We start from the raw sequence: 57,671 nt of genomic DNA on the forward strand, positions 1-57,671 counted from the left end.
CTAATACTGATAGATTTACGACCAACGCTTGGGGTAGTGAGATAAATACCCGTCGTTTTGATACTTCTCTGAAATTAGGGTATGTTTTTCCGGAATTGCCCTTTCAAAGCTTTGGTTTTCAAACTGCGTATAGTCTACATAAGCAAGATTCCTATTTTGGGTTTAGAACATACAATATCAATCACGAAAGTATTTTTACGAGTTTACTTTTTAATTCTATAATCGGCGATACAAGAAACAAGTTTAAAACGGGAATTTCATTTGCATATGACGGGTATGATGAGGTAGTGACGACTACGGATTATTCTCGAGAAGATTCTTCGGTCGGTGCTTTTATAGAATATAGTTATGAAAATTTAGAGAAAGTTAGTTTAACTGCGGGTCTTCGTGTAGATAACCATAATCGATTGGGGACTTTTGTAACTCCACGTTTTCATATTCGCTATACACCATGGGAAAAAGGAAGTTTACGTGGTTCGTTTGGAAGAGGTAAAAGAGCAGCGAATATATTTGCTGAAAATCAGCAATTGTTTGCATCTGCAAGAGAAATTAAGATTTTGAATATAGGTGGTAGCGTGTATGGTTTAGAACCCGAGGATGCTTGGAACTATGGAGTAAGTTTTTTACAGGGATTTAATTTCCTTAACAAAAAAGGAGATGTATCGATTGATTATTATGTCACTGATTTTAAAAATCAAATAGTAGTCGATTGGGAAAATCCGCAGGAAGTTTCATTTTATAATTTAGAAGGAAAAAGCAATGCACATAGTTTTCAAATTGAGATGAATTATGAATTATTAACTCGGTTAAATTTTAGAACAGCGTATAAATTCTATGATGTTTCGACCGATTATAAAAGTGGAAACCTGCAAAAGCCATTACAAGCGCAACATCGTTTTTTCATTAATTTAGGCTATGAAACAGAAGCTAAGGAAAATGGTTCTCAATGGAAAGTCGATTATACACTGCATAGTTTAGGAAAAATGAGATTACCTGACACTAGCTCTAATTCAGCACAATATCAATTAGGTGCATATTCATCGCCATATAATCTCATGAATGCTCAAATAACAAAAGTGTTTTCTAATACGTTTGAAATGTATGTAGGAGGGGAGAACCTAACCGGAGAACAACAAAGAAATCCAGTATTGGGTGCAGATAGTCCTTTTGGTCCTAATTTTGATACAACCATTGTGTATGCGCCAATAATGGGAAGAATGTTTTATGGTGGCTTTAGATTTAAAATTTTATAACACATTAATTTATAATTATGAAAACAACTATTTTGTCAATAGCGATGATGTTGATTGCTGTGGTAACCTATGCGCAGGATAAAAACAAAAAAATGACTTTTGATGTAAACGGTAAATGCGCAATGTGTAAAGAGCGTATTGAAGAGGCTGCATTAAATGTGAAGGGAGTAAAATATGCAAATTGGGATATTCCTACTCATCAATTAGCTGTTATTATGGATGAACGTAAAACTAATGCCATGAAAATTAAAACCGCTATTGTTGCCGTTGGTCATGACACCAAAGAATTGAAGGCGACAGATGAAGCTTATAATAGTGTACACCCTTGTTGTCTGTACAGAGAAGATAATTCAGATGATGGAGTACACCATAAAAATTAGTCAGAATAACTACTTTTATTTGGGTTCTTTTTGCTGTTGAAAAATACATAGAAAGTTTTAGTTAATTTTTTGCCAACGTGATTATCACGAATCAAAATCTGAAATACATTAGTATAGATTTATTTTAAATTCGATACTCATGGCACAAGCAAAATCAGCAGGGAAACCAGCTGCCAAGCCTTCTCCAGCAAAAGCTGGTAAAAAGGCTGCTCCAAAAGCTGCTCCTAAGAAGAAGTAGTTAAGTTATTGCCTTTAGAAGGCAATACCGTTTGGACGATAAAACCACCTTCTGTAAATAAAGAAGGTGGTTTTTTTGTTTCCGGTATTCAAGCATAAAAAAACCGCTCTTGATATTTCAAGAGCGGTTTAAAGTTATATTGACTGCGCAAACCAATTAATTATTGGCTGTGGCGCCTCGTCACTACATCATTCCTGGCATCCCGCCACCCATTGGTGGGCCAGCAGGCGTATCTTCTTTAATGTCGGTCAAAGCACATTCGGTAGTCAAGATCATACCAGCAACAGAAGCTGCATTTTCCAATGCTACTCTAGTTACTTTCTTAGGATCGATAATACCAGCTTTCATCATCTCAACATATTTCTCAGACTTAGCATCGTAACCATAATCTCCTTTACCTTCAAGAATTTTAGCGATTACTACAGAACCTTCACCACCAGCGTTAGAAACGATAGTTCTTAAAGGAGCTTCGATTGCACGGGCTACAATTTGTAAACCTGTTGCTTCATCTTCGTTTTCGGTAGCTACTTTAGAAAGAACAGATTTTGCTCTAACCAATGCAACACCACCACCAGCAACAATACCTTCTTCAACTGCAGCTCTCGTTGCATGTAAAGCATCATCAACACGGTCTTTTTTCTCTTTCATTTCAACTTCAGAAGCTGCACCTACATAAAGTACGGCAACACCACCAGCTAACTTCGCTAAACGCTCTTGAAGTTTTTCTTTATCATAATCAGAAGTAGTGGTCTCAATTTGAGATTTAATCTGATTTACCCTTGTTTTGATATCTTTTGCAACACCGCCACCGTTTACGATTGTAGTATTGTCTTTATCGATTTGTACTTTTTCACAAGTACCTAACATGTCAAGAGTAGTATTATCTAATGAGAATCCTCTTTCTTCAGAAATAACGGTACCACCGGTTAAGATTGCGATATCTTCTAACATTGCTTTTCTTCGGTCACCAAATCCTGGTGCCTTAACGGCAGCAATTTTTAAAGAACCTCTTAATTTGTTTACTACCAAAGTAGCTAATGCTTCACCATCAACATCTTCAGCAATAATTAAAAGTGGTTTTCCTGATTGAGCAACTGGCTCCAATACAGGTAACAAATCCTTCATTGAAGAAATTTTCTTGTCGAACAACAAGATGTAAGGGTTTTCTAATTGAGCTACCATCTTTTCTGAATCGGTAACAAAATATGGTGAAAGGTAGCCTCTATCGAATTGCATGCCTTCTACAACATCAACGTAAGTATCAGTTCCTTTAGCTTCTTCTACAGTAATAACACCTTCTTTACCAACTTTACCGAAAGCTTGAGCGATTAATTCACCAATTGTTTCGTCGTTGTTGGCTGAAATAGAAGCAACTTGCTTAATTTTTTCAGAAGAATCGCCAACTTTTTTAGCTTGCTTAGCCAAATCTGCAACGATAGCTTCAACTGCTTTATCGATACCTCTTTTTAGGTCCATTGGGTTTGCACCTGCAGCAACGTTTTTCAAACCTTCTTTAACGATAGCTTGAGCTAAAACAGTTGCGGTAGTTGTACCGTCACCGGCCAAATCGTTGGTTTTAGAAGCAACTTCTTTAACCATTTGCGCACCCATGTTTTCTAATGGATCAGCTAATTCTATTTCTTTTGCAACGGTAACACCATCTTTAGTTACCTGCGGAGCACCAAATGATTTGCTGATGATTACATTTCTACCCTTTGGGCCTAATGTAACCTTTACCGCATTTGCCAATGCATCAACACCTCTTTTAAGACCGTCTCTTGCATCTATGTCAAACTTAATATCTTTTGCCATTTTTAATTTAGTTTTGATTTTTGACCTTGAGCTATTCGTCTTGGTCAAGAAAATTATTAATTATTTTTTCAGAGATTGTGAACTTCGCAAATGGCTAAATGCCATAAGCTAAAGGCTATTTAGATGATAGCAAGAATATCACTTTCTCTCATCATTAAGTAATCTGAACCTTCTAATTTTAATTCAGTTCCAGCATATTTGCCATAAAGAACAGTATCACCAACCTTAACGGTAACTTTGTCATCTTTTGTACCAGGACCTACCGCTACAACTTTACCTTTCTGTGGTTTTTCTTTTGCAGTATCAGGAATGTAAAGTCCAGACGCAGTTTTAGTTTCAGCTGCCATTGGCTCTATAAGAACTCGGTCTGCCAATGGTTTGATATTAACTTTAGCCATAATTATTAATTTTTAAATTGATTTTTAGTTTCGTGGGTATACAAAGGCAGAAATTATGCCATTGCCTATTTCATGACAGATTGGAAGCAAAAAATGCCAGCTTGTCATAAGCTGGCATTTGTGTAAATTATGTTGAAATGTTTTATAAACTATCTGAAGGAGTTGCTTCGTTAGTTACAGGAGGTGTAACTTCTTCTGGTAAGGTCTCTGGAACCGTAGTTTCAATGTCATCACCTTGTAATAATTTAGAATCTGCATCACCAAAATTACCTTTAAGGGCAATGTTAGAAGCTAAGATCAAAACTATTAATAATCCAGCTAAGGTCCATGTGCTTTTGTCTAAAAAGTCACCTGTTTTTTTAACTCCGCCAGCAACTTGGGTTCCTCCACCACCAAAAGAAGAAGAAAGTCCGCCACCTTTTGGATTTTGTACCATAATCACCAATACTAATAATAAGCATACGACGATGATAAGTATCAAGAATATTGAAAATGTACTCATTCTATATTATTTATTATCTTTTTGAATTTTTTCTACTGCCCTAATTCGGTCTGCAAAGAAACCACTTTTTTCCGGATATTTCAAACTTAAAATTTTGAATGCTTGAATCGCCTTTTTATACTGTTTTTGCTCTAAATAAACTCTAGCCAAAGTTTCGGTCATCAACTCGTTTTTGTCAATTTTCGAGGAGCTTGAAATATCGATGGTTTTACTCTTTTCTTCAATAGGTACTATTTTAGGATTGTTAGCTATAAACCTATCGATACGATCAAATTTCTTCTTTTTAATTGCCTCATCCTTTGGTGAGATAGTTCTTTTTATTTTTTCAACTACTTTCTTTTCTTCAGTTTTTTCAATTATTTTTATTATTGGTTTGCTAGAAGCTAAATTCAACCACTCTGAAAAAGAATATTTTTCTTTGGCATCAAAAGTCAAAGGCTTTCCAATATCTAAGGTTTCTTCCTCTTTAGAAATTTCTGGTTTTTTAGATTGAAAAAGTTCGGGATCTAAAATATGCTCAGCGTCATTCTCATCTTGAGGTAGGGGCTTATCTTCAGATGCTATTATTAAAAGGGCAGGTTCCTCCTTTTTATTTTTGGGTAGAGTTTCGTTTTCTAACTCTTCAATTACTGAAACAGATTCAATTTCTAAAATGTTCCCTTCAACTAAAATCTGTGGATCAGTTGTTTCATTTGAAGAATTATACTGTAAAAAATCTTTTGAGGTGATGAAATCAAAAAGTACATCTCGATCTGTGGTAAAGGCTGCTGTGGTTTTTAGCGCCTTATTGTATTTGTAGCTATTTAGGTTTTTAAGACCTTTAAGGTGTAACGCTCTAGCTGCCTGAAAATAGGGATATTCAGCGATAATATCTTCTAGATGTTTGGTGTGTATAGGTTCTACCACTTTGGTAGGGTGTTCTATAAAGTATGTAAACTCCTTAACGTTCATTTAATTACCAATCTGCCAATGAGGCGTTGAAAATATCTTGCGTAAGTCTTTCGAAAATTATTTCATGTGCTTCACTTTTTATGGCTGATAACTGAGTATCTGCAGGATAATCATAAAAGAATGAAAAACTCTGGTCAAATGCGGCATCTTCCTTCAATCGATTGTAAAATCGAACTTTAACACGCATAGATAATCTGTTTTGCGCAGCAGTTTGATTTGCCGTTGCAGACATTGGTGAAATTTTATATTCCGTTATCTCGCCTTCATATAATAAATCTGGATTACCAGAGGTTACGAGATCTAAGCTTGTTTGATTCAAAATTCTATCTTGCAATGCCAATGAAAAATCTCTATCAACACCAGGTTCGAATGTTGAGCCCGGGCTTTGGGTAGCATAATTCTGAAAATAATTCACCTGAAAAGTTTTGGCATCGCCAACATTACCACCTGTAAAATTATAAATACCGCAACCCATAAGCAATATTGCAGGTAGTATAAAAAGTAATATTTTTTTAACGTATCTCATTGAAATGGAGTTCATTTTTGTTAAAGATCGTATTGTTTTATTTTACGGTAAAGTGTTCTTTCAGAAATTCCTAATTCTGAAGCGGCCGCTTTTCTTTTACCACGATTGCGCTCAAGTGATTTTTTTATCAGTTCCACTTCTTTCTCCTGTAAAGATAGGGTTTCTTCTTCTTGAATTTCTTCGGCAAAATGGTATTTATCCTCGTAAGAATCTTGAATGTATGATGCTTCTTCCTTTTTAGGTTCAGGTAAATGCAATAGGTGCATGTTAGATTCTTCTTGGGTCTCTTGCTCCATGTCAATGTCTTCCTCATCTTCGTTTCCGTAGATTTTACGAATCAGATTTTCATTGTCTTTTTGAACTTTTTGGGAGTCATTATTTTTCAAGAGCTCCATTGTTAATTTTTTGAGATCGTTGAGGTCGCCTTTCATATCGAATAGTACCTTGTAAAGAATCTCTCTCTCATTACTGAAATCACTTTCGGATTTAGTATTCGATACTACCGCAGGCAAATTACTTGTGGTGTTATTTGGTAAGTATCCATTAAGCGTTGCTGCTGTTATTGCTCTATTTTCCTCAAGCACAGAAATTTGCTCTGCTATATTTCGTAGCTGACGGATGTTACCTGGCCATCTGTATTTTTTTAAAAGTGAGACAGCTTGATCATCTAATCGAATAGTCGGCATTTTATATTTCTGACTAAAATCGGAAGCAAATTTTCTAAAGAGTAAATGAATATCATCTGAACGTTCCCTCAATGGTGGAATATTAATCTCTACCGTACTTAAACGATAATATAGGTCTTCGCGAAAACGTTCTTTTTTAATCGCCTCGAACATATTTACATTGGTAGCGGCAACGATACGTACATCTGTTTTTTGAACTTGTGAAGAACCAACTTTTAAAAATTCACCATTTTCTAAAACCCTCAATAGTCGAACTTGTGTGGTTAAGGGTAATTCTCCTACTTCATCTAAAAATATAGTACCGCCATCAGCAACTTCAAAATAACCGCTTCTGGTTTGGGTAGCTCCAGTAAATGCTCCTTTTTCATGACCAAAAAGCTCGCTGTCTATTGTGCCTTCTGGTATAGCGCCACAGTTTACGGCAATATATTTAGCATGCTTTCTATGAGATAAAGAATGAATAATTTTTGGTATGGCTTCTTTACCGACTCCACTTTCACCAGTTACCAAAACCGAAATATCGGTAGGAGCGACCTGCATAGCTTTTTCCAAAGCTCGATTAAGTTTTGGATCTTGTCCTATAATTTCAAAACGTTGTTTTATGCTTTGTATGCTTTCCATATTAAATGGTGCTATAAATTAATTATTGTCTGAATATCCTTGGGCAATACCTTTTAAGGTAGCCGAAGTACAATCGTTTATTTGAACATTTACAAAGTCACCAACTTTATAATTTTCTTTTGGAAATACTACAACCGTGCTTTGAGAGTTTCTTCCCATCCATTCATCTTCAGATTTTTTTGATGTTCCTTCAATTAAAACCTCTTGAACTTTTCCAACATGCTTTTCTGTTCTAAACTGGCAGTGTTGGCGTTGTAAAGCTATGATTTCTGATAAACGTCTCTTCTTAGTTTTTTCAGGAATATCGTCAACCATCTTTCTTCCGGCCAAGGTGCCTGGTCTTTCAGAATAGGCATACATATAACCAAAATCATACTTCACATATTCCAAAGCTTTTAATGTAGCAGCATGGTCTTCTTCGGTCTCTGTTGGAAAACCACTAATAATATCTTGTGATATTGAACAATCAGGAAGAATCTGTCTAATATTGTCAATCAGTTCAAAATATTCTTCAATGGTGTGCAATCTGTTCATTTCCTTCAAGATTCGATTACTGCCACTTTGAACGGGTAAATGAATATGATCGCAAATATTCTTATGTTTTGCCATGGTCTCGATAACATCTAAGGTCATGTCTTGAGGATTGGATGTTGAGAACCTGATTCGCATTTTTGGATGCGCCAGTGCAACCGTCTCTAAAAGTTTTGAAAAACTGGTAGCTGTGGCTTTCTGCATTTCAGATGCATTCTCAAAATTTTTCTTGAGTCCGCCGCCATACCATAAATAGCTATCTACATTTTGTCCTAGAAGTGTAATTTCTTTAAATCCATTTCTTTCAAGTTCATTTACTTCTTCTAAAATTGACTGTGGATCCCTACTTCGTTCACGACCTCTAGTAAACGGCACTACACAAAAGGTACACATGTTATCGCAACCTCTAGTAATTGAAACAAAGGCGGTAACACCATTAGTGTTTAGCCTTACAGGAGCGATATCTCCATAAGTTTCATCTTTCGATAAAATAACATTAACGGCATCTCGACCAGAATCGACTTCTTTAATTAGGTTGGGCAAATCTTTATAGGCATCTGGCCCAACGACCATATCTACAATTTTTTCCTCGTCCAAAAGTTTGTCCTTCAGGCGTTCTGCCATACAGCCCAAAACTCCTACTTTTAAATTTGGTCTAGATTTCTTTACCTTGTTATATTCCGTTAATCGTTTTCGTATCGTCTGTTCTGCTTTATCTCTAATAGAACATGTGTTTACAAGAATTAAATCGGCATCCTCTAAAGTTTGGGTTGTGTTAAAACCTTCGGTTGCTAATATAGAAGCAACAATTTCACTATCTGCGAAATTCATTGCGCATCCATAACTCTCTATATATAAGTTACGTTTGTTAGTTTCTTTTCCTTCAACAGCCAAAGTGGTGCCCTGCACATTTTCGTCTATGGTTTTCTCCATTTTGTGTAATACGTTGCAATAAAATATTTGGTTGGCAAAGATACTACTATAATCAAAAATATGACAATTTGACATGATTTTTTAGGTAATGTTTAGGCTTTGCCCGTAAATATTATTTAGTTTTATCTTAAAATATAGTAACCCTTAATTATGAATTTAGAAATCATTACAGAGCGTATTAAAACGAATTCGCATTTATCTTTTGGAGACATCTTTAGTAAGTCTTTTGATTTGTTTAAAAAAGTATGGCTGCAAGGCTTTATAGTGTTGTTGCTGACGTTCGTTATTATTTTGCCATTTTATATGATTCTTTATATACCAATGATAGGTACTGGTATTACAGACCCAGAGGCTATTCGAAATAATGAATTGCCGCCTATGGTCGCCATTGCAATGGGTATTCTTGCGCCAGTAATCGCAGTAGGTGTCTCAACTTTTGCTTTGGCCTTAAATGCGGCATTCTTAAAGATTTGTAGACAAAATGATATTGGAGAAGAATCGAGTGGCGATTATTTCTATTTTTTTAAAGAAGGGCGTTTAGGTAAGGTTTTTATATTAGCACTGTATACGTTAGGGTTGGCCATATTAGGGCTACTTGCTTGTGGTGTTGGTCTTATTTATATTATTGTTCCTCTTTCATTAATACCGGCTTTCTTAGCTTTTTCAGAAGAACTTTCGCCATTAGAAATGGTTAAGGCAAGTTTTGCGCTAGGAAATAAAAATTGGCTTGTTATTTTCGGATTAGTCTTGGTTACAGGAATCGTTGCTGAATTAGGCTTTCTTTTATGCTGTGTAGGTATACTTTTTACAGCTATGCTAAGTAAAGTGCCAACCTATTATATGTATAAAGATGGCGTGGGTTTCAATGAGATAGGTTAAGTTTTATTAACTAGGGTACGCAACTAAAAGTTGTATTTCTCATCTATTGATCACAACCGGTAAATTGCAAACTATGAGAAATAATGTTTTTTTGTTGTTAATTGTATTAGTATCAACCTTTATTTCCTGCGATGATGATGGGCCGTATGAAGACTATCTGGTGGCGCGACCTATTTTGCAAGATGCCATTTCCTTTAAGGCTGAAGCAATTGATATTGTTGATCCTACACCAATTGTTTCATCTGGTAAAATTTACACTTATCAGGATTATATTTTTATAAATGATGTAAATCTAGGTTTTCACGTAATTAACAATCAAAATCCATTATCGCCCGAAAGTATTGCATTTATTAAGCTTGAAGGTAATTATGATATTTCCATAAAAGACGATAAGTTATATGCTGATAGTTATGGTGACTTGGTCATTTTTGATATTTCCGATATTAATAATATTACACTATCGAATCGAATAGTCAATGCTATATATAACAATGATGTTTGGCTTTCAACTATCGAGTATCCGCAAGCTGATTTTTACGAATATGGTGATATTGATTATGATACCGATATTGTTGTTGGATGGGAAGTAACAACAGAAAGAAGGTCGGTCGAAGAATATGAGGCACGGTTTAATTGCGACATTTGTAGCTTTGACAATGCATTAGAGAATTTTGCAGGATCGCCTCAACCTTCTATAGGGCAGGGTGGTTCTTTGGCTCGTTTTAAAATAATCGGTAATTATTTATATGTAGTTGATTATAGCGACATCAACATTTTTGATATTACTAATGTAGAGGAGCCCATAGTATTAGAAGATGTGCAAGTAGCTTGGGATATTGAAACCATTTATAGTCAAGGTGATATTCTATTTATAGGAGGTACACAAGGTATGTATATATATGATATTAAGAATCCTGAAAAACCTGAATTCATTTCAGAATTTAGACATGGTACAGCTTGTGATCCTGTTGTAGTTGATGGTAGCTATGCTTATGTTACTCTAAAAGGAGGCGGATTTTGTGGAAATACTGAAAGTGGATTATATGTGATAGATATTTCTAATTTGAAAAATCCGGAGTTAAAAGTTATTTACCCGATGGATGGTCCTAATGGTTTAGGAATTAAATACGATACACTTTTTATTTGCGACGGTGAGGCTGGTTTAAAAGTATATGATAAGAGCGATGCCCCTAATATTACTCTAATTAATACTTTCGAAAATATTATTGCGTATGATGTAATACCATTGGCATCATCACTTTTAATGATCGGAGACAGAGTTTTGTATCAATACGAGTATGTAGATAATGATATTCGACTCTTAAGTACTTATGAATTGTAAAGCTATAGGTTTATTTAATACATAATAGGGAAGCTAATTTTAGCTTCCCTGTTTTATTGGTTATTGTTCAGATGAAATCATTTTTATATCCTCTTGCTCTACTTTTGAATTTATAATTTCTGTTTGTTCGTTAACAAGACCATTTAGGTTTTTAATTTCTATATCAAGTTCATTTGTAATTTCTTTAAAGAACTGTTTTGCTTGTTGAGTAGGGGCATAATCTCCTCTTTGCGAATCTGCTAAAAGAAAAGCAAGCCTATTATTTATTCGAATACCATAATTAAGTGGATCTTGACTACTTTGATTTTTAGTCATATGAATATTATTTTCAATCACCGAAAGTTCAGCTTCATAATCAGATATTAGCTGCTGTAAAGCACTATTATCTTTAGTTTTATCTTTAAGATACGTTAAGTCTTTTTGAACACTCCTTATTTTAATAATAGCTTCATTTGCTTTGCTTACTTCGTCACGTACGGCAATTAAAAAATCGAATTGTTCTTGATATTCATTCTGAGTATTGGGCAATCTTGGGTCTTTTACAATGCTAAATTCCTGTTCTTGAAATTCCCCATTAACAGTGAGCTTTAATTTATAGGTGCCTGGCGTTACTTTTGGACCTTTATTTGGTGAGGAATAAAAAATCATACCTTCAAATGTCTTAAACCCTGGATAACGCATATTCCAAACCAATTTGTTTCCACCAGCTTTTACTTTTAAAGCTTTTACCGCTGAGGGGTTCAGTTTGTTCAGTTTGGCACTATTTGAAAAGCTCTGTATTAATGAACCGTCTTTTTGCAAAATATCTAGTTGAACAGAATCGCTTTCTTGATACTTATTTAAAACATAGTTGATGATAACACCGTCAGGATGGTTCTTGCCTACCAATTTTGGGTCTGGTTCAGACCATCCGCCAGATTGGTGCATTCTATAAGAAATATCTGGTTTATAAAGATGAAAATCACTGTTTGCTACTTCGGGCGACAGTTGATGAAGCGGTGTTAGATCATCAATAATCCAAAAACTTCTTCCATGGGTGGCAACAATTAAATCGTTGTCCCTAACCTGTAAATCTCGTATGGCCGTAATTGGAAGATTTAATTGGAAAGGTTTCCATGATTTACCGTCATCAAATGATATATACATACCCCATTCGGTGCCGGCGTATAATAGTCCTTCACGTACAAGATCAGTTCTGATTACTCTTGTGTAATAATTATCTTTAATGCCATTTGTGATTAGAGTCCAGTTTTTTCCGTAGTCGTCCGTTTTATAAAGATAAGGAGTGTAATCACCAAATTTATATGATGTTGCGGCTACATATACCGTGCCTTTGTGAAAAGGGCTGGGATCAAGGGAATTAATCATATTCAATTTTGGAGACATTGAAGCTGGTGGTGTTACATTCGTCCAAGTAGAACCATTGTCTCTTGTTACATGAATTAAGCCATCATCACTACCTGTCCAGATTACACTTTTCTCAAGAATAGATTCAGAAATAACAAAAATATTTGAATAAAATTCAGCTCCTGTATTGTCTTGGGTTATTGGTCCGCCAGAAGATTCTATTGTTTCAGGAAGACTTCTAGTTAAATCTGGCGAAATGGTTTTCCAAGATTGACCTTCGTCGGTCGTAACATGAAGAAAATTAGACCCTGCATACAATTTATTGGAATCATGTCTACTGAATGATACAGGATAGTTCCAATTAAAACGGTATTTCATAATCTCAGCTCCTGAACCTGCCGGATTATCTGGCCAAACATTAGTTGATCTTGCTTGACCGGTCGTGTGGTCTAATCGGTTCATGTACCCTTTATAGGTTCCGCCATAGACAATTTGGTTGTTTTTTGGATCTGGAGCTAAATGTGCACTTTCACCACCAGCTGTAGGTTCCCAATCTCTTTCAGTAATTGATTCGCTAGATGTTCTGTGAGAAATGCGTATTGCTGTGTTGTCTTGTTGTGCACCATAAATACGATATGGAAAAATACTATCCGTTGCTATTCGATAAAATTGTGCTGTAGGTTGGTTGTGATAAGTTGTCCAATTATTGCCGCCATCATTTGAAATTTGAGCACCACCGTCATCTGCAATAATCATTCGATTATTGTTATTAGGGTCGATCCACAAATCATGATGGTCGCCATGCGGTGCGTTTTTAAGAGTAAAGGTTTTTCCGCCATCTGTAGAGACGCCATAACTGACGTTCATGATATAGAGCTTATCTATATTCTCTGTGTCTGCATAGATACGAGTGTAATACCAAGCTCGCTGGCGTAGTGCTCTATTCTCATTTATCTTTTCCCAAGTAGCCCCTGCATCATCAGATTTGAAAAGGCCACCATTTTCAGCTTCAATAAGAGCCCATATACGATTCGAGTCTACCGGTGAAACCGTGATACCGACTATTCCCCAAGGAAAACCCGGTAATCCAGATTTTGTTGAAATATCGTTCCATGTATCTCCACCATCAGTACTTTTAAAGAGTTTACTATCGGATCCCCCACTATCCATTCGGTATCCGTTTCTTTTCATTTCCCATGTAGAAGCGTAAATTATTCTACTATTGTTCGGGTCTAAGATTAAATCGCCCGCACCGGCTTTATTGCTGACATATAGTACTTTTTCCCAATTATCACCACCATCCTTAGAGCGAAAAACACCTCTTGTTTCATTTGGTTTCCATAGATTTCCAATAGCGGCTACGTAAACCAAATCAGGATTTTTAGGGTGAATTCTTATTCTAGAAATGTGTTCTGAATCTTTGAGCCCAATAAATTCCCAAGTTTCTCCTGCATCCATACTTTTCCATAATCCTTTCCCAGAAGAAACATTTCCACGTAATGTTTGTTCACCTTCTCCAACATAAATAATATTTGGGTCAGATTCAGATACGGCAATGGCACCAATGGAACCTCCAAAATATCCATCAGAGATACATTGCCAACTATTGCCTGCATCTGTGGTTTTCCAAACACCGCCGCCTGCGGTTCCCATATAATAAAGATTATTATTGTTGGCGACACCGGTAACCGTACCGGCACGACCACCTCTAAATGGTCCGATAGGTCGATATGCCATACCGTTATATAAGGTTTCGGTATAGCTAACAGTGTTTTTTTTATGTTGAGCGTTTAAATTTTGAAATGGTGGTAAACAGAATATTGCAATTAGAATGGTTAAGTGTAACTTTTTCATTTTAAAGTGAGTTGTAGTTAGATTCATTAAAAATAGAATTATTTAATCTTCATTGATAATCGACATGGCCAAACTTTTTTATTTCTATGAAATTCATGATTTTATAAAGATACTTAGGCCTATTTACAGGAAAAAATGAATACCTGAAATTTTAAAGTTTAATTTTTAGTATACATTTGTAAGCATAAACAAGGTTGATGGCGAAAAATTTAGTAATTGTTGAGTCCCCTGCAAAGGCCAAAACTATAGAGAAGTTTTTGGGAAAAGATTTTAAGGTTGAATCGAGCTTTGGTCACATTGCGGATCTGCCTTCAAATGAGTTGGGAGTAGATGTCGAGAACGATTTCACTCCAAAATATATAGTTGACAAGGATAAGCAGGCTCTGGTCAAAAAACTAAAGACGCTAGCCGATAAAGCTGAAACTATCTGGCTCGCGAGTGATGAAGATCGCGAGGGAGAAGCTATTTCTTGGCATTTAGCAGAAGAACTAGGTTTAGATAAGAAAAAGACCAAGCGTATTGTATTTAACTCCGTTACAAAATCCGCCATACAAAAGGCAATTGAGAACCCTAGGGAAATCAATTACAATTTGGTGAATGCCCAACAAGCAAGACGTGTTCTTGACCGTTTAGTTGGGTATCAACTATCGCCTGTTTTATGGAAAAAAATTAAGCCAGGTCTTTCTGCTGGTCGTGTTCAATCTGTAGCGGTTCGTCTTATAGTAGAGCGAGAACGAGATATTGAAAATTTTGAGCCACAAGCAACTTTTAAGATTGCGGCAGAATTTCAAACAGAAGAGGGAAGTGTTTTTTCGGCCAAGTTGAACAAAACTTTCGATACGGAAAAAGAAGCTAAGGCCTTTTTAGAGAAAAATATATCTGCTGACTTTTCAGTTAGTAAATTAGATAAAAAACCAGCTAAAAAGTCACCATCTGCACCATTTACAACCTCTACACTTCAACAAGAAGCTTCAAGAAAATTATATTTTTCTGTAGGTAGAACCATGCAAGTGGCACAACGATTATATGAAGCAGGATTAATTACCTACATGAGAACGGATAGTGTAAACTTGTCCAATGAAGCATTGACAGCCGCTAAAGAGGCTATCGTTAAAAATTATGGTGAGAAATATAGTCATACTAGAAATTTCACAGGTAAATCTAAAGGAGCTCAAGAGGCGCACGAAGCTATTAGGCCTACCGAGATTACCAATCAATCTCCATCATTGGAGCGAGATCAGTCTAAATTGTACGATTTAATTTGGAAACGTACTATTGCATCTCAAATGAGTGATGCTCAACTAGAGCGTACCAATGTTAAAATTAAAGCGAATAAGCATAAAGAAGAATTTACTGCAAACGGTGAGGTAATAAAATTTGATGGGTTCTTAAAAGTTTACATGGAAGGTGTAGATGATGAAGATGTAGCAGAAGAGCAAGAAGGAATGTTGCCTGCAATGAAAGAAGGAGAGTCTTTACTGAATAACTACATTTCAGCTACCGAGCGTTTTACCAGGCCTCCTTACCGATTTACAGAAGCATCTTTGGTTAAAAAACTAGAAGAGTTAGGTATTGGTAGACCATCTACATATGCGCCAACTATATCTACTATTCTTAATAGAGGATATGTTGAAAAAGGTACTATTGAAGGTACTGAACGTAAGTATCAACAATTAATCTTGGAATCAAATAAAATTCAGGAAAAGAACCTTACAGAAAATGTTGGCTCAGACAAAGGCAAAATGGTTCCAACTGATATTGGTATGATTGTTACCGATTTCTTGGTTGCCAATTTTGCTAATATTTTAGACTATAACTTTACTGCTCAGGTTGAAGAAGATTTTGATGAAATAGCTTCCGGTGATGAAGATTGGAAGAAAATGATGAAAAACTTTTATAAAGATTTTCATCCAAATGTAGTAGATGTAGAAGAAAATGCGGATCGCGCAAGTGGAGAAAGAATTTTAGGCATAGACCCTAAAAGTGGAAAGCAGGTTTCGGTTCGTTTGGGAAGATTCGGTCCAATGGTACAAGTCGGTACTGTTGATGATGAAGAGAAACCAACTTTTGCTAGTTTGTTGCCAGAGCAGTCATTGAATACTATTACCTATGAAGAGGCAATGGATCTATTTAAGCTTCCAAGAAAACTTGGTGTTTATGAAGGGGAAGAAGTATTGGCGAATGTCGGTAGATTTGGACCTTATGTGAAATTTGGAGAAAAATTTATTTCTATGGATAAAGGTGAAAGTGCCTTTGAAATTGAAATGGATAGGGCAATTGAGTTAATTGTTGCAAAGCAGAAAGCCGATGCACCAGTTGCAATGTATGAAGAAAAAGAAGTTACCAAGGGAGTCGGTAGATTTGGGCCTTTCATTAAATGGAACGGAATGTTCATTAATGTCAATAAAAAATATGACTATGATAATCTATCAAATGATGATATCATTGAACTTATCGAAACTAAGAAACAAAAGGAAATAGATAAAGTCGTACAAAACTGGGAAGAAGAAGGTATACGTATCGAAAAAGCTCGATGGGGTCGCCATAATGTTCTAAAAGGCAAGATTAAGGTAGAATTGGCAAAGACTGTAGATGTAACTAAAATGTCTTTAGAAGAAGCTCAGAAGTTGATAGATAAAAAAACACCAAAGAAAAAGGCAAAAGCTAAACCTAAGTCAAAAAAGTAATATATTTTTAGATCGTAAGATCAGTGTAATATGTTCATGATTCCTAAACTACTTGTAAATGGCCTTTGATTTTTTAGTTCCGGTACCGGACAAAGTTTTGGCCCATAATGAGTTACTGCCTAGTCAGTCAATTGGTAAAAATACCTATATACATACTGAAAAGGACGGGTTGCCTGTTCTGGCCAATGCTACTGTGGCCCTTTTAGGGGTTAGGGAGTCTAGAAATGCCTATGAAAAAAAGCACGAGAAATTAGATGTCTCTGGTATTCGATTGCAATTTTACAAGCTATTAATCGGTAATTGGAACGGTACCATAGTAGATTTAGGTGATATAGAAGAAGGTGCAACAGTAGATGACACCTATTTTGTTGTAAAAGAAATAGTGGCAGGTTTATTAGAGGAAAATATTATCCCGATAATACTTGGTGCTACCCAGGATCTTACATACCCTGCCTATAGAGCTTTTGATGGCATTAGAGATATGATCAATCTCGTGGCTGTCGATAGTAGGTTCGATTTTGGTATCGAAGATGAAATTATATCTTCTCATTCTTATATGAGTAAGATCATTACTGATAAGCCCAATAATCTTTTTAATTTTTCTAATATTGGTTATCAAAGCTATTTCAACGCTCAAGAAGAAATAGATTTAATGGAACGTTTATTTTTTGATGCTTATCGACTTGGCGAAGTTGCCAATGATATTTCTTTGGCAGAACCGGTACTTAGAAATGCGCATATGGTAAGTTTAGATTTACGATCTGTTAAGGCAAGTGAAATGTCATTTTCAGGTAATTTTTCGCCCAATGGTTTTGACGGTCGCGAAATATGTGCCATTGCGCGATATGCCGGTATAAGCGATAGAGTCTCTGTTTTTGGCTTGTACGAGATGGAAAACACCGTGCAGTCCCAGCAATTAATAGCTCAAATTATTTGGTATTTTATAGAAGGTATCAATTACAGAATTCAAGAAACTCCATACTCTAAAACTGAAGACTTTGTGAAGTACAATGTGCCCAGCGAAGATGAAGAATTAGTGTTCTACAAAAGTTTATTAACAGAAAGATGGTGGGTAGAAGTCCCATCAATTTTCACTTCACATACTAAAGGCCATACACCTGCGTTATTACCTTGCACCGAGAAGGATTATTTAGATGCATGTAATCAACGTATTCCTGAAAGGTGGTTTAAAGCTTATAAAAAAGGCTTTAATTAACAAGAATAATTTTTAAGCATTAAAGGCTTTAATACAATATTTTATATAAAACATAGTTTTAGATGTTAGAATAAATCATTGTATTCTGAGTTTAACCATAATCGAAATTTAACCTAAAGTATGAAGAAGCTATTGTTATCCTCTATAGCGTTTGTTTTTTTACTCACCAGTTGTGGGTCTAAGACTAAAGGAGAGCTAACCGGTGTCCAGGGAAAAAAGTGGTACCCGGAAAAACCATATGGAATGGAACTTATCCCAAGAGGTTCTTTCATTATGGGTAAGAGTGAAGAAGACCAAGCAAAATTATTGAACGCACCGACCAAAACGGTTACCGTACGTTCTTTTTACATGGACGACACAGAAATCACAAATAGTGAGTATCGTCAATTTGTAGAATGGGTAAAGGATTCTATAGTAAGAACCAAATTGGCAATATTAGCAGATGAGTTGGGTATCGGCCCTGAAGAAGGCGGTATCGGTGATTACGCATTTAAAGATGCAGATACTACGAGAGCATCTGTTTATGATAAGTATATGCTAGATAATTATTCTGGAATGGGCGAAACCGGTTACGAAGGTAGAGCTTTGAGTAAGGATGAAGATTTGGTCTGGAATACATCAGACTATCCAGATGAGTACTATACTGAAATAATGGACTCTATGTATTTGTCTGAAGAAGAATCTTATAATGGTCAACGTACTATAGATGTTAAGAAACTAAAATTCAAATACAATTGGATGGATATCGAAGCAGCGGCACGTTCTTCTTTAAAAGGGAATAATAGTAGAAAAGACTTTATTCGTACAGAAGAAGTAGAAATTTATCCAGATACAACCGTATGGATCAGAGATTTCTCTTATTCGTATAATGAACCAATGCACAACGACTATTTCTGGCACGATGCCTATAGTGAATATCCAGTAGTAGGTATTACCTGGCAACAAGCAAAAGCTTTTTGTAATTGGAGAACGAAATACAAGAACGACGATAACAAAAGTAGAGGTAAGCAGTTCGTTAATCAATTTAGACTTCCTACCGAAGCAGAATGGGAGTATGCCGCTAGAGGTGGTATTGAAGGTGGAACATACCCTTGGGGAGGACCTTACGTAATAAGTGATACAGGATGTTTTATGGCTAATTTTAAACCACAACGTGGTGATTATGCCGCAGATGCCGCACTGTATACAGTAGAAGCGAAATCTTATGAGCCAAACGACTTTAATATGTACAATATGGCCGGTAACGTTTCTGAATGGACAAATTCAAGTTATGACCCTAGCGCATATGATTACGTATCAACGATGAACCCTAACGGCGGTGATCAATCGAATACTAGAAAAGTTATTCGAGGTGGTTCTTGGAAAGATGTAGCTTACTTCTTGCAGGTAAGTACAAGAGATTACGAATATGCAGATTCTGCTCGTAGTTACATAGGATTCAGAACCGTTCAAGATTATATGGGCGAAGAGGATTCAACACAATAAATAATAGTATAAACAGTTTTATTATAAGTTCAAATTAAATTTTAACCAAATCTTTTTTATTAAACCTTAAATTCAATTAAAATCATGGCACAGTCAAAATCCACAAAAAAATTATTTAACATGGCCTACGGCCTAGGAGCATCAGTTGTAATTATTGGTGCATTATTCAAAATTCTTCACTGGGAGTTAGGTCCTTTAAACGGAGGTATTCTTCTAGCGATAGGTCTTATTACAGAGGCACTTATATTTGCGATCAGTGCATTCGAACCAGTAGATGAAGAGTTAGATTGGGCATTAGTTTATCCAGAATTAGCTGGTGCTGAAGGTAAAGCTCCTAAGAAAGGACAAGCTGCTGAAATAAAAGAAGCAGAAGCATCTTTATCTAAAAAATTAGACGATTTGTTAAAAGAAGCAGGTGTAGACGCAAGTCTTATGGAGAGCTTAGGTTCTAGCATAAAAAACTTTGAAGGTGCCGCTAAAGGTATCGCTCCTACGGTAGATGCAATGGAATCTACTAAGAAGTATTCAAATGAAATGGTTCAAGCTGCATCTCAAATGGAGTCTTTAAACAGTCTTTATAAAGTACAATTGGAAAGCGCTAGCAGACAAGCTTCTGTAAATGAAGAAGTAGTACAAAATGCAAGTGCTCTTAAAGATCAAATGGCATCATTGTCTACAAACCTTTCTTCATTGAATGGTGTTTATGGTGGTATGTTATCCGCAATGAGTAAAAACTAAATTGGATTTTAATAAAACCCAAGTCAATTATTAATTAAAATCTAAAAAAATAAATCCATGGCAGGAGGAAAAAATTCACCAAGGCAGAAGATGGTCAACTTAATGTATTTGATCTTCATCGCAATGCTGGCATTAAACATGAGTAAAGAAGTATTAGCTGCATTCGGTATAATGAATGAAAAGCTAGAGACTTCAAACGCAATGACAACCGCAAGTAACGAAGCGTTCTTAGGTAGTCTGGAAACTAAAGCATCTGAAGATGCAGCTAAATATGAAAAGCTGTACAAGAATGCTCAACAGATTAAAGCAATGTCTCAAGAATATTATGATTATTTAGAGTCGCTTAAAACTGGAATGACTGAAGGTCTTGAAAATCCTAAGGATTATGCAAGAATGGATATGTCAGATTTCTTAGATCAAAAGTTCTTTCAAGGCGATAATCTTTCTGAAGGTGGAAAGGAATTCATGAAAAGAATTACGGATTATAGAGATAATGTAGCAGCTATCGTACCAGCTTCTCTGAAAGCATCGGTTATAGATCGTTTTCAAACAGGAAACGAAGAAGGTAAGGTTCAAGCTAAAGATGGAATGCAAGATTGGATCAACTATCATTATGAAGGGTATCCTTTAGTAGCATCATTGGCAAAGTTAACTGCACTTCAAGCAGATGTAAAAGTTACTGAAGAGGCAGCTTTGAAATCTATGTTAGAAGGTGAGTTAACAAGTCAAGTTTCTTTAAAGAATTTTGCAACATCTCTTACAGCATCTAAATCTGCATATTATACAGGTGAGAAGTACGATGGTAAGATTATCATTAGTAAAACTGATAATTCTTCTACTCCAGTTAGAGCTGAACTAACGTTAGATGGTAGAAAACTTTCAGAAGGTTCTGATTATAAATTAGAAGCAGGTGGAGTTAAGATGCTAATAGGTTCTGGTTCTGCCGGTGATCATGAAGTAAAAGGTATGATCTACTTTAAGCAAGATGGTGAAGAAATTCCTGTAGAGGTTAATAATTCATTCGCAACAATATCTAAGCCAGGTGGCGCTTTAATCGCAGCTGATAAAATGAATGTTGTTTACCGTGGTGTAGCGAATCCAATGTCGATTTCTATACCAGGTATTGCAAATAACAAAGTAAATGCTTCTGCACCAGGTTTAAAGTCAATAGGCGGTAGCAAGTATGTTATGAACCCAGGTACTGGTAGAACAGTTACTATTAAGGCTTCAGGTACATTGCCTGATGGTGAGCCAGTTGGATCATCATTAGAATTCAGAATTAAAGATATTCCAAGACCAGAAGGTAGTGTAAGTAAGCAAACAGGTAGTATTAAACTTCCAAAAAGAAATGTTGAAATAGCTACTATTGGTGCTGGTTTAGAAGATTTCGATTTTGATTTGAATCTTGCAGTAAGCGGATTTAAATTCAAAGTACCAGGTCAACCTACTGTTTCTGTAAGAGGAAATAAGATGGATGGTAAAGCTAAAGCTGCTTTACAACGTGCTAAAAGGGGAGATATCGTTCAAATATTTGATATCGAAGCTTATATTACGAATAATAAAAGCTACAAGTTGAAAAAAGTATCTCCTGTAGTTGTGGAGATTACAAACTAAAATAAATGGAATTCTACCGGGTAAGCCATTTGGTATTGCCCGGTTAATTTTAAAGTGAAACAAACATGAATTGGAAAAATGTTTTAGTAATGGGAGCGGTAACTATGTTACCAATATCGATGATGGCCCAAGCAAATGTATTGAATGCCAAAAAACCCGATGAGGTTGGTGTGCGTACAGAAGCTCAGAAAGCTGTCGATAACGATGCTCCGTTAGAATACGGTTATGTAGATGATAGAGATATACTTTGGTCTAAAACTTTATGGGAGGCCATCGATTTAGATGAGAGAGTTAATTTCCCATTATATTATCCAACAGATACTATGGATATTGGACCAGATAGAAGGTCTTTATATAATGTTCTAATTAAAAACTTAAAGAGTGGAAAATTAGAAACGTATACAGATTCTTATTTCACTAAAAAAAGGTCTTTTGGCGATTTAAAAGATGCCTTGCAGATGGTTGATACTCTTGATTATGGGTATGAGCAAATGAATGCAGGTGAAACTGTTTCAGAAGAATATATTACTCGTAGAAATATATCTTCAGCCGATATAGAAGAATATCATATTAAAGGAATATGGTATTTTGATAAAAGACAAGGTGAGTTGAAATACCGTCTTTTAGGTATAGCACCAGTTGCGCCAGATGTAAACTTTATGGATGATGATAACCCTGATATGGTTGAACTTTTCTGGGTTTGGTATCCGGATGCACGTGAAATACTTCATGAATCAAAAGTTTTTAACCAACAGAATTCAGCTCAGCCTATCTCTTTTGATATGTTGTTGAACGCAAGAAGGTTTGATGCAGTTATCTATAAAGAGGATAATGTTCAAGGCGATAGGAATATTGATGATTATATTTCAGATAATGCCTTGTTCCAGTTATTAGAAGCTAAACGTATCAAAGAAACTATTCGAGATAAAGAACAGGATATGTGGGCTTATTAAGCAAAATAAAACATCCAATTCATAAAATAAAAACCCAATCGAAAGATTGGGTTTTTTGTTTTTACAAATAAATGTATTCATTTGTCATTACATTTGCGGCATGGTAGATTACATGGTAGTAGGATTAGGATTGGCAGGCACTGCTTTTTGCGAAACACTGCGTAGAAATAACAAAACTTTTGTTGTTTATAATAATCAGTCGCAAACATCTTCAAGAGTTGCAGGTGGACTCTATAATCCTATTATTTTAAAACGTTTTACATTGTCGTGGAGAGCAGATGAACAATTAGCTGTATCTGCTGATTTTTATAAGCAACTTGAGCAATTTTTGAATATTCAATTTGATGAAAAGTTGAATGTATTACGAAAATTCGCCTCTATTGAAGAACAGAATTTATGGTTTGAAGCTGCGGATAAAAATAGCTTGAAACCTTATTTAGATACGCAATTAGTTTCAAATAAGAATTCAGGGCTTAAGGTTCCTTTCGCATTCGGGATGGTTTTGGAAACCGGTAAACTAGACACCCAGATTCTCTTAGATGGGTATATGAAATGGTTGCAACAAGAAAAACGAATATTCGTAGAGACTTTTGATTATAACGAGTTGAAAATTCTACAAAATTCTGTTAGCTATAAAGGTGTAAAAGCTAAAAATGTAGTTTTTGCTGAAGGTTTCGGAATGATGCAGAATCCGTATTTTAAGTATTTGCCCATGCAAGGCTCAAAAGGAGAGTACTTGGTAATTGAAGCAAAAGGGCTTCTAGAACGTAACATTATAAAATCGTCAATTTTTTTAATTCCTTTAGGTGATGATCTATATAAGGTAGGGGCAACTTATAATAGGGACCAAAAAGATAACAGCATTACTGAAGCTTCTAAGGAAGAATTACAAAGAAAATTAGATAGCCTTTTAAATTGTAGTTATAAGGTAATCGGTCAAGAGGCTGGCGTTAGACCAACGGTAAAAGACAGAAGGCCTTTAGTAGGTAAACATCCAAAGTATAATAATCTATGGGTTTTAAATGGTTTTGGTTCACATGGTATTATGATTGCTCCTTGGGCATCAAAAGCATTATATGAACAAATAGAAATGGAAGCACCAATACTAGCTGAAATGGATATTGCAAGGTTTAATAAAAATTAGGAGCTCTTAAGCTTAACTTTCGAATCATATTTTACAAAAATGTTGATCCAAATGTTTCTAGACAATCTCATAATTACCGGCATAAAGACAATCATGGTAATTACAATGGCAATAAATGTTTGAATGAGGTTGGCTCCGATGATTAATTTTGCGATAACAAAAGCGGCTACAGCAAAGGCAATTCCTACTCCATAACTCACATACATTGCCCCATAAAAAAAAGAAGGCTCTATTTTATATTTAAGGTCGCAATGACCACATCTTTCATGCATTTTAAAGATTTTGCCCAAATGATATGGGTTTTTGTCCAAATACATACTTTCTTGGTGACATCTTGGACAACTTCCTGTTAAAATGCTGTAGAGTTTGTTTCCTTTTTTTAACATTTGCAAAACTTTATACAAAGGTACGATTTTAAGGCTCTTTTCAAATTTTTGAGAAGCCATTAAACACAAATTTTGCTTAAGAATAATCATGATTAAAAAGTGATGTTTTTAAGAATAAACTAGAAGAATTATTTATGTTAAACGTTCACAACCTATCAGTATCCTTCGGCGGAGAATATCTTTTTGAAGAAATCTCTTTTCGATTAAATGGAGGAAATAGAGTAGGTCTTGTAGGGAAGAATGGTGCAGGTAAATCAACCTTATTAAAAATGCTTAATAAGGATATGCCTTTAGATACCGGCGTTATTGCAGTTGAGAAGGATATTAAAATAGGTTTTCTTAGACAAGATATTGATTTCGTACAGGGTAGATCGGTATTGGATGAAGCGTACCAAGCTTTTGAGGAAATTAAGGCCTTAGAGCTAAAGTTAGATGAAATTAATCATCAACTGGCAGAACGCACCGATTACGAAACCGATTCGTATAGTCAGCTTATTGTAGATTTAAATGATGTTTCTCATCATTATGAAATTTTAGGAGGGTACAATTATCAAGGTGAAACCGAAAAAATTCTTCAGGGTCTAGGTTTTAGACGCGAAGATTTTGAAAAAAAGACCGAAACTTTCTCCGGTGGTTGGCGAATGCGTATTGAGTTAGCAAAGTTATTATTGCAAAGTAACGATGTACTGCTGCTCGATGAGCCGACAAACCACTTGGATATTGAATCTATTATTTGGTTCGAACAATTCTTGAATAATTACACAGGAGCCGTTGTTATTGTTTCGCACGATAAAATGTTCTTGGATAATGTTACTAACAGGACTATCGAAATATCATTGGGTCGTATCTATGATTACAATAAGCCATATACACAATACCTTGTTTTAAGAAACGAAATCAAGCAACAACAGGTAAACGCCCAAAAGAACCAAGAAAAAGAAATTCAACAAGCAGAACGGCTTATTGAAAAGTTTAGGGCAAAATCTACCAAAGCATCTATGGCGCAATCCTTAATTAAAAAACTGGATAAAATTGAGCGTATAGAGGTTGATGAAGATGATAATAGTGTAATGAGTCTGCGTTTTCCAATATCCGTTATTCCTGGTAGGGTAGTAGTTGAAATCGAAGGGCTTTCAAAGGCCTACGGTAGCAATCATGTGCTTGATGATATTAACCTTTTAATAGAACGTGATAGCAAAACTGCGTTTGTAGGTCAGAATGGTCAAGGTAAATCAACTTTAGCCAAAATTATTGTAGGCGATTTAGAGCATAAAGGACATTTGAAATTAGGTCATAATGTTCAGATAGGATATTTTGCTCAGAACCAAGCGGAGTATTTAGATGGTAATAAAACCATTTTAGATACGATGATAGATGCTGCCAATGAAAAGAATAGAAGTAAGGTTCGAGATATCTTGGGCTCTTTTCTATTTAGGGGAGATGAAGTTGAAAAATATGTAAAAGTTTTATCGGGTGGTGAAAGAAACCGACTTGCCTTGGCGAAAATGTTATTGCAGCCATTTAATGTATTGGTAATGGATGAACCTACCAACCACCTCGATATTAAATCGAAAAATGTATTAAAACAAGCATGTTTAAATTTTGAGGGTACATTGATTCTGGTTTCTCACGATAGAGATTTTCTACAAGGCTTAACAAATAAGGTCTATGAATTTAAGGACCAAAAAATTAAGGAATATCTTGGTGATGTAGAGTATTATTTAGAACAACGTAAAGTCGAAAACTTTAGAGCTATTGAAAAAAAGCAGGTAGTTGCCGTTGAAAAGGAGAAGCCAAAAGAATCGAACTCTTTTCAAGACCAGAAAAAAATAAAGAGTTTAAAAAACCAATTAAGCTCAATAGAAAGTAAGATTGGTAGTCTTGAAAAAGAAATTAAAGAAATTGACCATAACCTCTTGGTGGACTATGATAAAACAATTGCGAAAACTAACTTCTTTGATACTTACCAGGCAAAGAAGGATAAATTAGAGAAGCTAATGCAAGATTGGGAAGTTCTTACAATAAATATAGAATCCATAGCGTAGTCAAATTTCATAGACCATGCTTTTAGTGAGTTTCACAACATAAATGGGCGCTTTCACAACAAATGCGGGTTGGTCAACGATAAAATTTTAGTTTTTACCGTTATTAGTTGAAATTTGTAGGATAATTCTTAACTAAAGGAATTTCCTTAACCGCCGACATATGAAAAAACTATACTATTTAAGTTTTAGCTTATTTTTTATCACAACAGTATGTGTTGCAGAAATATCGAAAAAGGAGAAGAAAGCCTTGGTTGATCTGTACACTTCTACTAATGGTAAACACTGGGTCAAAAAATGGGATTTAAATACTCCGGTTGCTCAATGGCACGGTGTAACAATCGAAGATAATAAAGTAGTTGAAATTAATTTGTTCCATAATAATCTTATGGGACCTATATCTTCTGAGATTGGAAAATTAGAACATCTTAAAGTATTGAATCTTGCTTTTAATTCTTTAACTGGTGCACTTCCTGCAGAAATAGTTAATCTGTCCAATTTAAAAGTATTGAAATTAGAGATGAACAGGCTCAATGGTGAGATTCCTAATGAAATTGGAAATTTAAACCAGTTAGTAGAGCTTTCAGCTTTTAATAATTTTCTAACCGGTGAGATTCCTAATGAAATTGGAAATTTAAAAGGGTTAAAAATCTTAAATCTTTCAAGTAATGATTTTTATGGGGATATACCTGCATCTTTAGGGCAGTTGTCACAATTGGAAACATTAGGCTTATTTGAAAACAAATTAGAAGGTGCTATTCCAAAAGATATGGGTATGCTAAGCAATTTGAAAGAATTGGTTTTAGCGAATAATAGGCTTAATGGTGAAATTCCTAATGAATTTGCTCAATTGGTAAGTTTAGAGGTTTTTCAAATTCAAAATAATAATTTCAGTTCTTTTAAAGCTTTAGAGTTTTTAGAAACCAAAGAATACTTAGTTTTTGATTATGATAAAGATGATAGAAAACTTGATTTTAAAGATATCAACTTTAGTAAGACTAGAATGGCCGATACAAAGTTTGAAGATATAGAAGAATAAGAGTAGTTTACACTTTTAGTTAGTTTGGTGATAGAAAGAGATGTTGTTCAACATCTCTTTCTTGGTTTAGTACTTTAACATTTTAAGAGTATCATAAATTTATTTTTTGAACGTTATATAGTAGGTGCTTTTTAGTCTGCCCTTTATTTCAAAAGGGCCAACAGGTATTGCGAGTTGAAAAATACACCTATGATCAAATAATTTTCTCATTATGAAAAACATTCTAAAATATAGCTTCATATTTCTTTTTATGACGAGTGGTTACATGGTTAATGCACAGATTCCTATAAGTGAAAAACAATATTTAATAGAATTCCATAAAACCACAGTTGGTGAGCAATGGCAAAAAACTTGGAATTTAAATGAGGATCCTTCTTCGTGGTACGGCGTTGAAATTAATGATGGTCATGTTGTTGGTTTAAAGCTATACCGTAATAATCTTAGTGGAAAAATTCCAAATGGTATCGCCGCTCTTACCAATTTAAAGACTTTGAATCTTTCATTCAATACCTTATCGGGCAAACTGCCTAAAGATTTATTTGAATTAGGAGCGTTAAAGTCACTTAGACTTGAAATGAATAAGTTAAGCGGTGCATTGCCTCAAGACTACTCTAAAATGAAAAGCCTTGAAGAACTATCTATGTTTAATAATTTATTTCAGGGCGCTATACCAAGCGGAATTGGAGAATTAGAAAATTTAAAAGCTTTGAACCTTTCAAGTAATTATTTAGAAGGTAGTTTGCCAAAGTCAATAGAAAAACTAGCGAATTTAGAAAGGCTAGAACTTTTTGGTAATAAGTTGGCTGGTTCAATAGAGGTAGATTTAGGTAAGTTGGTAAATTTAAAAGAGCTTATACTTTCCTATAATCAATTCGAAGGTGACTTGCCAAGTAGCATGGCTACGTTAAGTAATCTTGAATTTGTTCAATTACAGGGCAATGACTTCAGGTCTTTGAATTCATTATTAAGAATGCAAAGTCGAAATTTAGCTGTTTTTGATAGTGACGACGAATTTTTAAATATGAAATTCGGTAATAATGAAGCGGGCAAGAGTCGTTTGGTAGATAATAAGTACGAGGATGTAAAGAGAAATTAAAAACTCTTCAATTATATAAAAGGGATGCATTGGCATCCCTTTTTTTATGTTCATCACTAAGAAAATATCGAATACTTTATGATTACTTTAACCATATAAATGTTAAAAGCCATATACGTTTTTTTGTAGTTTCGCTTTTTGTTTACTGATTTTCAAAAGTTTCTAAGATTTGCCAATTTAACATTCACAATTCTATTTAATCATCCATTTGGATGTAACTATATTAAACAGAAGATAGGTATGTCTTAGTGGTAATTTGAAATAGATTTTAGAAACTGTAGCGCTTAATTAGGTGGTGTGTAGATATGCTTTAAATGTATGGCAGTCGTTTCACATTTGAATTTGGCCGCTTCATTTAATTAAATAGAGTCTTTAGGACCTTAAAAAAGTATATTTGATCTTGTGTTTTTTGAAATACGCTTATAAATTATAATAAAATGCGAAAAATTATTTTCACCGTACTGGGTATTTTACTTATTGTAGTATCCTTCTTTTTATCTAAGGTTATTATCGATAGTAAAAAAACGTTCAAACCAAAATCTGAAAAAGTGGTTAAAACAGTTTTTACAGAGGTAGTTGAAAATGGTACAGTGCCTATTGTTGTATCTGCAAACGGTAATTTAACTGCGAAGCAACGAGTAGAATTATATGCTGAAGTTCAAGGTGTTTTTAAGAGAGGAAGTAAGCTTTTTAAAGAAGGGCAAGCTTTTCGGCAAGGCGAAACAGTTATAAGTATAGATGCTAATGAATATGCGGCAAGTGTACAATCTGCGAAAAGCAATCTGTTCAATCAACTTACGGCGGTTATGCCAGATTTACGTTTAGATTATCCAGAGATCTATTCGAAATGGCAAGATTACTTGACCAACTTTGATATGTCTAAAAGTACGCCTGCGCTTCCAGAATTGAATACTGAGAAAGAGAAATTCTTTATTTCGGGTAGAGGTATTTTAACCAGTTATTATAATGTAAAGAATTTAGAACAACGACTTTCTAAATACCGTATTGCCGCTCCTTTTTCTGGGATACTTACCGAAGCCTTGGTTACAGAAGGTACGTTAGTGCGGTCAGGTCAAAAATTAGGAGAATTTATTAATCCAGAGATATACGAGCTTGAAGTTTCAATTAGCAAGCGCTACACGGACCTTTTAAAGTTAGGTGAATCGGTAGAGCTTACCAATTTAGATGACAATACCAAGTATAAGGGTAAAGTTACTAGAATCAACGGTAATATTGATCAAGCAACACAAACCGTTAAGGCATATATAGAAGTAGATAATAAGAACTTACGTGAAGGCATGTACTTAGAGGCCAATTTAGATGCCAGAAAAGAGGAGAATGCTATTGAGGTCGATCGAAGTTTGCTTTTAGAAGGGAACAGAATATTTGTAGTACGTGATTCTGTTTTGGATATCATCGATGTGAACCCTGTTTATTTTTCAGATAAACGTGTAGTGCTAAAAGATGTGCCTAATGGCGTTACCATAATGTCTAAGCCGCTAAGTGGTGCTTATACAGGTATGGCAGTTAAAATTTACTCTGAACAACCAGAAAATACAAAAGAATAATGCGTAAACTGATAGAATACTTTATTCGGTATCATGTTGCCGTTAATGTAGTAGTAATTTCTTTTGCCCTATTTGGTATAGTAGGCGCAAAGGCTTTAAAATCATCTTTTTTTCCTTTAACGGATTCTAAGAATATTGCAATCACTATTACTTACCCAGGTGCTTCACCACAAGAGGTTGAAGAAGGCATTGTATTAAAGATAGAGGACAACCTTAAAGGCCTGCAAGGTGTTGATCGTGTTACTTCTACTTCTAGGGAGAATAGCGGTACCATTAATGTCGAAATAGAAAAGGGAGAGAATATCGACTTTATGCTATTAGAAGTTAAGAATGCGGTAGATAGGGTGCCAACTTTCCCTACCGGCATGGAACCTTTAATTGTGTCGAAACTAGAGGCCGTTCGTCAAACTATTGCTTTTGCTATAAGTGGTGAAAATATTCCTTTAGCCACCTTAAAGAGTGTAGGTCGACAAATTGAGAATGACCTTAGAGCAATGCAGGGTATTTCTCAAATAGAAATTTCAGGTTTTCCAGCAGAGGAAATTGAAATTGCCGTTAATGAAAATAACCTTTTGGCTTATGGTATTTCATTTACTGAGGTTGCAAATGCGGTAAGCAATGCCAATATTCTTGTGACCGGTGGTAATATAAAGACCGATGCGGAAGAATATTTGATACGAGCTAATAATCGTGCGTATTATGGTGATGAGCTAAACAATTTAGTTGTTAAGGCAGACCCTTCAGGTACGGTTATTCGTTTAAAAGATGTGGCTATCGTTAAAGACCGTTTTGCTGAATCGCCTAATGCAACCTATTTTGACGGTAATTTATCGGTAAGCACCACGATTACAAGTACCAATAACGAAGATTTAATATCCTCTGCAGAACAAGTAAAAGAATATATAGAAGATTTCAATGAAAAATACAACAATGTCAAGTTAGACATTGTGTCCGATCAGTCGACAACCCTTATTCAACGTACCCAATTATTGACGGAGAACGCTATCATGGGTATGTTATTGGTGCTGATTTTCTTGTCCTTGTTCTTAAACACAAGATTGGCATTTTGGGTAGCCTTCGGTTTACCGGTGGCATTCTTAGGCATGTTTGTTTTTGCTGGTTTCTTTGATGTAACCATCAATGTTTTATCTTTATTCGGTATGATAATCGTTATCGGTATTTTAGTAGATGATGGTATTGTGATCGCCGAGAATATTTATCAGCATTACGAGAAAGGCAAGTCGCCTGTACAGGCTGCTGTAGATGGCACTATGGAGGTATTGCCTCCGATTATTTCTGCGATTATTACTACAATATTAGCCTTTTCTATATTCCTGTTTTTAGATAGTAGGATAGGGGAGTTTTTTGGTGAGGTTTCTGTAATCGTTATTCTAACATTAGTAGTTTCATTGGTAGAAGCATTAATTATTCTACCTGCTCACTTGGCACACTCCAAAGCATTACAACCTTTAGATGATAAGCCAAAAAGCGGATTTGCTAAGGCATTTGCCAAACTACGTGTAATTAATGAGTTTGGTGATAAAATGATGGCGTGGATGCGCGATAAATTGTACTCGCCCGCATTACATTTTGCAATGAACTATAAAATTTTCGTCTTTAGTCTTTTCTTAGGGGCACTCATATTAACACTAGGTTCTGTAGGTGGTGGTGTTATTAGAACTGCATTTTTTCCAAGGATAGCGAGTGACAGGGTAGGTATAGAATTAGAAATGCCGAATGGTACTAATGAGAAAATTACAGACTCTATTATTTCCATGATTGAGGAAAAAGCAGAGATTGTAAATCAAGAATTGACAGAAAAATACTTAAAGGGCACCAATAAAATGCTTTTTGAGAATGTTATTAGACGTTTGGGTCCAGGTTCATCTACCGCCCAATTGAATATTAACCTTTTACCTGGTGAGGAAAGACCCGATGAGATTTCTTCAGATATGGTGACCAGAAGACTAGAAGAGCTCGTTGGGCCGGTTATTGGGGTTGAAAGTTTAATATATGGTTCAGGTGGAAACTTTGGTGGTTCTCCTGTATCAGTTTCACTGTTAGGTAATAATATTGAGGAGCTTAAAGCGGCAAAGGTTGAATTAAAGAACATTTTGTTGAATAACTCCAGATTAAAGGATATTTCTGACAATGACCCAGCTGGTATTAAAGAAATTCGATTGACCTTAAAAGAGAATGCGTATTTGCTAGGTCTAGACCTTCGTGCGGTAATGGCACAGGTACGATCAGGATTTTTCGGTGTACAGGCACAGCGTTTTCAACGATCGCAAGATGAAATTAGGGTGTGGGTAAGATATGAAAAAGATGAGCGTTCTTCGATTACCAATTTAGATGATATGCGAATTGTTACTCCTACAGGTGAACGTGTCCCGTTGAGTGAAATAGCGGACTATATTATTGAGCGCGGCGATGTTGCAATTAATAGATTAGAAGGCAGGCGTGAAATTCAAGTATCTGCAGACATGAAAGATGTAAAAGATAGTCCTACGGATATCATGACAGAAATTCAGAATGTCATCATGCCCGAAATAAACTCCAAGTACCCAACGGTTAATGCTTCCTATGAAGGACAGAATAGAGAGTTGGGTAAATTAACAGGGTCTTTGAAATTGGTTGGATTCACAGTTTTACTTTTAATATATATCACTATCGCTTTTACGTTTAGAAGCTTTAGTCAACCTTTAATGTTATTGCTTTTAGTGCCATTCAGTTTTACAGCTGTAGCATGGGGACACTGGATTCACGATTTTCCTATTAACGTACTATCGATTTTAGGTATCATTGCCTTAATTGGCATTATGGTGAATGACGGCTTGGTGCTAATTGGTAAGTTCAATTCTAACTTACGGGAAGGTATGACCTTTGACAATGCTATTTTCGAAGCGGGTAAATCTAGGTTCAGGGCAATTTTCCTCACCTCGATTACAACAATTGCAGGTTTGGCACCACTAATGTTAGAAACTAGCAGACAAGCACAATTCTTAAAACCAATGGCGATTTCTATTGCCTATGGTATTGGTATTGCCACCATACTAACGTTGTTAATGTTGCCACTATTCCTATCGTTTAGTAATAATCTGAAGGCTGGTAATAAAATGTTGGCTTCGGGTCATAAGATTACAAAAGAAGAAGTAGAAAGAGCCATTACCGAGCGTAAAGAAGCTGCACATCTAGAAGGTCAAAAGAATCATTCAATCGAAGATGAAAGTCATCACGATCATCTAGAAGTTGGTTCAAATATTCATTAGAAATTAGAAGTATAGTGTAATGATTAGATTACGATTCATCCATTTATTGTTGTTGTTATTCCCAGTTTGTACAGTATTCGCGCAAGAGAATACGCTCTCTAAAGAAGATGCGATAGCACTTGCCTTAAAAAATAATTTTGGGGTAGTAATTGCCAATAACAATTTAAAAATAGCCGATAATAACAAGAATATTTTAAATTCTGGCTATTTACCAAGTTTAACAGGTAATGCTGGTGGGTCATTTGATCAAAGCAATCAAGAAGCTACTTTTCAAGATGGTAGCGTCAGGGCTATTGATGGTGCCGAAACTACACGTTATAATGCTTCTTTGAATTTAAATTATACATTATTTGATGGTCTAGGTCGTTGGTATGATTATAAAAGGCTTAAGGAAGAATATGGTTTAAGCGAACTTGAAACAAGAGAAACCATAGAAACCACAATGATACAGCTATATACGGTATATTTTGAAGTGGCAAGACTTACTGAGAATATTAAGGTTTTAGAAGACACATTTTCAAATACCCAAAAGCGCTTACAACGTTCTGAATATAGTTTTGAATATGGGCAGGCAAATAAGTTAGATGTCTTGAATGCACAGGTAGATTTGGTCAACGATAGTATCAATCTAATGAATACAAGACAAACGTTTAGGAATACAAAACGAGATTTAAATCTATTGTTGAATCGAAATCTTGCAACCTCTTTTGAGGTCGATACTGTTATCGCTTTTGTAGATCCTATAAGTTTAGAAGAATTTTTAGATAAAGGTATTGCGAATAATGTAAGCGTATTACAGACCGAAAAAAATATCAGAATAAACGATTATGCTTATAAATCTAGTAAGTCTGTTTTTTTGCCGACGGTTGGCCTTACTGGCTCATATGGTTGGAACGAAGGAAATTTTCCTGCAACAAACTTTTTAGCTTCAAGTGTTTCAACAGGATTATCTGCCGGTTTGAATCTTACTTGGAACCTCTTTGATGGTGGTAGTAGTATTACACAGATAAAGAATGCAAAAATAGTTCTGGATAATCAAGAAACCATTAAAGAACAAATAGAGCAGGAGGTTTTAAGAGATGTGCAAAACGCCAAGGAAAATTACTTAAATAGATTACAGGTTTTTAGCTTGCAAGAACAAAATGTTGTAACGAACCAGAATAACTTTGAACGTTCTCGTGAACAATTTCAATTGGGAAGTATTACATCTATTGAGTTTAGACAGGCTCAAATTAATTTATTGAATGCGCAGACCAACAAGAATCTAGCAAAGTACGATGCTAAGTTGGCAGAGCTTCAGTTACTACAACTTGCGGGGCAATTATTAAATATTGAACTGTAACGGTTACTTAATACGGTAAGGTATGAACATGTATAACAAAAGAACAAATAGCGAGTTAATAGAGATTCTCTATCAACAGTCACTTCTTACGTTTGAATCTCAGTTAAGTTTAAGGGAGGAAATACAGAAACGTGATATTCAGGTAGATCTTAGTCCGTTAGAAACTTCCATTTCAAATAAACTGACTCAAATAAAGAATCTAGAATATTTGAAGGATTTCGGTTTTATAGCAGAAAAAAGCGCTGATGGCATTACCGTGACCAGAACGAAAAAGGCTATTTTTAACGATATCACTGCCATTATGTTAGGAGTGGTCGTTTTCTTGATCGGGGTGTACGGTTGTATAAACCTAGTGTTCACATTTATTAATGGCGACGAGTTAGATGTGTTTACATTGGCCTATAAGTTTGCCATTGCTGGCTGCATTTTTATTGGGATTGGATTTTTTAGCGGATTAAAACGGGTATTTGATTATACTGGTTTTGAGATTACAAATTTTAATGGCTTAATTACCTTAAAGAAACGTTTCGATGTTAAGTTAGAAGAGATTAAGGCAAATGCATCTGAAATATTTGTAGAGACCGATGAAGACACGTTATTTTTAAAGTTAGGTGACCAGACCATTTTAACTTCAAATGCCGAGAACTTGGTACAGACCCTTACACTAAAAGAATTGGCGAAATATTTGAAGGGGGCATAAATACGATGTACGAGCATTTTTTTCAATGTCCATATTGTTGGGAAGAAGTTTCTATGCTTCTCGACCCATCTATAACCCAACAGACCTATGTAGAAGATTGCGAAGTGTGTTGTAACCCAATAGAGTTAACGCCGCGTTTTGAGGATAATGAACTAATAGCGTTCGATGCTCAAAGTATAGAGCAGTAGTTAGTTGTTGAATTCTATTTTACCACCAAAAGTATCATCCTTATCAATAGTTTTCGGATTTCCGTATACGTGTATAGATCCACCGGCTTTTACTTTTGCAATAACTTTTTCACTTGCGTATACCTCGGCAATACCACCGCCTAAAACGATAACTGAAGTAGTTTTCGACTGTAAACCTTTATTGTACAGTTTGCCGCCGGTATTTATATTGGCATCTTGGTAATCAGTAGTACCAGAAAGCTTTAATTCACTTCCACTAGTACTTTTCGCATTAACCGTATTTACATCAAGATTTAAAGTAATCGTGGCAGCTTCTTGCGACCTAATTTCTATTGTCGAACTCTTTATCATTCCGCTAGAAACGATTCTTGCATTTTCGTTGGCATCGATCAAGGTTAATTCTTCAGTATAGTATAGTTTAGCATTAACGGTATTACCAGATAAAAACTCATTGATACCCATTTTAATTTTCAAGAGTCCGTTATTTTCGGAAATGCTCACATCCTCTTTATCTTCACCGCTCAGCACAAGTTTGTTTTCTTGACTTTTAATAAGGTTTACGGTAATTCGGTCATAAACCTTGAGCTCGCTAAATTTCTGTAAGGGAATAGTTACAGTGCTTTGTGCAAAACAAGAAAGCGTTGAACAGACAAAAAGAGTGAATAGTACAATTGGTTTCATGTGGCATTGGGTAATTGGTGCTTCAAAGTTACGCTACATTTCTGATTAATTTACAAAACTTGGTTTTCCATATTTTTTAAGAGGATTATAGGTAAAAGTTAAATAATGATAAGGTTTTCGCTCACGTTTTGCAGTTTCACTATCTTAAACAAGTAATTGTCCTTATTGCAGCGTATGAAAAAGAAATATGTATTACTGGCCCTGGTTGTAGCGTTAGGTATCGTTGGCTATGCTGGTGTTGAATATTTCCCAAAAACTGAAATTGAAGTGGTTTCTGAAACTTTGGATTCCATACCTACAAGGCGAGAACTACGAGGTAGCTTTTTTGAAAAACGAGAAATACTGGTAGTTTATGCCGCTAAGGATAGTCTGCTAAGTAACAAATATGAACAGATACTCAACGAGCTTTCGTTGCTAGAACCTACGAAGTCGTGGCGCAGTGCCAAAATTCTGTATAAGCGAGCTGATGAGGTTACTGAAGAAAACCTTAGGGAGAATGTTGTTTTTCTATTGGGTGCCCTTCAAGAGAATGAGGTACTGAGAAGATTTATAGACGAAACTCCCTTTAAGTTGAATACGAAGGAGTTGGAGATAGGCTCCAATAAGATTACAAATAAGAATTCTGTTTTATCGGTGAGTTTTTACCCTAATCCTCTAAGTCCCAAAATGCCATTTAGTTTTATGACAGGAACAGATGCGCAACAGGTATTTGATTTTTTTGCCGAAAAGGTTAAAGAAAACGGACAATCTTTTTACCGACAGAATCTTAACTATGAACTCTACAATGATAACGAACGTGTGGTCATGGGAGATTTTAATCAGGAATGGAAAACCGATGACAGTACGTTTTTTGATTTTTCTAAGGGAAACAAGGTGCTTCTCAATGCAGAAAAATATCAGTTCGTAAATCATAAAAATGCATTAAAACCAAAGGAAGTAAGAATTCTTGAGGAGCAAATAAAACGAAACACCTCAAAAGTATTTGCTTTTCTAAACAATGATGATTTTCCGAAAATCACCTATAATTTTTATAGTAACACAGAAGAAAAGGGCCTGATGACCGGTAATACGAGCCAAGCGCATTACGATACCTTGAATAATTCTGTTCACATTATTGCCAATAAAATATATAAGAACAATAACATTGGCAAGGATAATGAATTGCTGTTACGCCATCTATTAGGGGTTTCCGATAAAGATATTCTTACCTATGGCCTACCTATTTATTTTACCGATAAATGGCAAATGAAAGGTTACAAGTACTGGTCTGCACGATTGGCCGAATCGGATAATACCTTATCCGTAGCTGAACTGCTCGATAATTCATTTCTAGAAATGGAATCGTCTCTAATACGAGATTGCTTGGCAGGCTCTTTTGTAGATTTTTTAATGAAAACATGGGGTAAAGAATCCTTTTTGTCCCACTATAAAAATGTAGCACTATCTACCCAAGAAATAAAAGACTTAGAAGCAAAGTGGCAATTATATTTAAAAAACCTGTCAGATACCTATGTAAAAGAAAGTGTAGCTAAGAAAGGGATACCCTATTTAAAAGGATTCAATTTTGCTCATGAAGGTTACAGTATTTATAATGGCTATGGTTCTAAAAAGGCCACGGAATCGTTGTTGAAGCAAAAGTCTATGGGCAGTAATGCTATGGCCATTGTTCCCTATACCGGCATTAACAATATAAATGAAGCTACACCACTTCATTTTAGTAATAGTGCAGGCAGTGAAAATGATGAGGCCGTTGTTCATGCGCTATCAACTGCACATGATATGGGTATGTATACCATGTTAAAACCTCAAATTTATGTGGGTGGTAGTTGGCCTGGCGGCATTGAAATGCCTAGTGATGAAGAATGGGCTTTGTTTCATGATCATTATTATCGCTGGATTCGCCATTATGCTTTTTTAGCTGAAATACATGGTATGGATGCGCTTTGTATAGGCGTCGAATTTACAAAGGCAACATTGTCAAAACCTGAAACTTGGCGAAGTATGATCAAGAAAACAAGAGGCTTATTTTCAGGTCATCTTACCTATGCTGCCAATTGGGGAGAAGAATTTGAAAACATAGAGTTTTGGGATGATTTGGATTATATCGGCCTCAATTGCTATTACCCGTTGAGTAAGAACGATACTCCTACCGATAAGGAGATGAGCGAAAGTTTCGATTTGGTGAAAAAGAAGATTGAAAAGGTGTACGACCGTTTCGAAAAGCCCATCGTTTTTACCGAAATCGGATTCAGAAGTGTAGATGCCCCATGGAAGAATCCGCATGCAGAGGCCGATGAAAGTATTAATGAAGAAATGCAGGCACGTTGCTACGAAATCATCTTCAAGGGTATAGAGAACGAACCATGGTGCAAAGGTATACTATGGTGGAAGTTTCCAAGCTTTTTAGAGTACCGTGGTGAAGATAACAATGCTTTTACACCCAATAACAAATTGGCAGAGGAAACCGTGCGCAAATGGTTCACTAAATAGTTGATCCACTACCTATCTATTTAATCACTAATTCCTTTTCGGGAACGCCAAACTATCTGCTGGGTAAGTTTGTTTTAGATAATTCATCTGCGAATCTGCCCAATCAATAATCTTTTGCCGTTGTGCATCGGTCAAGTTAGCTTCTGGGTGAAGTCCAAAATAAGTGTACGAGGATAATGGCATTTCTTTTTCTTCGACCATCTCTTTGATTTCCTCTAGTTTATGATTTTGTACAAAGAGCGGTATGTTCGTGAATTCAGAAAAATTCAAATGTTTTTTACCGTCATTGACATGATCTGCTAAAAACCAGGCAGCAGGCTGCACATTCGAATACCAGGGATATTTGGTCGTGTTGCTATGGCAATCATAACACGATACCTGCATAATGTTTTCTACATCATTCGGTAGGGTGTATTTGGTTTGTATAGCGTAAGTTTCATTTCCTGAAATATTCTTTTCTGGTCGTATAAATTGAATGACGACAATAATGATTGCTAGGGCAATTCCTATTTTTTTCCACATGGTGCTACTGTTTTAAGGTTCAAGTTGTGTATATTAAAATTAAACAATTTTAATTATTTAGGCACTTCATTTTCAATGTATTAAAACTTCATTTCGGCCTAAGGTTGTTTTAGGTGGCAAAAAAGTCGGTTCGGTCATTAAATCTAATTTAGGGGAGTGATCCATGATATCTTTGGGGTATAGAAAAACAAGATCGTTTAAATATACATATCATGAAAAATATAAAAAAAGTAGCCGTAATAGCAGTAGTGGCCATCGGATTTTTATCCTTTAAAGGTATTCAACACCATGTAAAGGTTGAACAAGAAGTAAATGCACTTTTCGCGGATACGATAGCTTCTTTCGAGCAAAAAATGAAGGCTAACACTACACTTGCGGTGATAAACCCAAATGAGATTACGGTTATCGAAGAAGAAGAAACGGTGGAATTAGGTTTTGATGCGTTCGAGTATTTGCCGATCGAGTTTGATGCTTATTCAGATATGAACTTGACCGATAAAGATTTCGAAATCTTTGAAAACGAAGAAACGGTAGATTTAGGTTTTGATACTGCAGCGTATTTGCCTGCTGATTTCAATGCCTATACGCTTTAAGTAGTTAGTTTGGATTCGTTCAATTTGGTCTTCACTTAGGTGAGGACCATCGTGTTTGTAATATGGTAAACGAAATACGTTAATTAATGTACATTTGAAACATTCCATTTGAAAATAGAATACATGGCAATAACTAAAGTAAAACAGGGCGAGGTAATTAAAACGGCACTATTGGTGGGTATTCTGGTATCCTTGCCAAAAACCATTTATTTGTATAATGGTATTATGGATGGCAACCTCGATTTTTCTTTCTTGTGGATTGCAGATTTTCTATACCGATATATCTTCTTTTTCTTTTTCTCTTGGGGTGTATTGCAGTTGAATACCAATATTGATTTTGATGCTTATAATTGGTCATCACCGGTAAAATGGATTGTCATCATCAGTATCAATATAGCGGTGCTCTTGCTAGTGATATTTTTAATTAGTTCGCTGTACCCGCTCTGTTTTGAGAAGCAAATGAGTCTACGTGAAATTGGTTTTGTGAATTTTACGTTTATCAATTTGTCTTTCGTGCTATTCTTTATTGCTAGGTCATTAAGACTAAAAACAGATAGGCAAGATGATCGTATTGAGAACGAACAATTAAAACAGCAAAACTTAGAGAATGAGCTATCCGCATTAAAAAATCAAATAGACCCTCATTTCTTGTTCAATTCCCTAAACTCGTTGACCTCTTTAATTCGAGAAAATGAAAAAGCGACTCAGTTCGTAAAAAAACTGTCCTATATGTACCGCTATATTTTGCAGAGTAGCGATACGAATCTGGTACAAGTAAAGGAAGAATTAAAGTTTTTAGAAAGCTATTCATACTTGATGGAAACACGTTATCGCGACCGTTTAAATATTGAAGTTAATATTGATGCCCCGTTGTTAGAGCGTGAGTTGCCTCCTTTGGCATTGCAGTCATTGGTAGAGAATTCGGTAAAACATAATGAAATATCCTCTACAAACCCCTTGACCGTTAAAGTGTATTCTAAAGGGGAATCTATTGTTATCGAAAACCCAATTCGTGGTCGTAGTACTTTGGCAGAAGGCACCGGAACAGGCTTAATGAATCTTAAAAAACGATATGCGCTTTTATTAAAACATCAGATAAAAGTCACCACCGATAATGATATCTTTAAAGTAGAACTACCGCTAAACTAAACGGCATGAATGTAATTATTGTAGAAGACGAGCTTGCCGCCAGTGAAAACCTTTCGTATTTGCTTACCAAAATAAATCCGAAAATTGAGGTAATTGCTGTTTTGGACACGGTTACGGCTACAGTCGATTATTTCTCGAAACCGCATGATGGTGTTTTGGTTTTTATGGATATTCATTTAGCGGACGGTATTTCGTTCGAAATTTTTGACCAGGTAGATATACATATTCCTATCATATTTACTACGGCCTATGATCAATATGCCCTAAAGGCATTTAAAGTGAATAGTATCGACTATTTATTGAAACCCATTGATGAAGAAGAACTGTCAGATGCTTTAGATCGATTTGAAGCGCAGATTCAAAAAAAGGGGATAGATGAAAATCAGATGCAAAGTTTACTGCAGCTTATTCAAAAGAAGGAAACTAATTTCAAGCAGACCTTTTTAGTGGGTATGGGCGACCAATTGCTACCTGTGAAAACAAATGATATCGCCTATTTTTTTATAGATACGGGCGTAGTGAAAGCAGTAACGGTTCACGATAAATCGTATGTATTAGATGTAAAATTAGAAGACATCGAAGTGGCACTGGACCCAACTGTCTTTTATAGGGCCAACAGGCAGTTTATTCTTCGACGGGAAGCTATTGTTACCATCAAATTTCATTTCAATAGTAAGTTATTGGTTGAGGTGCAGCCCGCCTGTAGCGAGCGTATAGTGGTAAGTAAGGCCAAAGCGTCGGACTTTAAAAACTGGATGGGTTCATAAGAGGTCGGTAATTATTTTTGGAACCCTGCTTAGTGGGTCTGTTTCCTTTTTTAGGAATATAGACATTTATCATCTTTCAATAGCCTTGGTAATCAAATCTATAATTGTATTATTGGGTATAACATCTATGGTCAAGTTAATACGGTCGGTGGTGCCATTATTGATTACCTGGTGCGGATCTGTTAATCGAAGATACCAACATTCGCCCATTTCCATTGGTACCACAGCGTCATTCAAGATAAACGAGACACCTTCATTGGTATGAATGGGTATCGTAAGCCGTATCATCGATTTTTCTTCCTCTAAGGCCAAGGTGGGGTCTGTATGCTCTTTAACTACCGAATTTGGCGCTAAGAATAATAGCCTTACCAAATTTACGGTGGTGTATTGGCTGAACATATCGACTATACTTGTTAGATAAGGCGATTTTTCTAAAAAAGAGGTATTCATCCAATCGGTCCAAGAGCCGTCCGCATAATCGTTTGCCGGTGGTGGGTAAGGTAATGATGTGTCTACCAGATGGGCCGGCGCACGTAAAGATAGCACCTTGTAATATTCGTACTGGTCATTTTGTAAGGCTTGTGCCTCGGCGAGCATCTTATCTACATCGAAGGTAAAAGGCAATCGTATGCTATCCCTAAACGTTTTCTTAAGTTCCATATGTTATTTGCCATTTTGGGCTACTGATGAGCAGCGGTCCATTTTATTTTATTAGGTTGACCACAAGTAGGGTCAAAACTTGTTTTGCGGTCAGGTTGTCTTTATTGGATACAACGGCATTACCGTAACCATTTCTTCATTTTTGGAAATTCTTCTTTGGTACACAGCGACATCCATTCTAAAAGCGGTAAGCCCATATAATTTTTACTACTGAATTGTTCAATGAGCCATTGAGAGTCCTCTTTGTACCCACCGGGATGAAAGACAATATCCAAGTCCAACTGCAAATGATGTGCTGCGGCATACGACCATAGTATAGCTGCTATTTCATCACCGTCGGTTGGCCAATCGGCCGATATTTTCGGTGTGCCAATGAATGGTCTGCTCGTTTCTTCCGTTACCGCAATATGGCCTGCCTCATGTAAGAGGTCTCCCGGATATTTCAATTGTTCCAAATCCATAAAAATGGTACCGCCCTCAATTCGCAGTCCGGGCAAAAACGTGTCAGTAGGTAAACTTTTCTCAACTACCGATATGTGGATCGAGTTAAGAAAATTTACAATACGTGCTAGTAGCTGTGGTTCGGTATTCACTGTTCTAAAGCTACGAATTTATTTAGTCTGATCAGCTATGGTCTTTGGCGTATTACACGTATGGCATTGAGTAGGCGTAGACGCGATCGGTACTAAGACCGGATACCGAACTTGGGAATATTTTTCATGTTCTCGTAAGGTATTTTGGCCAACGGTATTACGCTTCTATTTTATCGATCATCTCCTTAAAAAGGCCTAATAGGAATTTCAGTTTACCGGCATCGCCAGCAGCGGTAAATTTTTGGTTCTCGATTTTTACACCGTACCAATCTTCCTTTCCATTATCGTTACGGATCCATGGTAGGTTCATGGTCGCTATAGAAGTATTCGAAATATCGATTTCTACTTCCCACCCTGGGTTATCCAAGGTGGTTATTTGAATTACCTCGCCATGTTCCCAATGGCCGTCGCAATTATCCTTAAACCAATCTTGTATCCAATCTAAAATGTCCATTTATAGTTTTGTTGCTTAGCTTATTTATGTTTTTTAGCGTTACGGTTCGGTATATGAGACATACCTAGTGCTACTCATCGATCGTAGAATCGGGTAATTCTAAAATGGTGGAAGTCGATAAGGCATTACCGGCAATACCTTTAATAGAGCCAAAGAGTACATTTATATTTTCTTGTACGCCCCAAATCTGCTTTTCACGAACGGCAAAATTCTTGAACGCCGCTTTCTTTTCATAGTTCAATTGCTTGATCATAGAATCGTAGTTCTCGACAATTCTATTGATATTCTGCACGAACTCGTTACTGGTTAAATACGAGTAGAGCAGCTCCATCTTATCGCCTTTGTTTTCGTCAGACGATTTTATCGATTGGGTTTTCAATAACAACTCCCGCAACACTAACGACACACTTTTTACCTCGTTAAAACCGCAGATCCACACGCCATTCTTTTCTCCGAAGCGGTCCATGTCCGGCGGAAAGGTCTCGGTAACGATTACCGCAATATCGGCCTTGCAGTTAATTTGGTCTTGCTTTAGTTTATTGATCCAATCGTTACTGAAATTCTTGGTACGTTTGCTCTCGTATACAATAGAGCCACAGGTTTGTTGTATCGAGTTTATAACGGTCTGTACGCAATCTGCGCCACGAACCCCTTTACCGACCTCATCGATTTCATCGAAAGGGTAGGTGGCCCTTAAAAGCTCTTCAAGTGCCAATTCTTGTACCTCACCTTGCATTTGCATAGAACCTTGCTCGGCCTTACGCTTCATTTCATCAATTAGCTTTCTTTGGTCGTCCAGTTGCTTTTGGTATTCCTTCTCTTTCAGCGCCATCGACTCACGTTCTTTGGCCTTGGCTTTTTCCTCTATTTCGGTCTGTTTCTCGAGCAATTCTTTTTGAACGTTCAGTTTAAGGTCTTCGGCCTTTTCCTTTAGTTCGTTCTCCCGTTTCAGTAAATCGATTTCTTGCGAACGCAGGGCCCTGTTTTCCTCTTTCTTTTTCTCGTTCTCTTGCTGTAGGGCTTTTAGTTGTTGCTCAAAAGTTTCGTTGGTCAGTTTCTGTATTTTCTCCGATTCTTTGGCAAGGCGTTGTTCAAGCTTTTCTTTGAACAGTTCGTTCTCTTTTTCCTTTTTCTTTTCGAACTCCTCTTTTTCTAGGGCAAGCTTACCGCGTTCTTTATTGAATATCTCGGCCTGCTCAGCAACTTTACGCTCATATTCGGCTTTAAAATGCGCTTGCATTTTACCCGAAAGTGCTTCTTCTACATCAAATTCGTGCCCACAATTAGGGCATTTTATTTTATCTACCATGGTTGTTCAATAGGTTTTCGTGGTGGTTACCCTCGTCGTTCGAGTAAGAAATAAGACCAGTGTATAAAGATATAAACCTATATACGGTTAAGCAATAGTATGCCCTATAGTTTTCAACACTTCGCCAAGAAGATACCCAATGCACGGTGCTATATATTTTTTGAAATACTGACAAATGTCATATGTTGCCTTGTCATGGAATAATAAATTTGTTCGAATATAAATCACCGACCTATGATATCACAGATGATACCACTTGTTAACTGGAGCTACGGCGTTATTCTAATTGCCGTTTTCGGAGCCGTATGTTTAGGGCTTGTACTTATCGTACTTAGTTTAATGAAGAACGATAAGAAAAAGCAAGAGTAGCAGCTTGGGTTTTTTATATGCTACAAACAACGATAGTTTACTCAGATTCCCATTAGCGTATTTCAATGTTGCCCTGCTTATTGATACAACACATATCTCGGTGGTACCAGCCCATTTAACCGCATAGATACCAACATTTGTGCCCTGTGGTGGGTAATATGGTCTGCCAATAGCATAAAGATTTGCCGTTTACTTCTGTTCAACCCAAAATAATCTAGCTCATCATTTAATTGCGCAGGTTCAACATCTTGTAATAGTGTAATGGCTTCGGTAAAGGTTTGGTCGATACGTGCCATCATTTCTGCCTTTGTTTTATGGGCAGGTTTAAATACGGTATCGGTTTGGTATACACGTGCTGCTCTGTCGCCTATGAGTGACTGACTATGCCAATCTAGCGCAAAACCGATATGCATTAAATTTTCTGAAAAACTTAAGGACTCTTCTGTTACTTTATAATCGTATTTCTCTGCAGGCATTAGTTCTGCCACAAGCAACAAGTAGGTACGTGAGTTTTCTAAACGCTCAATGGAGTCTTCAATGAAGTGGTCTTGTTGGGCGAGGAGTGGGGTAGTGGTTAGGCTAAAAAATAATAGCGTTGCAAGAATGAGTGTCTGTTTCATGGTATTCAATATATTTAATAATCAACAGGGTATATAATAAAACTATCATGAACTTCTTTTGTTGGGGTATCTCCCAATGCTGTTAGAGCGCTTGAAAGTTCTTTTAATGTTGGCACGCTTAAAGGAAGTTGGTGTTCTTTCGGCTGGTACATCGTTTCCACTGGGTAGTCAATACCGGGTGTTTGTGTCATTTCAATGTGGTTGCCAAGTATTGTTGAAACCTCATTAGTGTCAGTGAATTTCACAAGTCGTTCAATACTCATTTTAAAAACATTCCAATCGTTTACGTACAACCTACCTGGGTAAACTGTATCTCCGGTCAATAGAATTTTCGTTGCCGTATCATAGACCGCAATCGAAGAAGCTTGATGCCCAGGTATCGGTATTATTTTTAGTAATCGATTGCCTAAATCAAATTCTACAATTTCGTTAGGCCAATTAGAGATGGTATAAAAGTTCTTTACCTCTTCAACTTCAAGACCGACAACCGTTGTATTTGGTTTCCCTTTAAACTGACCATCTGCTGCATAGTGGTCTCCATGTTTATGCGTATGCGCTACAATTAATTCAACGTCTCCATTTTTTTCAGACCAGTCGCTAATTAGTTCATGCACTGTTTTATAAAGCGGGAAAATGTCATCATCTTTCGTAGCACCCGTATCCATTAATAACGCTTTATCCTCGCCAATAAAAAGATACATGAAAGGCGCTTCATAATTTGCGCATTTGTTTTGACGTAAAACCCACGTAGTGCTAGTGTATTGCACCACCTGAATTGGTGGGTCAGTAGTATCTTCACAGTTTTCAGAACCATGAATCCAATTTTGAGTAGTTAAATCAACGGGTTTTTCAATGAAGTTGTCTTGTTGGGCTAAAAGGGGAGCCGTTGTTAATAGGAGGAAAGCAATTACAATGAGGTTTCTTTTCATGATGATTGATTTTCATTGAGTCTTTAACGGTCTTGTGTATGAAACGTAGCGTGTAAAAAGATGCTAACTTTTCGGATTTAGCACGAGCCGAATTTTTAATTTTTATGTTTAATTTTCCTGTCTAAATATAACAAAATTAAAAATTCGGTGTACTTTGTAAATATACACAAACCTCTCGAAAAGCTTGTAATAGCTATGTTTTATACACGGTGTTACCTGCTGGCTTTTTATCTGCTCATAAATTTCCCAATAATATCATTCGGCATAGTCGGTGACGAATCATCTTTTAAAAGCCCAGTTTCGGCTCGACTAAATAATGCTTGCATAATCAGTTGTTTTTCCTCTTTTTCTACTTTAGAATCTTTTAACAGCGATAAGTAGAAATAAGTCAAAGTATGTCTTTCCTCACAATCACGTGCCAAATGAAAAGAACTGAACATAACTTTTGTAACAGCTTTTATTGCAAATGCCATAAAAGATATAAAGGTGATATAGATTATTGACCATCTAATTGCTGCACTTTTATCTCCATTAAAGAACGATTCATAAATTTGCTCTGGTGCTGTCCAAAGCAACTTGCCTAAAGAGAAAACAACAATTAGAACAAGTCCAACTAAAACTCCTAAAGCAATCCAACCTTGTTTCTTTAATTTTTTGGCTCTTTTTGACCAGTATAAAGCAGGTTCTTCAAGCTTTAGCTTTTCTTTATAAGTATCTTCGAGTTCTTTTAATCGTTCATCAGATTTGTTGCTAAACTCTTCAAATTCTCCTTTTGTATTTATAAACCAATCAGAGTATGTTTTTTCTTTATCTTCTTTAAATTCATCTAAAGATGTGCCAAATTCCTCATACTTTGCTGTACTATTTTTTAGGTGTTCGACAAGTTCACTATCTAATTTTGGTAGACTATTTTGAAAATCATTTCTTAATTTAGACAGAGATGATTTTTCTTTGTTTCTTCTTTCAGTAATTAGCGTTGAGTCTTTTAATGTAAACTCATACGCTAATAAATATCCATTAAAATTATCTTTAACAGCTATGTTTTGGTTTAGATTTCCAGTAAGATATGTATATGCTCCAATAAATGACTGGGTATGATTCTTATAGACGTCAATTAAAAATTCTGTCTCTGGGCAATCAGAAGTGAAGTGAATTCCTGTATGGCTTTGAATTTGATTTTTTGGATTTCTAAAATGACTGTCTAAATTCGAATCATTTTCTTGACTTCCGTAAGAATTTATAAAACTTATTAGTTGGTTTTCTATAAATTCAAAATGCTTTTTTGATACAAGTAATTCATTTGGTAAGTTTTCAGATAATTTTTCCCAACCTTTGATTTGTTGACTTACAAATCTGTGTATATGTCCGAAACCTTTAAAATCAAAACTCAAATTAAGATGAGTATACCTCAAGTTGATTTCAGCTGAATTGAACCATTTTGTGTTTTTTGTTTCCGATAATATTTTTCTAAATTCAGTTTGCGTCATAGTTTTTCAGCTTGCAGGTAACGTACGAGTATAGGTACAATTACATATACTTATTAATATCAAGCTATATATGTAATAGTACCTAAATCTATTTTATGAGCTAAAGTGGTAGGGGAGTCTACTTTGCTTGGTCTACTGCAAGGTAAAGAAGAATGTGGTATATTTTCTTACGGGTTACCGTAAAGTTGTAAGAAAACAGCATTTTTATGTTACGAAAATGGTGAGTGGGTGTATGATGATTTTGGTACAGAAGACCAAACCAAAACGTTAACCGTTTTTTGCGCTATGTGCTATAGGTGGTGTTCGTAAATGGCGTTTTTTCCAAACCACGAATTTTTGCGAATTGCACCGTCTTTGATGGTTAACTATTCATTTTTCATGTTATATACAACTTTGTTGTGTGCAGTTTTTGAAGTATTAATAGCCCGCTAGTTTTATTATTTCATTTGGCATAAGGTCGCTTAACTCTAAAATAGTTTTCCCAGACTGGGTCATTGCTTTTCTTGCCAAAAAATTTCCAGTTCTATAGCCTATATATGTTCTGCCATCAGGGTGTTCACCCATTACCCACTCTGAGTAACTTGCATCTAGAGGAAGTGCCAAAATCTCTTTTACCCAACTATCGGCCTCCTTAGGATAGGAGTTTACCTCATTTATGTTTCCTGTATAGATTTCCGTAAACGCAACTGCCAAACCTTCATTAACCATTGCATTAGGGATTCCATAACTAAATTTGTTATCTTGAATCGCCCAGCCTCGAGACAAGTGGTGGAATTCGTGAAAAATAGTAGACTTGATACCTTGATATGTCGAATCGATTACTCCACCCTTATAATTATTTGATATTTGCACTAGAACAAGAGGTGGACTGTTGGTTTCTGTTCTGCCAGTTACTCCATTCACAATATCAAGATTCCAATCTACATTTTCAACAATAACTTGTATACTATCTGGTAGATTAGGTAATAGCTTGCGAACCTCTTCTTCTGATTTGCGTATAACGTTACTGATGAATTCTTTTTGTGATTCGGTAAATTTGAGAGTGTCTTCTTGAAAGACAACATCTACTTTCGCTATGGGTGATTTCTTCGCTTTAGAATTGCAGGATATAACACCTAATATTGGGATAATTAAAATAAGGCTTCTAAGAATATTCATTTTGTCTTTTAACATGAAGACGACACAAAAGCTGTAATGTTACCACAGAGGCGTTGTGTGCTCTCATAGCACACAACAAAAGAATATAGCAACTGTTAATGATATCTGTAGATATTTAAGCGTATGGCTACTAGTAGCTATAGCGTGTTTGTCTATGGTTTGTTGCGTTTTTTAAGTACTTAATTTAGCAAATACAAACCGAATATAAAATCCTAGAGGATTTTCGTAAGTAGGCTAGAACTAACAATAAATTATATAAGGTGTTGTGCTTTCGTTATTTAATATTTCCATTTTGATTCTTTTAAAAATGCATCTTTTAATTGAGATGAAGATTTTAAAAGCGTTTTAACATTTACACCAAACGAATGACCAAACCAGAGCGAAGCAATGTTTTTTATATTAGAGTGATTTTCATTGTTATGTGGCAAATTGCAATTTCACTAATTGTTGATGAGTCCAAGTTGCCTTAGAATTCCTGCTGAATCATAGTAATCACGACCTTCAACAACCTTTCCATCTGTGACACGCATTACACTGCAATAGCGAACTTTTACCTTTCTTCCAGTGGGAGCGAAAGTGCCTTGGCTGGTCTTAAGAGGCCCGGTGTGGGTGCCACGATTGATAAACTCTACAACAGCCCAATCACCTTGAGTAATAACGTTTACTATCTTGCATTCCCCATCAGGGAACGCTTTACGCCAGCGATAGTAATCATGCTTATAAGCTTCTGGACCGGGTTGCGCTTCATCTCGGGCAACATCTTCAAACTGACAATTATCGGCAATAACAGCAGCGCCTCGGTCTGGGTCTTTCATATCCCACGATTCGTGAAAAATTCGTACAACTCTTTCTGTTTCAGTCATTGTGCTCAAACTCTATTTTCGGTGGCGGTGAATATTAATTTCTTCATTATTGAGTTTGTTGTTTTGCATTATCGCTAATGTTTATGTCTAAGGATTCGTTGTCTGAAAATCCGCTAGGGTTTTCAGATTAAGCAATACTAATAGCCTCAGTTAGTTCTTTGATCAAGTTCACTTTGGATTATAATAAGCGTATTTTCAATTTTGTTCTTCAGACTTGAATAATAATTTGAATTCAGGAAGGATCCAGTAAGAAAAAAGAAGGTTAGTTGATTGTCAAATTCAATATTCTGTAATAGCACTAGACTAGATAACTTAAAATTACTGTTAGGGATATCCAAACTAAATTTATTATTTCCTAATGCATTTATATAGGACTTTCTGCCATTACCCCATTTATTCATTAAATCAATCAATTTATACCGAGGTTTGGAATGTTCTTCTTCCTGAAACAAGACGCTGGTAAGGACTCCATCCCATGAGGCCAGATTTAGTCGCAGCTCCCTATTAGAAATGATACTTAGTTTCCCAGAGTTGACCAACTCAATTAGAGTACCTGGACTAGGGCGGTATTGAATTTCAGAAAAAATAGTGCGATACATTAAAGAATCAAATACTTTTTCAGTAAAATTTGGATCATCAGTTCCCATTTTACCTAAAAGTCCATGAGCCATCTCCAAACCTCGCTTATTTAGTTTCATTACTCGTTCTACCTCTTTGAGGTTATTTGAGAATTCATCATGAAGGGCATTTAGATAAATTACTTCGGTGTCCTTAACCTTGTCAATCTCATTCAAATTATTTAACTGAAGTGCAATTAAAATCCCAATGACCACAAGTACAATTTCACCAATGGCATAAAGTAGATATTTACTGAACTTATTTTCAGTTACTAACTTTTGTCTAATTTTTCTAAAGAATTTTATCATTGGTTAATGGTTGGTCATAATGTCACGTCCTAAAATACGGCTACAGATTAATATTAGTTTTAAGCACCTAATTTAACAAATACAAACCGAATAGAAAATCCGCGAGGATTTTCGTAAGTAGGCTTGCACTAGCAATTAATTTTATACGGTGTTGTGCTTTCGTTATTTCTTTAATTCCTTATTAATTAGTTCTATAATATTATATATTTCCTTTTGCATGTCTTCTAATCTGCTAATACTTTCGAGTTGAGAAACACTTTTCCAACGGTGTACACCTTCATAAACTAAAATCAGCTCCTTTAAATTTCCATCAATATTTAAAAATTCTTTCATTTTAGGTTGATTTACCAGCCTTTTAGGCAGCGTTGTTGACCCTAATAAAGCACTTAATTTTTGAGTAATATCCTGTGATCCGTTACTTGTATCTTCAAAACGTTTTATAGTGATGTTTTGTAGACGTCTTAGGTTCATTAGTTTATTTCTTATATGTGAAGGAATTAAGCCAATATCACCACTGTTCTGAAGTGATTCGATAGTATTTGTATTGAACGTTATAGGAGAATATATTAGAGCAAGTTTAGAAACCTGTTCATAAGCTTTAATGGGTGTCAACCCTTTTTTGTCATAAGAGCTTATGTAATTGTTATATTCTTTTTGTTGATTACTAAATTCTTTAATAATACTTTGAGTAGAGATTATATCATTGTTCAGGTCGTCTAATAATTGTGTATAATAATCTTCTGTCGTTTTTTCTAACTTTTGGTTTTCATTCCAATTATTAATCTGCAATGCAATTAAAATTCCTATTACAACCAGAATTATTTCTCCTATTGCATATTTAAAATACTTTCCAGTTTTATTTTCCATAAGCAAGTTTTGGCGAATCTTTCTAAAAAATTTTATCATTGGTTAGTGGTTTCTGGTAATGAAGCACAACGGTCTGTGTATGAAACGTAGCGTGTAAAAAGGCACTACATTTTCGGATTAGCACAGAGCCGAATTTTTATGTTTTGTTTTTAACTTATCAATCTTAAAAGCCAAATTTAAAAATTTGGCGGTCTTTGTAAATAAGGACAAACCTTTTGATTTAGCACTGATTAGCTATGTTTTATACACCGTGTTGTGCATAGTTGTTTTACGTGTCAAGCGAAATCTCATTCCAGTCAAATTCTCTGTAAACAGTATATTCAAGTGCTTTTCTTCTCTCCATTATTATGTCTAAATCTACTTTGTCCGATTTTTTACCTGTTAAGTCATTATTTCGAGCATACCAATGAGCACGATAGAACTTGTCCAGCATTTCAAAGATTTCTACTTGATTTCTTAATTTAAATTCCGAAATGAATTTTTCTGCCGGTTCGTTTTTCGCAATGTTCGGAATTAACGAAGCGAGTGAATCTTCTACGCCAGTATTCAAAGTCAGATTGTTATGAAATCCGCCAACCCAAGCAAAAGTCCAAATGGCTTCTACAAACCAATAAATATCTGTTTGAGTTTGTTCGGGCAATTCAGAATATTCTGTTTCCAAATACTCCAATTCCTCATCGTTTAAAATAGTTAAAAGTCCGTTTTCTTTAAGCCATTTTTTTATTATTTCTCTAGGTGCTTGAAGGTGTAACTGAAATAATGCGGTCAGAACCAACGTTCTACGAGCAATTTCTTTTGGTTCTCTAAATTCAGGATTGTTCAAATAGGGTAGGTGCTCAATTACTTCAATTCCAGAAGAACGCAATTGTTTCGTATTGCTATCTTTTACTTTTTCAGGCTTTATTTTCTTTTGGAACCACATTTTTTTTCAATTATGCACAACAATTGTATATAGTTACTAGTACTTATATCCGTTAATATCAAGAAATATAGTTACTAGTACCTATATCTATTTTATAAAGTTAGTTACGCTAAAGTGGTAGGGGAGTCTACTTTGCTTGGTCTACTGCAAGGTAAAGAAGAATGTGGTATATTTTCTTATGGGTTACCGTAAAGTTGTAAGAAAACAGCATTTTTATGTTAAGAAATTGGTGAGTGGGTGTATGCCGGTTTTGGTACAGAAGACCAAACCGAAACGTATACCGTTTTTTGCGCTATGTGCTATAGGTGGTGTTCGTAAATGGCGTTTTTTCGCAAACCACGAATTTTCGAGAATTGCACCGTCTTTGATGGTTAACTATTCATTTTTCATGTTTTATACAACTTTGTTGTGTACAGTTTTTTGTAGTATTAATAGCCCGCTAGTTTTAATATTTCATTTGGCATAAGGTCGCTTAACTCTAAAATAGTTTTCCCAGACTTGGTCATTTTTGTACTCAGTTTTTATTTTTTAAAATGTTCAATTCCCCGAAATCAACGTCAAGTAAATTTTCTTGGTCGATCGAGAATCCTAATATTTCTCTTTTTGAATTAAAATTGAAGGTTAAAAACCCATCAGGAACACGTATGTCAACCCAGTCGATTTTAAAGGTGTCAAATTGCCAATGGATCAGTTTTCCTTTGAATACTTTGGTATGGGAAAATGAAATCTCTAATTCATCTTCATTAGATTTATTTATTAATATGTCACCATACATCTTATCGGTATATTTTCCAGAATATTCGCTAATTGCTAATGAAGGTTTTGTGTGAGCCTTTTGTAAAACTTTTTTGGATGCTTCTTTTTTTTCTTTGATTCGATTGTCCCTCCAGTCTTTCACAAATGAATAAAAATTATCACGTAGACTATCTTCATCTTCAAGAAGTTTTTCTAGCAGTAATGCTCTCAAAATAAATGTTGCGGGTTCTTTCGATTGGTTAGTAAGTATAACAAACCCTACGTTCAAATCCTTTATCATTACAAGTTGGGCCGACATACCGTCAATACCACCACTATGTTCAATTACCTTATGTCCATTTACCGGTGTAAGCCACCAACCGAAACCATAGGACGAAAATTCATTATTGAAAGGACTTCCAATGGGATAAATAATTTGAGGTTTAAAAATTTCCTCGATTATAGTTGAATCAACAATCGTGTCATTTTCAAATACTCCATTATTCAGCATTAATCTCATATAATTAGCCATTTCATTTGCTGACGAATAGATAAATCCTCCTGGAGCAAGGTTATCCCCTTTCTCTTGAATAATCGCGATTTTTTTGTAATCTTCATTCCAAATATGCGGTTGTGCAAGGTTTTTATTAGCTTCTCTTTCTGCTGATATGGAGGTGCTATTGTTCATTTTTAGTTTATCAAATACTCTAGTTTTTAAGAAACTATCCCATGATGTCCCAGAAACTGTTTTTACTATCTCTGCAGCAACAACGTACATTACATTTTGATAAGCAGGCTTTTCTCGAAAGCCTGATACTGGTTCTAAATATTTGAGTCGCTTTATTATCTCTTCCCTCGAATAATCAGAGTGATACCAAAGTGTTCCACCACTAACATCTTTCAGACCACTTCTATGGGTAAGTAAATCTCTAATCGTAAAATTATCTGTAACATAAGGGGCGTACAATTCAAAATAAGGTAGATAATCTTTAACTTTATCATCCCAATCAATTTTGCCTTCATCAACTAAGATGCCTATCGTTAAGGCGGTAAAAGACTTAGAGATCGAACCTATTCCGAAAGTTGTGTTTTTATCAACTTTTCTTTCTTTATAAATTTCCAAGTTACCATATCCTTTGGAAAATATTATAGAATCATTCCGAACAATACCGATCGAAAGTCCCGGTATTTCATAGTCTTTTATTACTTGATGAATGAGCAAGTCAAGTGAATCTATTTGTATTTGTTGAGAGAATGAGTTGGAGTATAGGAATAAACCGATTATGGTTGAGAGGAATATTTTCATTTTCATTTTTTTAATTGAACATAACGTTTATATATATGGGTAGTTGCGTGTTTGCTATATCTGATTTTCCTTCGAAAAATTCTCGCACGCAAACCCGCAACTTCCTTTTTTTAGTACTTAACCGTAATTATTTTTAAACGGTGTTGTACTTGGTTATTTGTTTTTACTTACAATTATCACCCCAATAATTGAGGCTAAAACTCCACCAAAGACTTTTTTATTGGTATTTCAATATAACTTTTTAGTAGAATTGGATTTTTTTTGTTTTAAATCTAAATCAGGTTTATTGTTCGATTTTAATTCAATATGATCTTTGTCTTGGCTATTCATTTAAGGACATGTTTAATGAAGCACGACGTGTTGTGTATGGCTAGTTGCTTTGGTTAGGTCTAAAATACTAAAGGAAACCAAATCAGATAAAAATCTGTTAGATTTTCCGAGCACACATATATTAAGCAATGGGTTATACACGTTATTGGCCTTTAGTTTTTTCTTAATTAAGCGCATAACTTTTAAAACCAAAATTCATCTTCCTCCTGGAGGACAATGCAGTTTTAAGTAATTTGTGTATAAGGTTGACAAATGTTTATCTGTTCCTTCTCCTTCTCTAATTCCATGAGTTCTGTTTGGATAAAGCATAAATTGAAATTGCTTATTATATTTTATGAATTCATCAACTAATATTTCTGCATTTTGATAATGGACATTATCATCTCCAGTGCCATGTATATAAAGTAAATTTCCTTCTAGATTTTTTGCATAGGTAACGGGAGAACCTTCAATAAAGTCTTCCATATTTTCTTGAGGTAGGCCCATATAGCGCTCTTGATAAATGTTATCATAGGTTAATTGATTTGCAACTGCGGCGAGTGAGATTCCTGTTTTGTAGATATTAGGATATCGAAACATCAAATTCAATGTTGCAGATCCTCCTCCGCTATGTCCCCAAACTGCTACCCGTTCAGAATCCACGAAATTCCACTTCAAAATTTCTTTGGCTGCCATAGCCTGATCGTTAATATTAATCACTCCAATTTTTTTGTAAATTGACTTTCTCCATGCGCGTCCTTTTGGTGCAGGAGTGCCTCTGTTATCTAACGAAATGTATATATATCCATCTTCGGCCATATTCCCATTATAATTCCTATTTCCACTCACATTATAGGTGTCTTTTACTGTGGTACCGGCAGGTTCAGAATACACATAAAACACAACTGGGTATTTTTTATTTGGATCAAAATTCGTTGGTTTTACCATCCATCCGTCCATTTCAATATTGTCTGAAGTGGTGATGGTAAAGAACTCTGTTGTTGGTTTTTCTTCTAGCTTTTTAATGTTTTTAAGAATACTTTCCTCTTCGGTTAAAGCTTTGTGATTGGCAACGCTAATAAACTCTTTAGAATAGGGGGTAAAATGATTTGAAAAGGTATGTTCAGCATACATACCGTTTGAAGAAAAAGAATAATCATGGCTTCCTTTTAAACTTTCTGGGCTTAGCAACTCGTTTTTCCCTTTTCCATTTAATTTCGTTCTATATAAATATTTTTGCGTGGCATTATCTGGCGAAGCTAGATAATACACAAAACCTTCTTTAGAATTAATGTGCTTCAAATCGATCACATCGTATGCACCTTTGGTAATGAGTACCTCTGGCTTTCCTTCTAAGGAAACTTGGTATAAGTGCCTCCATCCATCTTTTTCAGAAGCCCAAAGAATGCTTTTGTTTTCATTTAAAAAATTAAAATTATTGGTATAATCAATTGCATAAGAATTGCCTAGTTGAAATAAATCTACCCAAGCTTCATCTGATTCTTCATAAATACTTTTTGTGGTTCCTTTTAACGCCTCTGCAATGTATAATTTGCTTTGGTTTTGTTTTCTGTTTAATTGTTGGATCAAAAGGTTGTTGGTACTTGGAATAAATTCCATTCTTACCAAATAATTTTGTGAAACATCTCCAGGAACATCCATCCAAGTTGTTTTGGCATCGGAAATAGTTACAACGCCCACTTTACAAGCAGATGGAGTTTCACCTACTTTCGGGTATTCTAAGGGTACTAATTGAGAATAGATCGAGTCCGTATTGTTGATCATATAAAACTTCTTGATATCGCTTGCATCGATTTGCCAATAGGCAATAGACTTGCTGTCTGGGCTCCAACGAAATCCATCTCTACAAGCAAATTCCTCCTCGTAAGCCCAATCAAAAGTTCCATTTATTAAGGAAACGGTACCATTGGTCGTTAAGGGCTTAATGTTGCCACTTGCATCCTCTTCCGCATATATATTATTATCAGAAACATAAGCTATGGTATTTCCGTCAGGAGAAAACTTTGCAAACATGAGAGATGAAGGAGGAAGGCTTTTACCAATTTGCCTTAGCGTATTTGTTTTAAAGTTAAACACCCAATAATCTCCTTTGGTATTGAGTCTCCAAACTTTTTTAGTGTTGGTAAATAATAGCACTTTTTGTTGGTCTGAAGAAAATGAAAAATGGGCAACATTTAAAGGTTCTGATGTATTTGCTGGAGTAAGTTGCTCTTTGGTTATG

General features: G+C 35.6%; 49 protein-coding genes (2 of these 49 cut by a window edge). 24 read left to right on the forward strand and 25 right to left on the reverse strand.

Annotation, left to right across the window (positions count from 1 at the left end; all coding sequences use genetic code 11):
- Positions 1-1,253: the 3' portion of a TonB-dependent receptor gene (locus AACZ41_RS09860; RefSeq protein ID WP_339628262.1), read on the forward strand. The gene continues 988 nt to the left of window position 1, outside the view; only the last 1,253 of its 2,241 coding nucleotides appear in the window; the start codon falls outside the window, past its left edge; the stop codon is at positions 1,251-1,253.
- A gap of 17 nt (positions 1,254-1,270) precedes the next feature.
- Complete coding sequence (locus AACZ41_RS09865) at positions 1,271-1,633, forward strand: cation transporter (protein WP_339628263.1); 363 nt, start codon at positions 1,271-1,273, stop codon at positions 1,631-1,633.
- 421 nt (positions 1,634-2,054) lie between these two features.
- On the opposite strand, the gene groL is transcribed toward AACZ41_RS09865, so the two are convergent.
- From groL to miaB, 7 genes are all read right to left on the reverse strand, one after another.
- Entirely contained in the window at positions 2,055-3,683 is a 1,629-nt protein-coding gene (gene groL / locus AACZ41_RS09870) for a chaperonin GroEL (RefSeq protein WP_339628264.1), read from the reverse strand.
- Positions 3,684-3,802: 119 nt separating this feature from the next.
- Entirely contained in the window at positions 3,803-4,081 is a 279-nt protein-coding gene (locus AACZ41_RS09875) for a co-chaperone GroES (protein WP_079514159.1), read from the reverse strand.
- A gap of 142 nt (positions 4,082-4,223) precedes the next feature.
- A complete protein-coding gene (gene secG, locus AACZ41_RS09880) occupies positions 4,224-4,583 on the reverse strand; it encodes a preprotein translocase subunit SecG (RefSeq protein WP_091620463.1) in 360 nt (119 codons plus the stop codon).
- Positions 4,584-4,589: 6 nt separating this feature from the next.
- On the reverse strand, positions 4,590-5,534 hold the full coding sequence (locus tag AACZ41_RS09885) for a hypothetical protein (protein WP_339628265.1): 945 nt from the start codon (positions 5,532-5,534) through the stop codon (positions 4,590-4,592).
- Between the two features lie 4 nt (positions 5,535-5,538).
- Complete coding sequence (locus AACZ41_RS09890; protein ID WP_339628266.1) at positions 5,539-6,060, reverse strand: LptE family protein; 522 nt, start codon at positions 6,058-6,060, stop codon at positions 5,539-5,541.
- Between the two features lie 20 nt (positions 6,061-6,080).
- A complete protein-coding gene (locus AACZ41_RS09895; protein WP_339628267.1) occupies positions 6,081-7,367 on the reverse strand; it encodes a sigma-54 dependent transcriptional regulator in 1,287 nt (428 codons plus the stop codon).
- 18 nt (positions 7,368-7,385) lie between these two features.
- Complete coding sequence (miaB, locus tag AACZ41_RS09900; protein WP_339628268.1) at positions 7,386-8,831, reverse strand: tRNA (N6-isopentenyl adenosine(37)-C2)-methylthiotransferase MiaB; 1,446 nt, start codon at positions 8,829-8,831, stop codon at positions 7,386-7,388.
- A 150-nt stretch (positions 8,832-8,981) separates the two neighbouring features.
- Between miaB and AACZ41_RS09905 the strand changes: the two genes are divergently transcribed.
- Positions 8,982-9,710: a hypothetical protein gene (locus tag AACZ41_RS09905; protein ID WP_339628269.1), complete on the forward strand. Its 729-nt coding sequence runs from the start codon at positions 8,982-8,984 to the stop codon at positions 9,708-9,710.
- Positions 9,711-9,783: 73 nt separating this feature from the next.
- A complete protein-coding gene (locus tag AACZ41_RS09910; protein ID WP_339628270.1) occupies positions 9,784-11,052 on the forward strand; it encodes a hypothetical protein in 1,269 nt (422 codons plus the stop codon).
- Positions 11,053-11,112: 60 nt separating this feature from the next.
- Here AACZ41_RS09910 and AACZ41_RS09915 read toward each other — a convergent pair whose 3' ends face one another.
- Positions 11,113-14,253, reverse strand: coding sequence for a glycosyl hydrolase (locus AACZ41_RS09915; RefSeq protein ID WP_339628271.1), 3,141 nt, complete (start codon positions 14,251-14,253; stop codon positions 11,113-11,115).
- Between the two features lie 197 nt (positions 14,254-14,450).
- Between AACZ41_RS09915 and topA the strand changes: the two genes are divergently transcribed.
- The 7 genes from topA (at position 14,451) to AACZ41_RS09950 (ending at position 24,090) form a co-directional block, all read left to right on the forward strand.
- Positions 14,451-16,940, forward strand: coding sequence for a type I DNA topoisomerase (gene topA / locus AACZ41_RS09920; protein WP_339628272.1), 2,490 nt, complete (start codon positions 14,451-14,453; stop codon positions 16,938-16,940).
- 58 nt (positions 16,941-16,998) lie between these two features.
- Positions 16,999-18,156, forward strand: a complete 1,158-nt coding sequence (locus AACZ41_RS09925) for a formimidoylglutamase (protein ID WP_339628273.1) — start codon at positions 16,999-17,001, stop codon at positions 18,154-18,156.
- A 120-nt stretch (positions 18,157-18,276) separates the two neighbouring features.
- A complete protein-coding gene (gene gldK / locus AACZ41_RS09930) occupies positions 18,277-19,641 on the forward strand; it encodes a gliding motility lipoprotein GldK (protein WP_339628274.1) in 1,365 nt (454 codons plus the stop codon).
- Between the two features lie 84 nt (positions 19,642-19,725).
- Positions 19,726-20,379 carry a gliding motility protein GldL gene (gene gldL / locus AACZ41_RS09935; protein ID WP_339628275.1) on the forward strand — a complete coding sequence of 218 codons (654 nt, stop codon included), beginning with the start codon at positions 19,726-19,728 and terminating at the stop codon, positions 20,377-20,379.
- Between the two features lie 57 nt (positions 20,380-20,436).
- Positions 20,437-21,993, forward strand: coding sequence for a gliding motility protein GldM (gene gldM, locus AACZ41_RS09940; RefSeq protein WP_339628276.1), 1,557 nt, complete (start codon positions 20,437-20,439; stop codon positions 21,991-21,993).
- A gap of 65 nt (positions 21,994-22,058) precedes the next feature.
- Positions 22,059-22,946, forward strand: coding sequence for a gliding motility protein GldN (gene gldN / locus AACZ41_RS09945; protein ID WP_339628277.1), 888 nt, complete (start codon positions 22,059-22,061; stop codon positions 22,944-22,946).
- A 100-nt stretch (positions 22,947-23,046) separates the two neighbouring features.
- Positions 23,047-24,090 carry an FAD-binding oxidoreductase gene (locus AACZ41_RS09950; RefSeq protein ID WP_339628279.1) on the forward strand — a complete coding sequence of 348 codons (1,044 nt, stop codon included), beginning with the start codon at positions 23,047-23,049 and terminating at the stop codon, positions 24,088-24,090.
- Here AACZ41_RS09950 and AACZ41_RS09955 read toward each other — a convergent pair.
- Positions 24,087-24,476, reverse strand: coding sequence for a DUF983 domain-containing protein (locus tag AACZ41_RS09955; protein WP_339628403.1), 390 nt, complete (start codon positions 24,474-24,476; stop codon positions 24,087-24,089). The two genes, AACZ41_RS09950 and AACZ41_RS09955, sit on opposite strands and share 4 nt — an antisense overlap.
- Positions 24,477-24,610: 134 nt before the next feature.
- On the opposite strand from AACZ41_RS09955, the gene AACZ41_RS09960 reads away from it, so the two are divergent.
- From AACZ41_RS09960 to AACZ41_RS09995, 8 genes are all read left to right on the forward strand, one after another.
- Complete coding sequence (locus AACZ41_RS09960) at positions 24,611-26,521, forward strand: ATP-binding cassette domain-containing protein (RefSeq protein WP_339628280.1); 1,911 nt, start codon at positions 24,611-24,613, stop codon at positions 26,519-26,521.
- Between the two features lie 160 nt (positions 26,522-26,681).
- Positions 26,682-27,557, forward strand: a complete 876-nt coding sequence (locus AACZ41_RS09965; RefSeq protein WP_339628281.1) for a hypothetical protein — start codon at positions 26,682-26,684, stop codon at positions 27,555-27,557.
- Between the two features lie 211 nt (positions 27,558-27,768).
- On the forward strand, positions 27,769-28,653 hold the full coding sequence (locus AACZ41_RS09970; protein WP_339628282.1) for a hypothetical protein: 885 nt from the start codon (positions 27,769-27,771) through the stop codon (positions 28,651-28,653).
- 437 nt (positions 28,654-29,090) lie between these two features.
- Positions 29,091-30,221 (forward strand): HlyD family efflux transporter periplasmic adaptor subunit, encoded by a 1,131-nt coding sequence (locus AACZ41_RS09975; protein ID WP_339628284.1) that lies wholly within the window; start codon positions 29,091-29,093, stop codon positions 30,219-30,221.
- Complete coding sequence (locus AACZ41_RS09980) at positions 30,221-33,490, forward strand: efflux RND transporter permease subunit (protein ID WP_339628285.1); 3,270 nt, start codon at positions 30,221-30,223, stop codon at positions 33,488-33,490. Before AACZ41_RS09975 ends, AACZ41_RS09980 begins: the two co-directional genes overlap by 1 nt.
- A gap of 19 nt (positions 33,491-33,509) precedes the next feature.
- On the forward strand, positions 33,510-34,832 hold the full coding sequence (locus tag AACZ41_RS09985; protein ID WP_339628286.1) for a TolC family protein: 1,323 nt from the start codon (positions 33,510-33,512) through the stop codon (positions 34,830-34,832).
- A gap of 22 nt (positions 34,833-34,854) precedes the next feature.
- Positions 34,855-35,532 carry a hypothetical protein gene (locus tag AACZ41_RS09990; protein WP_339628287.1) on the forward strand — a complete coding sequence of 226 codons (678 nt, stop codon included), beginning with the start codon at positions 34,855-34,857 and terminating at the stop codon, positions 35,530-35,532.
- 5 nt (positions 35,533-35,537) lie between these two features.
- On the forward strand, positions 35,538-35,720 hold the full coding sequence (locus AACZ41_RS09995; protein WP_091620402.1) for a CPXCG motif-containing cysteine-rich protein: 183 nt from the start codon (positions 35,538-35,540) through the stop codon (positions 35,718-35,720).
- On the opposite strand, the gene AACZ41_RS10000 is transcribed toward AACZ41_RS09995, so the two are convergent.
- The gene (locus tag AACZ41_RS10000; protein WP_339628288.1) at positions 35,721-36,401 is read right to left on the reverse strand and encodes a head GIN domain-containing protein; all 681 of its coding nucleotides are present in this window, start codon (positions 36,399-36,401) and stop codon (positions 35,721-35,723) included.
- Positions 36,402-36,575: 174 nt separating this feature from the next.
- On the opposite strand from AACZ41_RS10000, the gene AACZ41_RS10005 reads away from it, so the two are divergent.
- The gene (locus tag AACZ41_RS10005) at positions 36,576-38,891 is read left to right on the forward strand and encodes a hypothetical protein (RefSeq protein ID WP_339628289.1); all 2,316 of its coding nucleotides are present in this window, start codon (positions 36,576-36,578) and stop codon (positions 38,889-38,891) included.
- A gap of 27 nt (positions 38,892-38,918) precedes the next feature.
- Here the strand turns inward: AACZ41_RS10005 and AACZ41_RS10010 are convergent, their stop codons facing one another.
- Positions 38,919-39,413, reverse strand: coding sequence for a heme-binding domain-containing protein (locus AACZ41_RS10010; protein ID WP_339628290.1), 495 nt, complete (start codon positions 39,411-39,413; stop codon positions 38,919-38,921).
- Between the two features lie 212 nt (positions 39,414-39,625).
- On the opposite strand from AACZ41_RS10010, the gene AACZ41_RS10015 reads away from it, so the two are divergent.
- The 3 genes from AACZ41_RS10015 to AACZ41_RS10025 all read left to right on the forward strand — a co-directional run bounded on the left by AACZ41_RS10015 (position 39,626) and on the right by AACZ41_RS10025 (position 41,922).
- Complete coding sequence (locus AACZ41_RS10015; RefSeq protein ID WP_339628291.1) at positions 39,626-40,006, forward strand: hypothetical protein; 381 nt, start codon at positions 39,626-39,628, stop codon at positions 40,004-40,006.
- Between the two features lie 123 nt (positions 40,007-40,129).
- The gene (locus tag AACZ41_RS10020; protein ID WP_339628292.1) at positions 40,130-41,155 is read left to right on the forward strand and encodes a histidine kinase; all 1,026 of its coding nucleotides are present in this window, start codon (positions 40,130-40,132) and stop codon (positions 41,153-41,155) included.
- 5 nt (positions 41,156-41,160) lie between these two features.
- Positions 41,161-41,922: a LytTR family DNA-binding domain-containing protein gene (locus AACZ41_RS10025; protein ID WP_339628293.1), complete on the forward strand. Its 762-nt coding sequence runs from the start codon at positions 41,161-41,163 to the stop codon at positions 41,920-41,922.
- Between the two features lie 69 nt (positions 41,923-41,991).
- Here AACZ41_RS10025 and AACZ41_RS10030 read toward each other — a convergent pair whose 3' ends face one another.
- The 4 genes from AACZ41_RS10030 to AACZ41_RS10045 all read right to left on the reverse strand — a co-directional run bounded on the left by AACZ41_RS10030 (position 41,992) and on the right by AACZ41_RS10045 (position 44,938).
- Entirely contained in the window at positions 41,992-42,582 is a 591-nt protein-coding gene (locus tag AACZ41_RS10030) for an aspartyl/asparaginyl beta-hydroxylase domain-containing protein (protein WP_339628295.1), read from the reverse strand.
- A 119-nt stretch (positions 42,583-42,701) separates the two neighbouring features.
- Complete coding sequence (locus AACZ41_RS10035; protein ID WP_339628296.1) at positions 42,702-43,175, reverse strand: hypothetical protein; 474 nt, start codon at positions 43,173-43,175, stop codon at positions 42,702-42,704.
- A gap of 157 nt (positions 43,176-43,332) precedes the next feature.
- Positions 43,333-43,629, reverse strand: coding sequence for an immunity 53 family protein (locus AACZ41_RS10040; protein WP_339628297.1), 297 nt, complete (start codon positions 43,627-43,629; stop codon positions 43,333-43,335).
- A gap of 70 nt (positions 43,630-43,699) precedes the next feature.
- Positions 43,700-44,938: a DUF2130 domain-containing protein gene (locus AACZ41_RS10045; protein WP_339628298.1), complete on the reverse strand. Its 1,239-nt coding sequence runs from the start codon at positions 44,936-44,938 to the stop codon at positions 43,700-43,702.
- A 234-nt stretch (positions 44,939-45,172) separates the two neighbouring features.
- Here AACZ41_RS10045 and AACZ41_RS10050 point away from each other — a divergent pair, with 234 nt between their 5' ends.
- Positions 45,173-45,307, forward strand: a complete 135-nt coding sequence (locus tag AACZ41_RS10050) for a hypothetical protein (protein WP_339628299.1) — start codon at positions 45,173-45,175, stop codon at positions 45,305-45,307.
- A gap of 77 nt (positions 45,308-45,384) precedes the next feature.
- Here AACZ41_RS10050 and AACZ41_RS10055 read toward each other — a convergent pair whose 3' ends face one another.
- The 10 genes from AACZ41_RS10055 to AACZ41_RS10100 form a co-directional block, all read right to left on the reverse strand.
- Positions 45,385-45,927 (reverse strand): DinB family protein, encoded by a 543-nt coding sequence (locus tag AACZ41_RS10055; protein ID WP_339628300.1) that lies wholly within the window; start codon positions 45,925-45,927, stop codon positions 45,385-45,387.
- Between the two features lie 14 nt (positions 45,928-45,941).
- On the reverse strand, positions 45,942-46,856 hold the full coding sequence (locus tag AACZ41_RS10060) for an MBL fold metallo-hydrolase (protein WP_339628302.1): 915 nt from the start codon (positions 46,854-46,856) through the stop codon (positions 45,942-45,944).
- 227 nt (positions 46,857-47,083) lie between these two features.
- Complete coding sequence (locus AACZ41_RS10065; RefSeq protein ID WP_339628303.1) at positions 47,084-48,343, reverse strand: DUF6161 domain-containing protein; 1,260 nt, start codon at positions 48,341-48,343, stop codon at positions 47,084-47,086.
- A gap of 417 nt (positions 48,344-48,760) precedes the next feature.
- Positions 48,761-49,501: a DUF2268 domain-containing putative Zn-dependent protease gene (locus tag AACZ41_RS10070; protein WP_339628305.1), complete on the reverse strand. Its 741-nt coding sequence runs from the start codon at positions 49,499-49,501 to the stop codon at positions 48,761-48,763.
- 440 nt (positions 49,502-49,941) lie between these two features.
- Positions 49,942-50,364, reverse strand: coding sequence for an ester cyclase (locus tag AACZ41_RS10075; protein WP_339628404.1), 423 nt, complete (start codon positions 50,362-50,364; stop codon positions 49,942-49,944).
- Positions 50,365-50,510: 146 nt separating this feature from the next.
- Positions 50,511-51,290: a DUF6090 family protein gene (locus AACZ41_RS10080; protein ID WP_339628306.1), complete on the reverse strand. Its 780-nt coding sequence runs from the start codon at positions 51,288-51,290 to the stop codon at positions 50,511-50,513.
- A gap of 162 nt (positions 51,291-51,452) precedes the next feature.
- Positions 51,453-52,157 (reverse strand): DUF6090 family protein, encoded by a 705-nt coding sequence (locus AACZ41_RS10085; RefSeq protein ID WP_339628307.1) that lies wholly within the window; start codon positions 52,155-52,157, stop codon positions 51,453-51,455.
- A gap of 268 nt (positions 52,158-52,425) precedes the next feature.
- Positions 52,426-53,079, reverse strand: coding sequence for a DUF4272 domain-containing protein (locus tag AACZ41_RS10090; protein ID WP_339628308.1), 654 nt, complete (start codon positions 53,077-53,079; stop codon positions 52,426-52,428).
- Between the two features lie 514 nt (positions 53,080-53,593).
- Entirely contained in the window at positions 53,594-55,120 is a 1,527-nt protein-coding gene (locus AACZ41_RS10095) for a serine hydrolase (RefSeq protein WP_339628309.1), read from the reverse strand.
- Between the two features lie 525 nt (positions 55,121-55,645).
- Positions 55,646-57,671 carry the 3' portion of a S9 family peptidase gene (locus AACZ41_RS10100; protein ID WP_339628310.1) on the reverse strand. The gene runs 179 nt beyond the window's last position, so 2,026 of the gene's 2,205 nt are visible here — the last part of the coding sequence; its start codon lies beyond the right edge, outside the window — the gene reads right to left on this strand; it ends in the stop codon at positions 55,646-55,648.

It is taken from the genome of uncultured Maribacter sp., assembly GCF_963974015.1.
Lineage (GTDB): Bacteria > Bacteroidota > Bacteroidia > Flavobacteriales > Flavobacteriaceae > Maribacter.

Bases quoted from the DNA above. Each gene is read 5' to 3' on its own strand.
- AACZ41_RS10000 (WP_339628288.1), bottom strand. From the start codon at position 36,401: ATGAAACCAATTGTACTATTCACTCTTTTTGTCTGTTCAACGCTTTCT.
- AACZ41_RS10005 (WP_339628289.1), top strand. From the start codon at position 36,576: ATGAAAAAGAAATATGTATTACTGGCCCTGGTTGTAGCGTTAGGTATC.
- topA (WP_339628272.1), top strand. From the start codon at position 14,451: ATGGCGAAAAATTTAGTAATTGTTGAGTCCCCTGCAAAGGCCAAAACT.
- AACZ41_RS10055 (WP_339628300.1), bottom strand. From the start codon at position 45,927: ATGAAACAGACACTCATTCTTGCAACGCTATTATTTTTTAGCCTAACC.
- AACZ41_RS10090 (WP_339628308.1), bottom strand. From the start codon at position 53,079: ATGTGGTTCCAAAAGAAAATAAAGCCTGAAAAAGTAAAAGATAGCAAT.
- AACZ41_RS10085 (WP_339628307.1), bottom strand. From the start codon at position 52,157: ATGGAAAATAAAACTGGAAAGTATTTTAAATATGCAATAGGAGAAATA.
- AACZ41_RS10065 (WP_339628303.1), bottom strand. From the start codon at position 48,343: ATGACGCAAACTGAATTTAGAAAAATATTATCGGAAACAAAAAACACA.
- AACZ41_RS09925 (WP_339628273.1), top strand. From the start codon at position 16,999: ATGGCCTTTGATTTTTTAGTTCCGGTACCGGACAAAGTTTTGGCCCAT.
- AACZ41_RS09980 (WP_339628285.1), top strand. From the start codon at position 30,221: ATGCGTAAACTGATAGAATACTTTATTCGGTATCATGTTGCCGTTAAT.
- AACZ41_RS10080 (WP_339628306.1), bottom strand. From the start codon at position 51,290: ATGATAAAATTCTTTAGAAAAATTAGACAAAAGTTAGTAACTGAAAAT.
- AACZ41_RS10015 (WP_339628291.1), top strand. From the start codon at position 39,626: ATGAAAAATATAAAAAAAGTAGCCGTAATAGCAGTAGTGGCCATCGGA.
- AACZ41_RS10070 (WP_339628305.1), bottom strand. From the start codon at position 49,501: ATGAATATTCTTAGAAGCCTTATTTTAATTATCCCAATATTAGGTGTT.
- secG (WP_091620463.1), bottom strand. From the start codon at position 4,583: ATGAGTACATTTTCAATATTCTTGATACTTATCATCGTCGTATGCTTA.
- miaB (WP_339628268.1), bottom strand. From the start codon at position 8,831: ATGGAGAAAACCATAGACGAAAATGTGCAGGGCACCACTTTGGCTGTT.
- AACZ41_RS09895 (WP_339628267.1), bottom strand. From the start codon at position 7,367: ATGGAAAGCATACAAAGCATAAAACAACGTTTTGAAATTATAGGACAA.
- AACZ41_RS09955 (WP_339628403.1), bottom strand. From the start codon at position 24,476: ATGTTAAAAAAAGGAAACAAACTCTACAGCATTTTAACAGGAAGTTGT.
- AACZ41_RS09915 (WP_339628271.1), bottom strand. From the start codon at position 14,253: ATGAAAAAGTTACACTTAACCATTCTAATTGCAATATTCTGTTTACCA.
- AACZ41_RS09965 (WP_339628281.1), top strand. From the start codon at position 26,682: ATGAAAAAACTATACTATTTAAGTTTTAGCTTATTTTTTATCACAACA.
- AACZ41_RS09985 (WP_339628286.1), top strand. From the start codon at position 33,510: ATGATTAGATTACGATTCATCCATTTATTGTTGTTGTTATTCCCAGTT.
- AACZ41_RS10030 (WP_339628295.1), bottom strand. From the start codon at position 42,582: ATGGAACTTAAGAAAACGTTTAGGGATAGCATACGATTGCCTTTTACC.
- AACZ41_RS10095 (WP_339628309.1), bottom strand. From the start codon at position 55,120: ATGAAAATATTCCTCTCAACCATAATCGGTTTATTCCTATACTCCAAC.
- AACZ41_RS10045 (WP_339628298.1), bottom strand. From the start codon at position 44,938: ATGGTAGATAAAATAAAATGCCCTAATTGTGGGCACGAATTTGATGTA.
- gldL (WP_339628275.1), top strand. From the start codon at position 19,726: ATGGCACAGTCAAAATCCACAAAAAAATTATTTAACATGGCCTACGGC.
- AACZ41_RS10075 (WP_339628404.1), bottom strand. From the start codon at position 50,364: ATGACTGAAACAGAAAGAGTTGTACGAATTTTTCACGAATCGTGGGAT.
- gldK (WP_339628274.1), top strand. From the start codon at position 18,277: ATGAAGAAGCTATTGTTATCCTCTATAGCGTTTGTTTTTTTACTCACC.
- AACZ41_RS09905 (WP_339628269.1), top strand. From the start codon at position 8,982: ATGAATTTAGAAATCATTACAGAGCGTATTAAAACGAATTCGCATTTA.
- AACZ41_RS09885 (WP_339628265.1), bottom strand. From the start codon at position 5,534: ATGAACGTTAAGGAGTTTACATACTTTATAGAACACCCTACCAAAGTG.
- AACZ41_RS10010 (WP_339628290.1), bottom strand. From the start codon at position 39,413: ATGTGGAAAAAAATAGGAATTGCCCTAGCAATCATTATTGTCGTCATT.
- AACZ41_RS10020 (WP_339628292.1), top strand. From the start codon at position 40,130: ATGGCAATAACTAAAGTAAAACAGGGCGAGGTAATTAAAACGGCACTA.
- AACZ41_RS10050 (WP_339628299.1), top strand. From the start codon at position 45,173: ATGATATCACAGATGATACCACTTGTTAACTGGAGCTACGGCGTTATT.
- AACZ41_RS10040 (WP_339628297.1), bottom strand. From the start codon at position 43,629: ATGGACATTTTAGATTGGATACAAGATTGGTTTAAGGATAATTGCGAC.
- AACZ41_RS09960 (WP_339628280.1), top strand. From the start codon at position 24,611: ATGTTAAACGTTCACAACCTATCAGTATCCTTCGGCGGAGAATATCTT.
- gldN (WP_339628277.1), top strand. From the start codon at position 22,059: ATGAATTGGAAAAATGTTTTAGTAATGGGAGCGGTAACTATGTTACCA.
- gldM (WP_339628276.1), top strand. From the start codon at position 20,437: ATGGCAGGAGGAAAAAATTCACCAAGGCAGAAGATGGTCAACTTAATG.
- AACZ41_RS09990 (WP_339628287.1), top strand. From the start codon at position 34,855: ATGAACATGTATAACAAAAGAACAAATAGCGAGTTAATAGAGATTCTC.
- AACZ41_RS09950 (WP_339628279.1), top strand. From the start codon at position 23,047: ATGGTAGATTACATGGTAGTAGGATTAGGATTGGCAGGCACTGCTTTT.
- AACZ41_RS10025 (WP_339628293.1), top strand. From the start codon at position 41,161: ATGAATGTAATTATTGTAGAAGACGAGCTTGCCGCCAGTGAAAACCTT.
- AACZ41_RS10060 (WP_339628302.1), bottom strand. From the start codon at position 46,856: ATGAAAAGAAACCTCATTGTAATTGCTTTCCTCCTATTAACAACGGCT.
- AACZ41_RS09875 (WP_079514159.1), bottom strand. From the start codon at position 4,081: ATGGCTAAAGTTAATATCAAACCATTGGCAGACCGAGTTCTTATAGAG.
- AACZ41_RS09995 (WP_091620402.1), top strand. From the start codon at position 35,538: ATGTACGAGCATTTTTTTCAATGTCCATATTGTTGGGAAGAAGTTTCT.
- AACZ41_RS09865 (WP_339628263.1), top strand. From the start codon at position 1,271: ATGAAAACAACTATTTTGTCAATAGCGATGATGTTGATTGCTGTGGTA.
- AACZ41_RS09910 (WP_339628270.1), top strand. From the start codon at position 9,784: ATGAGAAATAATGTTTTTTTGTTGTTAATTGTATTAGTATCAACCTTT.
- AACZ41_RS09890 (WP_339628266.1), bottom strand. From the start codon at position 6,060: ATGAGATACGTTAAAAAAATATTACTTTTTATACTACCTGCAATATTG.
- AACZ41_RS09970 (WP_339628282.1), top strand. From the start codon at position 27,769: ATGAAAAACATTCTAAAATATAGCTTCATATTTCTTTTTATGACGAGT.
- AACZ41_RS09975 (WP_339628284.1), top strand. From the start codon at position 29,091: ATGCGAAAAATTATTTTCACCGTACTGGGTATTTTACTTATTGTAGTA.
- groL (WP_339628264.1), bottom strand. From the start codon at position 3,683: ATGGCAAAAGATATTAAGTTTGACATAGATGCAAGAGACGGTCTTAAA.